At 74.4% G+C, this 55,039-nt stretch carries 58 protein-coding genes (1 of these 58 cut by a window edge); 29 read left to right on the forward strand and 29 right to left on the reverse strand.

Annotation, left to right across the window (positions count from 1 at the left end; all coding sequences use genetic code 11):
• Window positions 1-97: 97 nt before the first annotated feature.
• The 6 genes from GCU56_RS14950 to GCU56_RS14975 all read right to left on the reverse strand — a co-directional run bounded on the left by GCU56_RS14950 (window position 98) and on the right by GCU56_RS14975 (window position 4,916).
• Window positions 98-715: a TasA family protein gene (locus GCU56_RS14950; protein ID WP_163482544.1), complete on the reverse strand. Its 618-nt coding sequence runs from the start codon at window positions 713-715 to the stop codon at window positions 98-100.
• A gap of 168 nt (window positions 716-883) precedes the next feature.
• The gene (locus GCU56_RS14955) at window positions 884-2,146 is read right to left on the reverse strand and encodes an ATP-binding protein (RefSeq protein WP_163482545.1); all 1,263 of its coding nucleotides are present in this window, start codon (window positions 2,144-2,146) and stop codon (window positions 884-886) included.
• Window positions 2,143-2,532 carry a response regulator gene (locus tag GCU56_RS14960; RefSeq protein WP_163482546.1) on the reverse strand — a complete coding sequence of 130 codons (390 nt, stop codon included), beginning with the start codon at window positions 2,530-2,532 and terminating at the stop codon, window positions 2,143-2,145. Before GCU56_RS14960 ends, GCU56_RS14955 begins: the two co-directional genes overlap by 4 nt.
• A gap of 245 nt (window positions 2,533-2,777) precedes the next feature.
• Window positions 2,778-3,479: a DUF3618 domain-containing protein gene (locus GCU56_RS14965; RefSeq protein WP_163482547.1), complete on the reverse strand. Its 702-nt coding sequence runs from the start codon at window positions 3,477-3,479 to the stop codon at window positions 2,778-2,780.
• Between the two features lie 40 nt (window positions 3,480-3,519).
• Window positions 3,520-4,065 (reverse strand): phage holin family protein, encoded by a 546-nt coding sequence (locus tag GCU56_RS14970; protein ID WP_163482548.1) that lies wholly within the window; start codon window positions 4,063-4,065, stop codon window positions 3,520-3,522.
• Between the two features lie 5 nt (window positions 4,066-4,070).
• Entirely contained in the window at window positions 4,071-4,916 is an 846-nt protein-coding gene (locus GCU56_RS14975) for a hypothetical protein (RefSeq protein WP_163482549.1), read from the reverse strand.
• A gap of 367 nt (window positions 4,917-5,283) precedes the next feature.
• Between GCU56_RS14975 and GCU56_RS14980 the strand changes: the two genes are divergently transcribed.
• Window positions 5,284-6,126: a siderophore-interacting protein gene (locus tag GCU56_RS14980; protein ID WP_163482550.1), complete on the forward strand. Its 843-nt coding sequence runs from the start codon at window positions 5,284-5,286 to the stop codon at window positions 6,124-6,126.
• Window positions 6,127-6,225: 99 nt separating this feature from the next.
• Here the strand turns inward: GCU56_RS14980 and ypfJ are convergent, their stop codons facing one another.
• Window positions 6,226-7,146, reverse strand: coding sequence for a KPN_02809 family neutral zinc metallopeptidase (gene ypfJ, locus GCU56_RS14985; RefSeq protein WP_163482551.1), 921 nt, complete (start codon window positions 7,144-7,146; stop codon window positions 6,226-6,228).
• A gap of 94 nt (window positions 7,147-7,240) precedes the next feature.
• The gene (locus tag GCU56_RS14990) at window positions 7,241-8,098 is read right to left on the reverse strand and encodes a formate/nitrite transporter family protein (RefSeq protein WP_163482552.1); all 858 of its coding nucleotides are present in this window, start codon (window positions 8,096-8,098) and stop codon (window positions 7,241-7,243) included.
• 121 nt (window positions 8,099-8,219) lie between these two features.
• Here GCU56_RS14990 and GCU56_RS14995 point away from each other — a divergent pair, with 121 nt between their 5' ends.
• The 3 genes from GCU56_RS14995 (at window position 8,220) to GCU56_RS15005 (ending at window position 10,426) form a co-directional block, all read left to right on the forward strand.
• Complete coding sequence (locus GCU56_RS14995) at window positions 8,220-8,624, forward strand: hypothetical protein (RefSeq protein WP_163482553.1); 405 nt, start codon at window positions 8,220-8,222, stop codon at window positions 8,622-8,624.
• 92 nt (window positions 8,625-8,716) lie between these two features.
• Window positions 8,717-9,961, forward strand: coding sequence for a glutathionylspermidine synthase family protein (locus GCU56_RS15000; RefSeq protein ID WP_163482554.1), 1,245 nt, complete (start codon window positions 8,717-8,719; stop codon window positions 9,959-9,961).
• An 18-nt stretch (window positions 9,962-9,979) separates the two neighbouring features.
• Window positions 9,980-10,426 (forward strand): nitroreductase family deazaflavin-dependent oxidoreductase, encoded by a 447-nt coding sequence (locus tag GCU56_RS15005; RefSeq protein ID WP_163482555.1) that lies wholly within the window; start codon window positions 9,980-9,982, stop codon window positions 10,424-10,426.
• Window positions 10,427-10,435: 9 nt separating this feature from the next.
• Here GCU56_RS15005 and GCU56_RS15010 read toward each other — a convergent pair whose 3' ends face one another.
• The 5 genes from GCU56_RS15010 to GCU56_RS15030 form a co-directional block, all read right to left on the reverse strand.
• Complete coding sequence (locus tag GCU56_RS15010; protein ID WP_163482556.1) at window positions 10,436-10,807, reverse strand: MmcQ/YjbR family DNA-binding protein; 372 nt, start codon at window positions 10,805-10,807, stop codon at window positions 10,436-10,438.
• A 91-nt stretch (window positions 10,808-10,898) separates the two neighbouring features.
• Window positions 10,899-11,870 carry an aldo/keto reductase gene (locus GCU56_RS15015; protein ID WP_163482557.1) on the reverse strand — a complete coding sequence of 324 codons (972 nt, stop codon included), beginning with the start codon at window positions 11,868-11,870 and terminating at the stop codon, window positions 10,899-10,901.
• Window positions 11,871-11,919: 49 nt separating this feature from the next.
• Window positions 11,920-12,981, reverse strand: a complete 1,062-nt coding sequence (locus GCU56_RS15020) for a winged helix DNA-binding domain-containing protein (RefSeq protein WP_163482558.1) — start codon at window positions 12,979-12,981, stop codon at window positions 11,920-11,922.
• A 166-nt stretch (window positions 12,982-13,147) separates the two neighbouring features.
• Window positions 13,148-14,713 carry a hypothetical protein gene (locus GCU56_RS15025; protein WP_163482559.1) on the reverse strand — a complete coding sequence of 522 codons (1,566 nt, stop codon included), beginning with the start codon at window positions 14,711-14,713 and terminating at the stop codon, window positions 13,148-13,150.
• 87 nt (window positions 14,714-14,800) lie between these two features.
• On the reverse strand, window positions 14,801-15,772 hold the full coding sequence (locus tag GCU56_RS15030; protein ID WP_163482560.1) for a hypothetical protein: 972 nt from the start codon (window positions 15,770-15,772) through the stop codon (window positions 14,801-14,803).
• Window positions 15,773-15,951: 179 nt separating this feature from the next.
• Between GCU56_RS15030 and GCU56_RS15035 the strand changes: the two genes are divergently transcribed.
• The 3 genes from GCU56_RS15035 to GCU56_RS15040 are packed head-to-tail and all read left to right on the forward strand — an operon-like array spanning window position 15,952 to window position 17,130.
• The gene (locus tag GCU56_RS15035; RefSeq protein WP_163482561.1) at window positions 15,952-16,551 is read left to right on the forward strand and encodes a methyltransferase domain-containing protein; all 600 of its coding nucleotides are present in this window, start codon (window positions 15,952-15,954) and stop codon (window positions 16,549-16,551) included.
• A gap of 10 nt (window positions 16,552-16,561) precedes the next feature.
• Window positions 16,562-16,687 (forward strand): hypothetical protein, encoded by a 126-nt coding sequence (locus tag GCU56_RS24690; RefSeq protein WP_275585910.1) that lies wholly within the window; start codon window positions 16,562-16,564, stop codon window positions 16,685-16,687.
• Window positions 16,688-16,698: 11 nt separating this feature from the next.
• Window positions 16,699-17,130: a DUF1801 domain-containing protein gene (locus tag GCU56_RS15040; RefSeq protein WP_163482562.1), complete on the forward strand. Its 432-nt coding sequence runs from the start codon at window positions 16,699-16,701 to the stop codon at window positions 17,128-17,130.
• A gap of 33 nt (window positions 17,131-17,163) precedes the next feature.
• Here the strand turns inward: GCU56_RS15040 and GCU56_RS15045 are convergent, their stop codons facing one another.
• Entirely contained in the window at window positions 17,164-18,435 is a 1,272-nt protein-coding gene (locus GCU56_RS15045; RefSeq protein ID WP_163482563.1) for a phosphoribosyltransferase family protein, read from the reverse strand.
• Window positions 18,436-18,640: 205 nt separating this feature from the next.
• On the opposite strand from GCU56_RS15045, the gene GCU56_RS15050 reads away from it, so the two are divergent.
• The 3 genes from GCU56_RS15050 (at window position 18,641) to GCU56_RS15060 (ending at window position 21,030) form a co-directional block, all read left to right on the forward strand.
• A complete protein-coding gene (locus tag GCU56_RS15050) occupies window positions 18,641-18,835 on the forward strand; it encodes a three-helix bundle dimerization domain-containing protein (protein ID WP_163482564.1) in 195 nt (64 codons plus the stop codon).
• A 93-nt stretch (window positions 18,836-18,928) separates the two neighbouring features.
• Entirely contained in the window at window positions 18,929-20,548 is a 1,620-nt protein-coding gene (locus GCU56_RS15055; protein ID WP_163482565.1) for an ATP-binding cassette domain-containing protein, read from the forward strand.
• Between the two features lie 83 nt (window positions 20,549-20,631).
• Window positions 20,632-21,030 carry a hypothetical protein gene (locus GCU56_RS15060; protein WP_163482566.1) on the forward strand — a complete coding sequence of 133 codons (399 nt, stop codon included), beginning with the start codon at window positions 20,632-20,634 and terminating at the stop codon, window positions 21,028-21,030.
• A gap of 93 nt (window positions 21,031-21,123) precedes the next feature.
• On the opposite strand, the gene GCU56_RS15065 is transcribed toward GCU56_RS15060, so the two are convergent.
• A complete protein-coding gene (locus tag GCU56_RS15065) occupies window positions 21,124-21,960 on the reverse strand; it encodes a DUF4190 domain-containing protein (RefSeq protein ID WP_163482567.1) in 837 nt (278 codons plus the stop codon).
• 135 nt (window positions 21,961-22,095) lie between these two features.
• A complete protein-coding gene (locus GCU56_RS15070) occupies window positions 22,096-23,322 on the reverse strand; it encodes an amino acid deaminase/aldolase (RefSeq protein ID WP_163482568.1) in 1,227 nt (408 codons plus the stop codon).
• A 110-nt stretch (window positions 23,323-23,432) separates the two neighbouring features.
• Here GCU56_RS15070 and GCU56_RS15075 point away from each other — a divergent pair, with 110 nt between their 5' ends.
• Window positions 23,433-24,767: a D-arabinono-1,4-lactone oxidase gene (locus tag GCU56_RS15075; RefSeq protein WP_345771857.1), complete on the forward strand. Its 1,335-nt coding sequence runs from the start codon at window positions 23,433-23,435 to the stop codon at window positions 24,765-24,767.
• Window positions 24,768-24,834: 67 nt separating this feature from the next.
• Here the strand turns inward: GCU56_RS15075 and GCU56_RS15080 are convergent, their stop codons facing one another.
• From GCU56_RS15080 to GCU56_RS15090, 3 genes are all read right to left on the reverse strand, one after another.
• Window positions 24,835-25,713 carry an oxidoreductase gene (locus GCU56_RS15080; RefSeq protein ID WP_163482569.1) on the reverse strand — a complete coding sequence of 293 codons (879 nt, stop codon included), beginning with the start codon at window positions 25,711-25,713 and terminating at the stop codon, window positions 24,835-24,837.
• A 29-nt stretch (window positions 25,714-25,742) separates the two neighbouring features.
• Window positions 25,743-26,945, reverse strand: coding sequence for an MFS transporter (locus GCU56_RS15085; protein ID WP_163482570.1), 1,203 nt, complete (start codon window positions 26,943-26,945; stop codon window positions 25,743-25,745).
• A 191-nt stretch (window positions 26,946-27,136) separates the two neighbouring features.
• Window positions 27,137-28,318, reverse strand: coding sequence for an alcohol dehydrogenase catalytic domain-containing protein (locus GCU56_RS15090; protein ID WP_163482571.1), 1,182 nt, complete (start codon window positions 28,316-28,318; stop codon window positions 27,137-27,139).
• Window positions 28,319-28,609: 291 nt separating this feature from the next.
• On the opposite strand from GCU56_RS15090, the gene GCU56_RS15095 reads away from it, so the two are divergent.
• The 3 genes from GCU56_RS15095 to GCU56_RS15105 all read left to right on the forward strand — a co-directional run bounded on the left by GCU56_RS15095 (window position 28,610) and on the right by GCU56_RS15105 (window position 31,829).
• On the forward strand, window positions 28,610-29,713 hold the full coding sequence (locus GCU56_RS15095; RefSeq protein WP_163482572.1) for a M23 family metallopeptidase: 1,104 nt from the start codon (window positions 28,610-28,612) through the stop codon (window positions 29,711-29,713).
• Window positions 29,714-29,834: 121 nt separating this feature from the next.
• On the forward strand, window positions 29,835-30,752 hold the full coding sequence (locus tag GCU56_RS15100) for a cation diffusion facilitator family transporter (RefSeq protein ID WP_163482573.1): 918 nt from the start codon (window positions 29,835-29,837) through the stop codon (window positions 30,750-30,752).
• 111 nt (window positions 30,753-30,863) lie between these two features.
• Window positions 30,864-31,829, forward strand: a complete 966-nt coding sequence (locus GCU56_RS15105) for a cytochrome c oxidase assembly protein (RefSeq protein WP_163482574.1) — start codon at window positions 30,864-30,866, stop codon at window positions 31,827-31,829.
• Window positions 31,830-31,935: 106 nt separating this feature from the next.
• Here the strand turns inward: GCU56_RS15105 and GCU56_RS15110 are convergent, their stop codons facing one another.
• Window positions 31,936-33,483: an MFS transporter gene (locus GCU56_RS15110; protein WP_163482575.1), complete on the reverse strand. Its 1,548-nt coding sequence runs from the start codon at window positions 33,481-33,483 to the stop codon at window positions 31,936-31,938.
• A 79-nt stretch (window positions 33,484-33,562) separates the two neighbouring features.
• On the opposite strand from GCU56_RS15110, the gene GCU56_RS15115 reads away from it, so the two are divergent.
• From GCU56_RS15115 to serB, 4 genes are all read left to right on the forward strand, one after another.
• Window positions 33,563-34,081: a YfcE family phosphodiesterase gene (locus tag GCU56_RS15115; RefSeq protein WP_163482576.1), complete on the forward strand. Its 519-nt coding sequence runs from the start codon at window positions 33,563-33,565 to the stop codon at window positions 34,079-34,081.
• Window positions 34,078-34,950, forward strand: a complete 873-nt coding sequence (locus tag GCU56_RS15120) for a putative RNA methyltransferase (RefSeq protein ID WP_345771858.1) — start codon at window positions 34,078-34,080, stop codon at window positions 34,948-34,950. Before GCU56_RS15115 ends, GCU56_RS15120 begins: the two co-directional genes overlap by 4 nt.
• 58 nt (window positions 34,951-35,008) lie before the next feature.
• Window positions 35,009-36,760 (forward strand): aa3-type cytochrome oxidase subunit I, encoded by a 1,752-nt coding sequence (gene ctaD, locus GCU56_RS15125; protein WP_163482577.1) that lies wholly within the window; start codon window positions 35,009-35,011, stop codon window positions 36,758-36,760.
• 178 nt (window positions 36,761-36,938) lie between these two features.
• Complete coding sequence (gene serB / locus GCU56_RS15130; protein WP_163482578.1) at window positions 36,939-38,219, forward strand: phosphoserine phosphatase SerB; 1,281 nt, start codon at window positions 36,939-36,941, stop codon at window positions 38,217-38,219.
• 64 nt (window positions 38,220-38,283) lie between these two features.
• Here serB and GCU56_RS15135 read toward each other — a convergent pair whose 3' ends face one another.
• On the reverse strand, window positions 38,284-38,856 hold the full coding sequence (locus tag GCU56_RS15135) for an isochorismatase family protein (protein ID WP_163482579.1): 573 nt from the start codon (window positions 38,854-38,856) through the stop codon (window positions 38,284-38,286).
• Between the two features lie 16 nt (window positions 38,857-38,872).
• Window positions 38,873-40,156 (reverse strand): nicotinate phosphoribosyltransferase, encoded by a 1,284-nt coding sequence (locus GCU56_RS15140; RefSeq protein ID WP_163482580.1) that lies wholly within the window; start codon window positions 40,154-40,156, stop codon window positions 38,873-38,875.
• Window positions 40,157-40,222: 66 nt separating this feature from the next.
• On the opposite strand from GCU56_RS15140, the gene clpS reads away from it, so the two are divergent.
• Together clpS and GCU56_RS15150 are read left to right on the forward strand one after the other, a co-directional pair.
• Entirely contained in the window at window positions 40,223-40,519 is a 297-nt protein-coding gene (gene clpS / locus GCU56_RS24070; protein ID WP_163482581.1) for an ATP-dependent Clp protease adapter ClpS, read from the forward strand.
• The gene (locus GCU56_RS15150; RefSeq protein WP_163482582.1) at window positions 40,516-41,013 is read left to right on the forward strand and encodes a DUF2017 family protein; all 498 of its coding nucleotides are present in this window, start codon (window positions 40,516-40,518) and stop codon (window positions 41,011-41,013) included. The genes clpS and GCU56_RS15150 overlap by 4 nt, the downstream gene beginning before the upstream one ends.
• On the opposite strand, the gene GCU56_RS15155 is transcribed toward GCU56_RS15150, so the two are convergent.
• Window positions 40,952-41,308, reverse strand: coding sequence for a hypothetical protein (locus tag GCU56_RS15155; protein WP_163482583.1), 357 nt, complete (start codon window positions 41,306-41,308; stop codon window positions 40,952-40,954). The genes GCU56_RS15150 and GCU56_RS15155 overlap by 62 nt on opposite strands.
• Before the next feature lie 145 nt (window positions 41,309-41,453).
• Here GCU56_RS15155 and GCU56_RS15160 point away from each other — a divergent pair, with 145 nt between their 5' ends.
• From GCU56_RS15160 to GCU56_RS15185, 6 genes are all read left to right on the forward strand, one after another.
• The gene (locus GCU56_RS15160) at window positions 41,454-41,927 is read left to right on the forward strand and encodes a Mov34/MPN/PAD-1 family protein (protein ID WP_163482584.1); all 474 of its coding nucleotides are present in this window, start codon (window positions 41,454-41,456) and stop codon (window positions 41,925-41,927) included.
• Between the two features lie 170 nt (window positions 41,928-42,097).
• Window positions 42,098-42,376: a MoaD/ThiS family protein gene (locus GCU56_RS15165; protein WP_163482585.1), complete on the forward strand. Its 279-nt coding sequence runs from the start codon at window positions 42,098-42,100 to the stop codon at window positions 42,374-42,376.
• A 59-nt stretch (window positions 42,377-42,435) separates the two neighbouring features.
• Window positions 42,436-43,386 (forward strand): PLP-dependent cysteine synthase family protein, encoded by a 951-nt coding sequence (locus GCU56_RS15170; RefSeq protein ID WP_163482586.1) that lies wholly within the window; start codon window positions 42,436-42,438, stop codon window positions 43,384-43,386.
• A 100-nt stretch (window positions 43,387-43,486) separates the two neighbouring features.
• Window positions 43,487-44,227, forward strand: a complete 741-nt coding sequence (locus tag GCU56_RS15175) for an MBL fold metallo-hydrolase (RefSeq protein ID WP_163482587.1) — start codon at window positions 43,487-43,489, stop codon at window positions 44,225-44,227.
• A 167-nt stretch (window positions 44,228-44,394) separates the two neighbouring features.
• Window positions 44,395-45,345: a non-homologous end-joining DNA ligase LigD gene (locus GCU56_RS15180; RefSeq protein ID WP_163482588.1), complete on the forward strand. Its 951-nt coding sequence runs from the start codon at window positions 44,395-44,397 to the stop codon at window positions 45,343-45,345.
• Window positions 45,346-45,439: 94 nt separating this feature from the next.
• Entirely contained in the window at window positions 45,440-45,925 is a 486-nt protein-coding gene (locus GCU56_RS15185; RefSeq protein WP_163482589.1) for a DUF4262 domain-containing protein, read from the forward strand.
• Window positions 45,926-45,981: 56 nt separating this feature from the next.
• Here GCU56_RS15185 and bcp read toward each other — a convergent pair whose 3' ends face one another.
• Both bcp and GCU56_RS15195 read right to left on the reverse strand, forming a co-directional pair.
• Window positions 45,982-46,482: a thioredoxin-dependent thiol peroxidase gene (bcp, locus tag GCU56_RS15190; RefSeq protein ID WP_163482590.1), complete on the reverse strand. Its 501-nt coding sequence runs from the start codon at window positions 46,480-46,482 to the stop codon at window positions 45,982-45,984.
• A gap of 61 nt (window positions 46,483-46,543) precedes the next feature.
• On the reverse strand, window positions 46,544-46,903 hold the full coding sequence (locus GCU56_RS15195; RefSeq protein ID WP_345771859.1) for a YjbQ family protein: 360 nt from the start codon (window positions 46,901-46,903) through the stop codon (window positions 46,544-46,546).
• A 194-nt stretch (window positions 46,904-47,097) separates the two neighbouring features.
• On the opposite strand from GCU56_RS15195, the gene rph reads away from it, so the two are divergent.
• Window positions 47,098-47,853, forward strand: a complete 756-nt coding sequence (rph, locus tag GCU56_RS15200; RefSeq protein ID WP_163482592.1) for a ribonuclease PH — start codon at window positions 47,098-47,100, stop codon at window positions 47,851-47,853.
• Entirely contained in the window at window positions 47,850-48,461 is a 612-nt protein-coding gene (gene rdgB / locus GCU56_RS15205) for an RdgB/HAM1 family non-canonical purine NTP pyrophosphatase (RefSeq protein WP_163482593.1), read from the forward strand. Before rph ends, rdgB begins: the two co-directional genes overlap by 4 nt.
• Window positions 48,462-48,467: 6 nt before the next feature.
• On the opposite strand, the gene GCU56_RS15210 is transcribed toward rdgB, so the two are convergent.
• The 4 genes from GCU56_RS15210 to GCU56_RS15225 form a co-directional block, all read right to left on the reverse strand.
• Window positions 48,468-49,049, reverse strand: a complete 582-nt coding sequence (locus GCU56_RS15210) for a hypothetical protein (protein WP_163482594.1) — start codon at window positions 49,047-49,049, stop codon at window positions 48,468-48,470.
• Entirely contained in the window at window positions 49,046-51,154 is a 2,109-nt protein-coding gene (locus GCU56_RS15215) for a glycosyltransferase (protein ID WP_204332160.1), read from the reverse strand. The genes GCU56_RS15210 and GCU56_RS15215 overlap by 4 nt, the downstream gene beginning before the upstream one ends.
• Window positions 51,155-51,179: 25 nt before the next feature.
• A complete protein-coding gene (locus GCU56_RS15220; RefSeq protein WP_163482595.1) occupies window positions 51,180-51,389 on the reverse strand; it encodes a hypothetical protein in 210 nt (69 codons plus the stop codon).
• A 71-nt stretch (window positions 51,390-51,460) separates the two neighbouring features.
• Window positions 51,461-53,056: a helicase HerA-like domain-containing protein gene (locus GCU56_RS15225; protein ID WP_163482596.1), complete on the reverse strand. Its 1,596-nt coding sequence runs from the start codon at window positions 53,054-53,056 to the stop codon at window positions 51,461-51,463.
• A 160-nt stretch (window positions 53,057-53,216) separates the two neighbouring features.
• Here GCU56_RS15225 and GCU56_RS15230 point away from each other — a divergent pair, with 160 nt between their 5' ends.
• A protein-coding gene (locus GCU56_RS15230; RefSeq protein ID WP_163482597.1) for a putative bifunctional diguanylate cyclase/phosphodiesterase crosses the window boundary here: on the forward strand, window positions 53,217-55,039 show its 5' portion. It continues 166 nt past the right edge of the window; the window shows 1,823 of its 1,989 coding nt (coding positions 1-1,823); it begins with the start codon at window positions 53,217-53,219; its stop codon lies off the right edge, out of view.

The following is a 55,039-nucleotide window of genomic DNA, read 5'->3' on the forward strand; positions in this document are numbered from 1 at the left end:
GACCGGGGGCAGCGCGCGGGCTGCCCCCGGGGCGGCGAGGGGGAGGACGGCGGTCATGGCGGGCTCTTCTCCGGGTCGGGGCGGGTCGGCGGCCGGGTCAGCGGGCGGTGCCGGCGCGCTGCGTTCCGGAGAAGGTCAGCTCGAGCTTGCTGGTCTTGCCCTGGAAGGTGTTGTCCGCGGTGGTGGGCAGCGTGACGGTGAAGACCAGGTGGTCGACGCCGGCGGGGTTGAGGCTGTTCGCGGCGGCCATCCCGAAGGTGCCGACGACCGGGCCGGCGCCGAAGGTCTTCTCGGTGCCGCCGACGCAGGTGTAGGTCGGTGCGGTGGCGGTGCCGCCCTGGGTCCAGGCGACCGTGCAGGACTTCAGGGTCAGCTGCAGGCCGTTGGTGATGTCGGTGTTGAGCACGCTGGAGACCGGGGCGGTCACGCCCAGGCTGACCATGGACAGCGCCGAGGTGCCCTTGTTGGACAGGGTGACGGTGCGGGAGAGCGAGTCGCCGGGGACGAAGTCGGCGGTGGTGGCCGGGATGGTGACCGCGCCCTGGGCCAGGTCGATGTCCACGCTGCCGGCCTTGACCTCGGCCGAGATCGGGGTGGTGGAGTCGGTGAAGGTGCCGAAGGTGCCCAGGCCGGCGACGGCGGCGGCGGTGCCGATCACGCCGAGGGAGCCGACGATCTTGCGGGCGGTGGTGGTGCGGGCGGCCGTGGTGCGCATGTCCAGATCTCCTGTGTGCGGGACCGGAACGGGTTGTTCCGGTGACACAGACGACTCTGGGCGGCCAACCGCAGGGCACCCGCCCGCCTCCCGCAAGACAACCGCAAGCCTCGATGGCCTCCCCGGCACGTCCCGGACCTGCGAGGGGTCAGGAGGCCGGGGTCCTTCTCAGCGGGGGAGGACGACGGTGAAGGTGGTGCCCTGGCCCTCGACGCTGGTGAGCTCCAGCGTCCCGCCGTGCGCGGTGGTGATCGCCTTGGTGATCGCCAGGCCCAGCCCGACCCCCGGCACGGCCGCGCGCCGGGCGCTGGAGGCCCGGAAGAAGCGGGCGAACAACTGCCCCTGCTCCCCGGCCGGGATGCCGATGCCGGTGTCGCGCACCGCCAACGTGGCGACGGGGAGTGCGCCCTCCACCGGTGTGGAGACGGCGTCGCCGTCCGCCGTCCGCCAGCCCGCCCGCAGGGTCAGGGTGACCCGGCCGCCGCGCGGGGTGAACTTCACCGCGTTGGACACCAGGTTGTCGCACGCCTGCCCCAGCCGGACGGCGTCCCCGCGGACGACGAGCCCCGCGTCGGGCACCTCGACGTCCACGTCGACCCCGGCGGCCCGCGCGGTGACCCGGGCGGTCTCCTCCGCGCCGCGGACCACCTCCGACAGGTCGACGTCCTCCGGCTGCAGGGTGAACCGGCCGGCGTCCACCTGGGCCGTGAACAGCAGGTCGCCCACCAGGCGCAGCAGCCGGTCGGCGTTGCGCTCGACCGTCGTCAGGTACGTCCGCTGGTCGTCGGTCAGCGGCTGGTCCTCGTCGTCCAGGACCAGCTCGAGGTAGCCCCTGATGGAGGTGAGCGGAGTGCGCAGTTCATGGCTGATGAGGCTCACGAACTGGTCCTTCATCCGCTCCGTCGCCCGGGCCTCGGTCATGTCGGTGCCGACGAAGTTCCAGCCCGCGTGCTCACCGCGGTCGTCGGCACGCGGGGTGACCGCCACCGACACGGTGATCTCCGACCCGTCGGCGGCGACGTAGGTCCAGTCCCGGACGTCGCGGCCCTGCTCCCGGGCGACGCCGACCAGCGCGTCAAGCCCGCCCCCGGCCTCGTCGAGTTCCTCGGGCAGGTGGAACTCGGTGATCGACCGGGTGCGGACGACGTCCTGTCGGGGCAGCCTCAGCAGCTTCTCGGCACCGGGGTTCCAGACCCGGATGACCCCGTCCCGGTCGGTGCCGATGATCGACTGCTCGGTCACCGCGTCGATCACGCTGGTCATCGTCTGGGCCCGGGCCCGGAGCATCCGGGCGGCGACCTCGAGCTCCTCGTCGCGGTGCTGCATCGCGTCCCGCAGCGCCGCGCGCTCGTCCTCGAGCCGGGCCACCTCGGCGCGCAGTCGCGACAGCTCGGCCTCGAGCGGGAGGGCGGCGGCCTCGGTGGTGGTCACGACGGACTCCCGGCGGTCAGCTCGCGGACGCGAGCGACCAGCGCGGCGACGGCGAAGGGTTTGGCGAGGTAGGCGTGGGCACCCGCGGCGAGGCCGCGGGCCACGTCGTCGGGCGAGGCCCCGGCCGAGAGCAGCAGCACCGCGACGTCCGCCGTCGCCGGGTCCGACCGCAGCGCGGCGCAGACCTCCGATCCGCTGGCTCCGGGCATCGACACGTCGAGGACGGCGAGGTCGGGAGCCTGCGACCGGGCGGCGGCGAGGGCCGCGGCGCCGTCGGTCACCTCGGCGAGGACCGTGCACCCGGCCCGGCGGACGGCCAGGCAGACCAGCGCCCGGATGTCGTCCTCGTCGTCTGCCACCAGCACGCGCGGGGGTGCGGTCGGCACGGGGCGGGCTCCCTCGGTCGGCCGGCCGGTGCCCTGGGGCCCGCGCCGGAGCGGTCTTCTCCCTCCGACGTCGGCCTCCCGCCCGTTCCGCTGCAGTCGCGGGCGGTGCCCCTCACCCCGAGGAGGGACCCGCTCCGGACAGCACTGCGCCCCGCCGGCGGACCGGCGGGGCGCAGTGGTGGGGCAGTGACCCCGTCCCGGGCCCCGCCCTCAGCGTGCGGGGGTGGGGAGGACGGGGTCCTCGTTCAGTTGCCGGACTGGCTCTGCACCGTCTCCCGGGACTGCTGGGCCTGGCCCTGCACGTCCTGAGCCGCGGACTGGCCCTCGGCCTTGACGGTCTGGGCCGCGTCCTGCGCGGTCGACTTGACCTCCTCGACGGCGTGCTGGGCCGCCGGCTTGAGCTCGTCGCCGATCTGCTGGGCGACCTGCTTGGCCGGTGCGAGCAGCGCGTCCTTGTTCTCCCGGACCGCGGTCTCGGCCTGCTGCGCGAGCTGCCGCTCCTTGTCCGTCGCGGGCATCAGGCTGGAGACCAGCCAGCCCACGCCGAAGGCGATCAGCCCGGCGGCCAGCGGGTTGCCCTGGGTCTGCCGGACGATGGTGTCCGGCGCCTGCTGCACCGCGCTGGCGGCGGAGGACGCCGCGCCCTGCACGCTCTCAACAGCGCTGTGCGCGGTGTCCTGGACCGTGCCGACCGCGCTCTGGGCGTGGTGCTGCGTCGCTGCGGTCGTGTTCTGGGCACTGCCCATGACCGAGCTGCGTGCGTTCTGAGCGCTCCCCATCACCTTCTCCTTCGCACTGGTGAGGCGGCCCTTGGCCGCAGTGACCCGCCGGTCCACCACGCGAGCGGGGTTGACCTTCTCGTTGAGGGCGTCGACGTCGTAGCTCAGCTCGCGCTGCGTCGCCTCGATCTGCCGCCGGATCGCGTCCGGGTCGTTGCTGGTGGTCATGTCCTGTACTCCGATGTCTGAGAGGGCCGGTGGCCGCGGGTCAGTTGGGCTTCAGGGCGCCGGGCACCTGCGACAAGGTGTCCACGGTGCGCTCCGGCTTGGGGTTGACGCGCTGGAGCTGCTTGCGGCCCATCACGAACGCCACCGCTCCGACGATGCCCCAGAGCACTGCGACGATCAGGGCGGACCAGCTGTGTCCCACCAGGTGGTAGAGGGCCCACCACAGGGCGATGGAGAGGAACAGCAGCACCATGTAGCCGGCGAAGCCGGCGGCGCCCATCAGGCCCGCGCCCTTGCCCGCCTTGGTCGCCTCGGCCTTCATCTCGACCTTGGCCAGCTCGAGTTCCTGGCGCATCAGGGTGGACAGGTCCTTGGCGATCTCGCCCATGAGCTGCCCGACCGAGGTGCCCTCGACGTCAGGGCGGCCCTCGTCGGTCATGGGCGTCCCGATGTTGCCGCTGTGTGCGCCGTAGCCCTGGGACTGCCCGGGGGAGACCGTGTAGTCCGACTGCCCGGTGGTGCCCGACGGGTCCTGGTAGCCCTGCGGCGTCCCGACCGGCGTGGCGCCGGAGTAGGGAGAGCTCATCGGTGTCAGACCCCCCGACCGGGGCTGCGGGTGGGGTCGTCCCAGCCGGCCGGCGTGGTCGGCGGGACGGCGGCGCCGGCCGGCGGCACGGTGCCGTACGGCGGCGGCGGCACCGGGGTGGTCCCGGTGGTCGTCTCGTAGCCGGTGGTGGTCCCGTAGCCGGTGGTCGACTCGTACCCGGTCGTGGACTCGTAGCCGGAGTAGGCCGGCGCGGGCGCGACGTAGTCGGTCTGGGTGTACCCGGTCGTCCCGGTCCGGTACTGCGAGCCGGTGCCCGTGGTGCCCGAGCTGCTGTGCGCGGCCTTGACGCCGCTGGTCAGGCGACCGGCGACGATGCCGGCGAGCGCCGCCCCCAGCAGGAAGGTGCCGGGCTTGCGGCGGGCGAAGGACCGGACCTCGTCGAGCAGGTCGGCGGGCTCGCGGTTCTGCAGCCAGCCGGCGAACTCCTCGACCTTGTCGGTGGCCTGCTCGACCAGGTCGCGGGCGGGGCCGGGCGCCGGTGCGTTGCCCTGGACCATGCTGCGCAGCTGCGAGGCGAGGCCCTGCAGGCCCTCGGCCGCCTTCTGCTGCTGCCCGACCGCCTGCTGGCGGAGCTGGGTGCGGCCCTGGTTGATCAGGTCCTGCGCCTGCTGCTTGGTCTCGTAGGCGACCTCCTTGGCCTGGTCGGCGGCGGTCGAGGCGACCTGGCTGCCGGCCTGGGCGGCGGTCTGGCCCACGTTGCGGGCCTCGTCCTTGGCGACGTCGGCGGTGGACGGCGAGCCCGTCGTCGTCCCGGCGGTGGACCCGGCGGTGGCACCCGTGCCTGTGGTGGCGGGGGGCGGCGGGAATGGGGTGTCGATGGAGTGAGTCATCGGTCCTCCTCGGCAGTGGGTGACTGGGGTGTACGTCGTGGTCGGTGCAGGCGCTACCCCTGTTGGCGATCTTCCACACATGCGCGGACGACGGCCGTCGGCCGTCGATGTGCGTGTATGGCTGGGGCCCGTTCCGCTCGCGAGGCGGATCGGGTCGCCCGGATCGCCCGGTCGCGCTCCGTCGCGGACCGGGGGCAGGGCGCGGGTCGAGTGGGAGGAGCGCTCGTCCGCGGCGTCCTGGCGGCATGGTGTCGCAGTCAGGCGGTACCCGTGCGGGTCCGGGCGAAACGGACCGGTGCCGGGGTCACACGGGCGGGCGGTCGACTAAGGTGAGGCACACCTTGCTTCGATCCGAGGAGTCGCACCCATGGCCGACCAGGCCCCGCGCCGTCCGCGCACGCCCCGGCTGGCCACCGTGCTCCGGACCTCCTGGCCCACCCCGCACCTCGTCCGGGTGGTGCTCGGGGGCGACGGGCTGGCCGGCTTCGACCCGCAGTTCACCGACTCGTACGTGAAGCTGCTGCTGCCGCCCGCCGGCGCTCCCTATGCCGCGCCGTTCGACGTGGAGGAGGTGCAGCGGACCCAGCCCCGTGAGCTGTGGCCCTGCACCCGCACGTACACCGTGCGCGGGTGGGACGCCGCCGCCGGCGAGCTGACCCTCGACCTCGTGGTCCACGGTGACGAGGGGGTGGCCGGCCCCTGGGCCCAGGGCGCGCGACCGGGGGACGTCGTCCACCTGCTCGGGCCGGGGGGTGCCTACACGCCCAGCCCGGACGCCGACTGGCACCTGCTGGCCGGGGACGAGACCGCGCTGCCGGCCATCGCGGCGTCGCTGGAGCGGCTGCCCGCCGGGGCGCGGGCGCAGGTGTTCGTCGAGGTGGCCGACGCCGCCGAGGAGCAGCCGCTGGCGGTGCCGCCCGGGGTCCGGCTGGAGTGGGTGCACCGCAGTGGCGCGCCCGGCACGGCCCTGGTCGCGGCCGTGTGCGCGGCGGACCTCCCGGCCGGCTCCGTCCACGTGTTCGTGCACGGGGAAGCCGGCTGCGTGCGGGAGCTGCGCCGCTTCCTGCGGGCCGACCGGGAGCTCGCCCGTGAGTTCATGTCCGTCTCCGGGTACTGGCGGCTCGGCCGCACCGAGGACCGCTGGCAGGCGGAGAAGCGGGACTGGAACGCGGCCGTGGAGGCCGAGGACCAGTCGGTGACCGTCGGCTGACGGTGCCGGGAGCATCGCAGCGAGCGCCAGCGAGCGAGGAGCGGACCGGGGCCGGAGGTCGACCCGGGGGCACCGTCGGCTGACGGTGCCGGGAGCGGCTCAGCCGAGGTCGTCGGTGGCGAACGTGTCGCAGCGTGCGGGGTCGCCGGTCTCGTAGCCGGTGAGGAACCAGCGCTGCCGCTGCTCGGAGGAGCCGTGGCTGAACGCGTCCTGGTCGACCGTCCCACCTCCGAGGTTCCGCTGGATGAAGTCGTCGCCGATGCGACCGGCGGCGTCCAGGGCGCGGGCCAGGTCGTCGTCGTTGATCTCGGCGATCAGCGGCACCCCGGACTCGTCCGGGACGGTCTCGGCGTGGTTGGCCCAGCTGCCGGCATAGCAGTCGGCCTGCAGCTCGAGCCGCACCGTGCCGCTGGTCGGGCCGGTCTCGCCGGGCGTCACCTGCTGGTTGGTGCCGAGCAGGTTCTGCACGTGGTGGCCGTACTCGTGGGCGATGACGTAGGCGTTGACGAACAGCCCGCCCTGGGCGCCGAACTGCTGCTGCAGCTGGTCGAAGAACGACAGGTCGATGTACACACGCTGGTCGGCCGGGCAGTAGAACGGACCCGAGCCGCTGGTGGCGCCCCCGCAGTCGGTCTGCACGGAGCCGGAGAAGAAGACCGTGACCGTCGGCTGGTAGCGGTCGCCGAGCACCTGGCCCCAGTAGTCCTGGATGGACTCCACGTCGGCGGCCACCGCGCAGTCGACCGACGCGTTGGCGTCCGCGCCGCTGGTGCAGCTGGCCGCCAGCTCGGTGTTGTCGGCCGTCTCGCCCTGGCCGAGGCCGGACAGGCCGCCCAGTGCCGCTCCGGCGCCGCCGTCCCCGCCGCCGAGGAGCTGGAAGAGCACCAGGACGACGACGCCGACCACCCCGAGCCCGCCGCCACCGACGGCCAGGCCGCGACCGCCGCCGAGTCCGCCGCCCCGTCCGCGGCGGTCCTGGATGCCCGACGTGTCGACGTCGGCGCGCTCGCTGTACCTCACGGCTGGTCGTCCCTCATCGGTGCTGGCCCTCCCGGTCCGGTGGCACGCCGAGCCGGTGCCGTCCTCGAGCGGCGGTGCCCGCGCCGGGGGTGGGTCATGCGCGCTCGGGCGTCTCCCCGCCGGTCGGCGTCGCCGTGGGCTGCTCCGCCGGCTGGTCGCGGAGGAACAGGTACCAGTAGGAGGTGGCGACGAACACGACCGCGCCGACCAGGTTGCCCGCACCGGCCAGCAGCCAGTTGACCACCGTGTCGCCCCAGCCGACGCCGGGGACGCCGGCGAACACGGCCGCGGGCAGGAAGAACATGTTGGCCACGACGTGGTCGAAGCCCATGGCGACGAAGGCCATGACGGGGAAGAAGATCGCGAGGATCTTGCCTGACACGCTGCTGGCCGACAGCGACATCCAGACCGCCAGGCAGACCAGCCAGTTGCAGCCGACGCCCCGCAGGAACGTCTCCCAGGCGCTGTGCCCGGTGGCCTTGCCCTCGGCGATCTGGGCCAGCCGCTCGTGGGTCAGCAGCGCAGACCCGGTGCTGTCCGGGTCCCCGATCACCCCGGTCGCGACCGCGAGGAAGTAGGCGACGACGAGCGCGCCGATGAGGTTGCCCAGCAGCACCAGGGTCAGGTTCTTGGCGACGTCGGCCAGGCCGATCCGCCCCTGCATCGCGCCCAGCGGGACCAGCAGCATGTTGCCCGTCGCCAGGTCGGAGCCGGCGATGAGCACCAGCACCAGACCGAGGGTGAAGGCCGCCCCCATGAACAGCGTGGGGAGCGTGCCCCAGATCGCGGTGTCCAGCCCGGAGGAGACGGTGATCGCGACCAGTGCGCCGAAGGCGATGTACGCACCGCCCAGGAAGGCGCTGACCAGCACCCGGTCCCACGTGCGGTGGACCTTCTTCGCGCCGGTCTCGCTGGCCACCTGGGCCATCTCGGCGGGTTGCCTGGCCGACACGGGCACCTCCGGCTGGGAGCGGCGCTGGGATCGGCAACGCTAGTGGCTCCGGGCCGTCTCCGCGCCGTGGCGCCGGGCAACTAGGGTCGGCGGAGGTCCCACCACCGATCCGGGAGAGCAGATGGCCGTCTCGAACCGCGTCCGCAGCGCCTTGACGACGACGGTGCTCGCGACCGCGGCGACCGGCTTCATGGCCGGCTGCGGAGCGGGCGGTGAGGACGACGAGCAGGAGCAGGTCGCCTACTGCACCAACGAGGACGGCGAGATCGTCGACGACGACCTCTGTGACGACGACCGCGGCGGGTTCGGCGGCGGCGGGCTGTTCTTCCTCTACCTCGGCGGATTCCGTCCCGGCCTGCCGGTCGGCACCGTGCTGCCCCGCGGTGGCACGCGCATCAGCCCGGGCGACACCGCCGCCCGCCAGCGCGCGGGTCTGCCGCCGAGCGGCAAGGTCACCGGCGGCACCCGGGTCAGCGGGGGCATCGGGTCGGGCATCGGCAACCGCGCCGGCACCGCGGGCGGCTGACGGGTGCCGAACGCGCCGCGATCGGCCCACCTGTGGCCATCCGCCGCCGACGGGCACCGGTGTGCCGATCGCGTGCACCGGCGGGCGGCGCGGTGAGGCGGATCGAGAGCGGCGTCGTCCGGCCCGGCTGGGAGGCCGAGATCGAGGCCCAGGGGCTGGTCTACAACCGCACCCACCTGCCCGGCGGTGAGGTGCGCAGCTACTGGCGCGAGGGGCCGTTCTACGACTTCACGCTGGCCGAGGTGGACCGGCTGGAGGGCTGGGTCGCCCAGCTGTTCAGCATGTGCGAGGCGGCCGGGGACCACGTCGTGGAACGCGACCTGTTCGACCGGATGGGCATCCCGCCGATCGCCCGCCCGGAGATCCGCCGCACCTGGGAGGCCGAGCCGCCCAGCGTCTACGGCCGCTTCGACCTGCGCTACGACGGCGAGGGCCCGCCGAAGCTGCTTGAGTTCAACGCCGACACCCCCACCGGACTGGTGGAGTCGGCGGTCACCCAGTGGAACTGGCACCTGTTCACCGGTCAGGGCGCCGACCAGTGGAACGCCCTGCACGACCGGCTGATCGCCGCGTGGCAGCGCAACCTGCTGCGTTGGGAGCGGCGGACCGGCGTCCGGCCGCGGGTGCACCTGGCGTGGACGTCGGAGGAGACCTCCGGTGAGGACCGGATGACCGTCGCGTACCTCATGGACACCGTCGTCCAGGCCGGCTACGAGGCGATCGAGCTGGTGGTCGAGGACATCGTGCTCGACGACGGCGACGGCCGGTTCTACGACCCGCAGGGCCGCCACCTCGACGTCGTCTTCAAGCTCTACCCCTGGGAATGGCTGGTCGAGGACGAGTTCGGCGCGGCCGTCCTCGCCGACGCCGCCCGCCCCGGCGGGACGACGTGGGTCGAGCCGGCCTACAAGATGCTGTGGAGCACCAAGGCGCTGCTGCCGGTGCTGTGGCAGCTGTTCGGCGGCGACCCGGTGCTCTCCCAGCTGCTCCTCCCGGCCTACTTCGCCGACGAGATCCCCTCGAGCTGGCGGGACTACGTGCGCAAGCCGCTCTGGGGTCGCGAGGGCGCGAACGTGGCCATCGTCCGGGACGGCGTGGTCACCGCGGAGCTGCCCGGGCGCTACGGCACCGAGGGGTTCGTCGTGCAGGAGTTCGCCCCGCTGCCGGACTTCGCCGGCGTGGACGGGCCGCACCACCCCGTGCTGGGCGCCTGGGTGGTCGACGGCGAACCGGCCGGGCTGGGCATCCGGGAGAGCGACGGGTTGATCACCGACAACCTGAGCTGGTTCGTGCCGCACACGGTCGACTTCACGCCTCCGGAGGCCGGACGGCGCTGACCGATCTAGGTTCGGGTCATGCCGCTGGAAGGTGAGTACGAGCCGAGCACCCAGGCCTGGGTCCGCGAGCAGGTCGAACGCTACGAGGCGACCGGTGGCCGGGAGGCCAACACCCTGCGCGACACCGGCATCCCGATCGCGATCTTCTGGTCCCGGGGGGCGAAGAGCGGCAAGGTCCGCAAGAACGGCCTGATGCGGGTGGAGCACGAGGGCGCCTACGCGATGGTGGGCTCCCGGGGCGGCGCGCCCACCGATCCCGCCTGGGTGGCCAACGTGCGGGCGCACCCCGACCAGATCACCGTGCAGGACGGCCCCGAGCCGTGGGACGGCGTCGCCCGCGAGGTCACCGGTGAGGAGCGGGCGCAGTGGTGGGAACGCGCGGTCGCGGTCTACCCGGACTACGCCGACTACGCGCGCAAGACCGACCGGGAGATCCCGGTGTTCGTCGTCGAACGGCGGAACTGACCGGGGAGGTCAGCTCCCGGCGGTGAGCCGCTCGGGTGCCGTCGTCCGCCAGGCCTGGTCGAGCAGCGCGGCCACCTCGTCCCAGTCCGCCCCGGCGGCCGGTGACAGGTCGACGCCGAGCCAGCCCCGCGCGCCCAGGTGTCCGGGCCGGGAGTAGCACGGGGCCGTGCCGAGGAGCGCCTCCTGCTCACCCGGCGGTGCCTTGACGACCAGCGCCAGCCGACCGTCGCCGTGGTGGTCGACCTGCAGCCAGGCGAACCGCCGGCCCGCGACGGCGTACCCGGTGTGGCCGTTGGCCTCCTCCCGGTCGACCCCCGGCCGGTCGGTGAGGACGCGCAGCCGGTCGGTCACGGTCTGCCGGTCCGCCCCGGTCCAGGTCACGGGCCGATCCTGGCCCGGCGGAGGCCACCTCGACCGGGGCAGTCGGGGCTCCGCCGGGTCAGGGCCCGTCCTCGGCAGCGCGCGGGCGCGGTCAGAAGCCGACGACGGCGTGCGGCGTGTAGGGCTCCTCCAGCCGCGCGACCTCCTCCTCGGTCAGCTCCAGGTCGACGGCGGCGACGGCGTCGTCCAGGTGGGCGTCCTTGGTGACGCCGACGATGGGGGCGCTCACCACCGGCTTGCCCAGCACCCACGCCAGCGCCACCTGGGCGCGCGACACCCCGCGCGCGGCGGCGACCTCGGCCACCCGCTCGACGATCGCGCGGTCGCTGGCCTCGTCGTAGAGCCGGCGGCCGAACTCGTCGGTGCCGGAGCGGTCGGTCGACTCGTCCCAGTCGCGGGTCAGCTTGCCGCGGGCCAGCGGGCTCCACGGGATGACGCCGATGCCCTGGTCGACGCACAGCGGGTGCATCTCCCGCTCCTCCTCGCGGTTGAGGAGGTTGTAGTGGTCCTGCATCGACACGAAGCGGTGCCAGCCGTGCTCCCCGGCCAGGTACAGCGCCTTGCTGAACTGCCAGGCGTACATCGAGGAGGCTCCGAGGTAGCGGACCAACCCCCTCCGGACGACGGCGTCCAGCGCCTCGAGCGTCTCCTCGACCGGGGTGGCCGGGTCCCAGCGGTGGATCTGGTAGAGGTCGACGTAGTCGGTGCCCAGGCGGCGCAGGCTGTCCTCGAGCTCCCGGACGATCACCTTGCGCGACAGCCCGGCACCGTTGGGCCCCGGCCGCATCCGCCCGTGCACCTTGGTCGCCAGGACGACGTCGTCCCGGTCGGCGAAGTCGCGGATCGCCCGGCCGGTGATCTCCTCGCTGGAGCCGTCGGAGTAGACGTTCGCGGTGTCGAAGAAGGTGATGCCCGCGGCGATCGCCTTCTCGATCAGCCGGCGGCTGTCCTCCTCCGGCAGGCTCCACGGGTGGTTGCCGCGGGCCGGGTCGCCGAAGCTCATCATCCCCAGGCAGATGCGCGAGACCTGCAGGCCGGTGCTGCCCAGACGCGTGTACTCCATGCCGCCCAGCCAACTCCGTCCGCGAACCGGGGGCCAGTCCGGTCCCAGCTCACGGGAGTGCGGCGGCCAGCGCCGGGATGGCGGCGGCGACCTCGTCGGGGAACGTGGTGAACGGCACCGCGGTCACCGTCCGCCGCGCGCCCCGGCCGGTCCACTGCCACGTCCCGACCACCCGCCCGCGGTGGACGACGGTCGGTCGGAAGACGCCGTTGTTCCCCGGCACGATCCGGTCGGCGAACTCCGGCGGTACGGCGCAGCTGCGGTCGGCGTAGCCGAGGACGAACTCGTCGAAGCCGGGCAGCAGGTGCAGCTGCTCCGCCTCGGCCCGGTGCGCGGCCAGCAGGTCGGGCAGGGCCGGGTCCAGGAGGAACTCCCGGCCGTCCACCTCGACCGCGGTCAGGTCGGCGCGGACGGCGGCCACCCCCTCCCGGACGTCGCGTACCGGCAACCCGGCCCAGCGCGCGAGGTCGGCGACGGTGGCCGGCCCGTGCCCGGTGAGGAAGGTCCGTGCCAGCTCCGCCAGGGCCTCGGCCCGGTCCAGTCGGCGCGGAGCCGGGACCCACTCGCCGAGCAGCACGAACAGCTGGTCGCCGTCCTGCATCGGGCCCAGGCACAGCGTGCCGGTCTGGGCGAGGTACCAGAGCAGGTGGTACCCGCGCTGCCCGGTGGTCGGCACCCCGCCGTCGCTGATGACCCCGAGCAGCTCCCGGCGTCCGAGCCGGCCTCCGCCGGCCAGCGCGGCGCAGACCAGCTCCCGGGCCCGCTCGACCTCCGCCTCGGTCAGTCCGAGGCCGGCCCGACGCTGGGCGGCGCCGGCCAGCACCCGCGGCCCCACCAGGTCGAGCAGCCAGGGCAGGTCGCCGGCCGGCAGCAGGTGCAGCGTGCCGCGCATGGGCCAGGAGCGGACCACCGTGCCCGCCGCGAGGGCGGTCTCGACCGCGGCGCGTGACCGCGCCGCGGTGCGCAGGGCCACCGACGTGAGAGCGCCGGGGAGGTCCTGCGCCTGCACGCAACCCAACCGCGCGACGGCACCCTCGACCGTGGGCTCGGGCGGGCCGGCGATCCGCTGGGCCACGAGCCGGAGCAGCGCGAGGTCGGACGCGGTCGTCATGACCGCGAGCCTGACAGGCGGGTACGACGTCCGGGGGTCGGAACCAGGTGAGCGCCGAGGCGCAGTCGCGCAGGGGACCGGCCGGCCGCCTGCCCGCCGGACCGCCCGGTACGCACGCCGGTGGCCCGGACGCCGAGTGCGACGTCCGGGCCACCGGGTGTGCGAGTTACCCGCGGACCCTCCAGAACCGGCCCCGGCCGGCCGCGAGGACCAGCCCGGCCAGCAGGGCCAGGGCAGCGGCCGTGGCCGTCACCGGTGTGGTGGCGACCGTCGCGGACGACGCCGGCTGCGTCGCGGTCGCCTGCGGCGAACCGGTCCCGCACGCGTCCGTCGCCGCCCCGGTGGTGGCGTCGCCGCCCGTGGCACCCGCGGCCGCGGGTCCCTCGCCGGCCGCGCCGGTCACGGGGCCGCCGTCGATGGCACCGCCGGTGGTGCCGGGAGCGGTACCCGTGCCGGTGCAGTCGCCGTCGTGGCCGTGGGCGGAGGCGCCGCCGGTTCCGCCGGTGCCGCTTCCGCTGGTGCCGGAGGTGGGGCCGCCGACCACGCCGGGCGCGAGGCCCGTGCCGTCAGCGGGAGCGGCGCCGTCACCGGAGGAGCCGCCGTCGCCGGTGGTGTCACCATCGCCCGAGTCGCCGTCGCCGGTGGTGTCCCCGTCGCCGGTGTCGCCGTCACCCGTGTCGCCGTCGCCGGGAGTGCCGGCGTCGTCCGGGTCGTGACCGTCACCGGCGCCGGGCCCGGTCAGGCCCGACGGGTCGATCGGCAGGGTGATGCGGACCAGGAGGTCGCTGCCCGTGCCGGTGCCTCCCTCGTTGACCGGGACGGCGATCACCGACCCGGTGCCGGCTCCGCCGCCCAGCAGGCCGCCGAGGTCGACGTCGACGGTGTCGTCGTGCAGCGCGTCCCCGCCGAGCAGGTCGGTGAGCAGGTCACCGGTGCCGATCGGCAGGCTCAGCAGCGGGTCGTGCTCCGCGGGCGCCTCCGCGGGGTCACGGCCGTCGCCGACGAGTCCGCCGACGGCGACGTCGACGTCCTCCCCGGAGAGCGGTCCGCTGCCGCCGGCGGTGCCCGGCAGCGGCAGGGTCACCGTGGTCGGCCGGTCGCCGTCGAGGCCGACCGGCAGTTCGAGGACGGTGCCCGGCGAGGTCGTGCCGTCGGTGTCCCCGATGGTGACGGTGCCCTCCAGGTCGAGCAGGAGCCCGGCCCCGTCCGGCCCGGGCACCAGCGGGTCGGCGAGGTCGACGTCGACCTCGTCCGCGGTCAGCAGGTCACCGTCGAGCACGTCGCCGACGTCGCCGGTGACCACCGGCGCGGTGATCGTGGTGCCCGCCGTGCCGCCGCCGGAGGTGTTGACCGGGACGGTGACGGTCAGGCCGTCCGCCGGGTCCGGCGGGGCGTCGTCGGCCTCGGTGACGCGCACCGGGACGCTGACTCCACCGCCATCGCCATCGCCGCCGCCGTCGCCGTCGAGGACGGTCGTCCCCGGTGCGGTGTCGGTGTCGACCGGGAGCACGACGCCGTCGCCGGCCCCGCCGCCCACGGACAGGTCCTCGCCGGTGCCGGTGACCACCGGCGTGCCCAGGACGGCACCGTCCTGCACCGGCACGGTCGTCGTCGCGCCGATCACGTCGGCGACCAGGTCGTTCTCGTCGGCTGCGGCGACACCTGCTCCGGCGGCCAGGAGGCCTCCGGTGAGCAGGGCCGTGCGCAGGCCGCGCTTCACCCATGCGTTCATCGCTGATCTCTCTCCAGGGTCTGAGTGGACCGGCCACGGACGGGCCGGTGTCCTGCCGTGCCGGCTCGGAGAGCCGGTCGGCGGTACTCAGTCGGGAGAGAAGGAGGGGTCTGCGGCGACGTTCCCGGCCGCGTCGCGGGCGGTGTCGGACCGCGCGCCCGCGGCGGCCAGGACGGCGGCCGGGAGAGCGGCGGAGAGGACGGCGCTGCCGCCGTCCGGGCCGGAGCCGGCGGAACCGGCCGTGCCCGGAGAGGAGGGGACGCCGGGTGCGGTGCCCTGCCACGGGCCGGTCGGACCCGCCGGCGGCACGGTGTCCGCCCCGGGGTCACTGACGGTCGTGGCGGCAGGCCCGCCGGCCGCGGGGTCGCCGGCCAGCGCCACGGTGGTGCCCGCGGCCGGCGTCGGGCCGGCGACGGTGGACTGCGTGGTCGCCTGCGCGCCGTCCTGCGGCTGCTGCACGGTGACCGGGACGACGGTCTCGACCGCGACGGGCCCGCCGGTCGCGGCGACGGGGCCGACGCCGGGGACCGCGGACGGCCCCACCACGGGCCGGACCGGCGCGACCGCCCCGGTGACCACGGGCCGCACGACGGCGGTGACCACCGGCTGCACGACCTCGGTGACCACGGGATGGACGACCTCGGTGACGACGGGCTGCACGGCGGCCGTGACCACGGGGCGCACGACCTCGGTGACCACGGGCTCGGCCACCTCGGTGACCACGGTCTGCACGAGCGGCGTCACGACCGGGTGGACCACGTCGGTGACCACTGGCTGCGCCACCGTGGCGGCCACGGGCGTGAGGACCTCCGCCACCACCGGCTCGGCGGCCGCCACGACGGGGTCGGTCACGAGTGACGGGACGTCGGCGAGGGCCGCGACGGTCCCGCTCAGGCCGCCGGTCGGCGGAGGTGCAGCGTCGGCCGTGGCGCCGGACGTGCCGGCCAGCCACAGGGCGCCGCCGAGGCCCGCGAGGAGGGCCGCACGCGCGGCCCAGCGGGGGACGGTCCGGCGACGGACGCGGCGGAGGGTGGGCGCAGGTGCACTCTGCTCGGACACCCACCCACCTCCCTCACTCCGCGGAATCGTTCGGTGACTCTGAGGTTAGGAAGCCGCGCCGCCGGGCGCGCGTCGAGACGGGTCCCCCGACCGGGTGGACTCCTCCCAGCCGCCCTCACCCACGGTGACGGCGCAACTGCCGCGCCCCGTCCGACGGCTCGTCCGGGACACTGCCGGACGTGCAGGCACAGGACTGGGACGCCCGATACGCCGAGCAGCGTCAGTGGTCGGCCGAGCCCAACGCGCTGGTGGCCGAGCTGGTCGGCGTCCTGCCTCCGGGGACGGCGGTCGACCTCGCGGCGGGAGAGGGCCGGCACGCGCTCTGGCTGGCCGGGCGCGGATGGCGGGTGACCGCGGTCGACTTCTCCGCCACCGGGCTCGCCCGCGGCCGGGAGCGACCCGGCGCCGAGCGGGTCACGTGGGTGACCGCCGACGTCCTGACCTGGGCGGCACCGCCGGACTCACTGGACCTCGTCCTGGTGGCCTACCTGCACCTGCCGGAGGAGGAGGCGGTGTCGCTGCTGCGCCGGGCGGTCGGCTGGCTGCGGCTCGGTGGTCGGCTGCTGGTGCTCGGCCACGACGTCGACAACGTCGCCCACGGTGTCGGCGGCCCGCAGGACCCGGCGATCCTGCACAGCGTGTCGCGGCTCGCCCCGGTGGCCGAGCTGCTCGACGTCGAGCGGCTGGAGCAGGTGCACCGGGAGGTCCCGGCCGGCACCGCGCTGGACACCCTGCTCTGGGGACGGCGGCGCGCCCGGACCGTCGTCCCCCGGCGGTAGCCTCCCGCCCGTGATGGGGATGGGCGGTGCCGGTGGACGCGACGCGCAACGCCGCCGCCGGCTGGTCGCCATGGTCGTCGTGCTCGCCATGCTCGTGGTGGCCGGTGCGACCGTGCTGTCCATCGCATTCGGCTGAGGAGGTCGACGATGAGCGCGCCCGACGAGATCGAGGCCTGGTTCGCCGAGGCCGGCCCGCGCGAGGAGGAGCTGCGCCGCGCGGACGCGCTGGTCATGGCGGCCGCTCCGGGCATCGACCGGCAGCTCGTGCCCGCCGGCAGCGGCCGGATGCTCGGCTACGGGCTCATGCCCTACCGGCCGAGGTCGGCCAAGGAGACGACGATGTGGCCGCTGATCGCCCTCGCGGCGCAGAAGCGGCACCTGTCCCTCTACGTCTGCGCCGTCGTCGACGGGGAGTACCTCGCCGAGACCCGCGCGGCACGCCTCGGCAGGGTCTCCTGCGGCAAGAGCTGCATCCGGTTCACCGCGCTCGATCGGGTCGATGGGAGCGAGCTCGCCACCCTGCTGCGTGACGCGGTCGCCGCGACCCGGAACGGGGACAACGCCTACTACGCCGCCTGACCGTGCGGACGTGGGTGGACGGGGTCACCTCGGTCAGGCCCGCCGGAGATGGGTGAGGAACCAGTCGCGCGCCAGCTCCGCCACCTGCTCGAGCGTCCCCGGCTCCTCGAACAGGTGCGTGGCCCCGGGGACCACGGCCAGCCGGTTCGGGCAGCGCAGCCGGGCCTGCGCCAGCCGGTTGAGCTCCAGCACGGCGTCGTCACGGCCGCCCACGACGAGCAGCGTCGGGGCCCGGACGCCCGCCAGCGCCGGCCCGGCCAGGTCGGGCCGCCCACCGCGGGAGACCACGGCCGCCACCCCGGCGTCCGCGGCGGCCACCAGCGCGGCCCCGGCCCCGGTGCTGGCGCCGAAGAAGCCCACCTCCAGCCCCGCGCACGCCGGCTGCGCGCGCAGCCACCGCGTGACCGCGGCCAGCCGGCCGGCCAGCAGCTCGATGTCGAACACCGCGGCCCGCCCGGCCTCCTCCGCGGGCGAGAGCAGGTCGACCAGCACCGTGCCCAGGCCGGCTCCCGCGAGGACCTCGGCGACGCGGCGGTTGCGGGGGCTGTGCCGCCCGCTGCCGCTGCCGTGGGCGAAGACGACCAGGCCGGAGGCCGCCGCGGGCAGGGTCAGTCGCCCGGCCAGGCGGACCGGCCCGGCGTCGACCGACACCTCCTCGTCCCGGACGGGGCGGGGACCCGACCGGCGGAGCAGCTCCACCACCTCCGCCTCGCCGGTGGGGCGGAAGTCGTCATAGGCCTGCCCGACCGCGGCGAACCCGGACGGGCTCTCCAGGCAGACCACCTCGTCGACCTCACCGGCGAGTTGCCGCACCGTGGCCGGTGACCCCACCGGGACGGCCAGCACCACGCGCCCGGCGCCCTCGGCCCGCACCACCGCGCAGGCCGCTCGCGCCGTCGCGCCGGTCGCCAGGCCGTCGTCCACCACCAGCGCCGTCCGGCCCGCCAGCGGCACGCGAGGACGCACGTCGCGGTAGTCCCGGGCGCGCCGCGCCACCTCCGCCCGCTCGCGCCGCTCCACCTCGGCGAAGGCCTCGGCGTCGACGCGGGCCGCGTGCACGACGTCGTCGTTGACCACGAGGACGCCGTCCTCGCCGACCGCCCCCATCGCCAGCTCCGGACGCCGGGGCAGGCCGAGCTTCCGGACGAGGACGACGTCCAGCGGGGCGCCCAGCGCCGTGGCGACCTCCGCGGCCACGGCGACCCCACCGCGGGGCAGACCGAGGACGACGACGGCGGGTCCGGCCATCGGCGCCAGTCGCCGGCCGAGCCTGCGGCCGGCGTCCCGGCGGTCGTGGAACGGCACGAGCCACCTCCTCGACCCCATGCTCGGCGGGAGGCGGCGGAGCCCGCCAGGGGACGTTGGTCCCGGCTCCCGGCGTGTCGGCCCGGCCGGGACGAAGGTCCCTGGTGCCGGGGATCGACGCCCGACACGGTGGTGGGGACCGATTCCGCAGCGCCACGACGGCGCCGCTACCCGCCCGGACCCGCTCGCACGAAGGGGCCACCGCATGCCGCTCACCGAGGACCCCGCCGTCGACCAGGCCGTCGCCCGCCTCGCCGACGAGTTCCGGGCCCGTCTGCGGCCCCAGGTGATCGGGACCGTGGTCCGCAACTGCCGGCGGGACCTCAGCGGCGTGCCGGCCACCGCGCTGCCCGAGCTGGTCGAGCGCCTGGCGCGCGAACGCCTGCTGTCCGTGGCCTGAGGGGACCCGGTCCCACCCACCCGTCGCAGGCCCCGGGCGGGACGGGGCCGACGGCCGGTGGAACCCGGTTGCCCGGTCCCGGAGGATGTCCCGGTGGGCTACGTGGACGTGAGCGCGGTACGGCACACCCTCTCCGACGGGCGGGTGCTGCTGGACGACGTCAGCTTCCGCGTCGGTGAGGGTGCCCGGGCGGCGCTGGTCGGTGAGAACGGTGCCGGGAAGACGACGCTGCTGAGGATCATCTCCGGCGACCTCGCCGCGGAGTCCGGCGCGATCGCCCGGACCGGCGGCCTGGGTGTGATGCGGCAGTTCATCGGCTCGGTCCGCGACGACACGACGGTCCAGCAGATGCTGGTCGACCTCGCGCCGCCCGCCGTCCAGGAGGCCTGGCACGCCGTCGAGGCCGCCGAGCTGGCCATGATGGAGGACGACGACGAGCCCACCCAGATGGCCTACGCGAACGCGCTCGCGCACTGGGGCGACGTCGGCGGGTACGACGTCGAGGTCACCTGGGACACCGTCACCGTCGCCGCGCTCGGCGTCCCCTACGACGGGTGCAAGTACCGGGAGCTGAACACGCTCTCCGGCGGGGAGCAGAAGCGGCTGGCGCTCGAGGCGTTGCTGCGCGGCCCCGACGAGGTGCTGCTCCTCGACGAGCCGGACAACTACCTCGACGTCCCGGGCAAGCGGTGGCTGGAGGAGCGGCTGCTCGACACCCGCAAGACCGTGCTGTTCGTCAGTCACGACCGGGAGCTGCTCGCCCGGGTCGCCGACCGGGTGGTCACCGTCGAGGGCGGGACGGCGTGGGTCCACGGCGGGGGGTTCGTCAGCTACCACGCGGCCCGGACGGCGCGGCACGAGCGGCTGGCCGAGCTGCGCCGGCGGTGGGACGAGGAACACCAGCGGCTGGTCGACCTGGTCCGGACGCTGCAGCAGCAGGCGGCGAACTCGCCCGACATGGCCAACCGGTACCACGCGATGCAGACCCGGCTGGCCAAGTTCGAGGCCGCCGGTCCGCCCCCGGAGCGCCCGCCGGAGCAGAAGGTGGCGATGCGGCTGCGCGGCGGGCGCACGGGCGTGCGGGCGGTCATCGCCGAGCAGCTGGAGCTGACCGGGCTGATGAAGCCGTTCGACCTGGAGGTCTTCTACGGCGACCGGGTCGGCGTCCTGGGTGCCAACGGAGCCGGCAAGTCGCACTTCCTGCGGCTGCTGGCCGGCCAGTCGGTGACCCACACCGGCGACTGGCGGCTGGGCGCGCGCGTCGTCCCCGGGTTCTTCGCCCAGACGCACGCCCATCCCGAGTGGCAGGACCGCACGCCGGTCGACCTGCTGTGGCACGGCGAGCCGGGTCGGCCGGGAGTCGACCGTGGCCGGGCGATGGCGGCGCTGCGCCGGTACGGGCTGGCCGAGGCGGGGGAGCAGCCGTTCCGGACGATGTCGGGCGGGCAGCAGGCGCGGTTCCAGATCCTGCTGCTCGAGCTGTCGGGATCGACGCTGCTGCTGCTCGACGAGCCGACCGACAACCTCGACGTCCTCTCGGCCGAGGCGCTGGAGGAGGCGCTGGCCGCCTTCGACGGCACGGTCCTGGCCGTCACCCACGACCGCTGGTTCGCCCGGTCCTTCGACCGGTTCGTGGTGTTCGGCGCCGACGGCCGGGTCTACGAGTCGGCCGAGCCGGTCTTCGACGAGACCCGGGTGCAGCGCGCCCGTTGACCGGCACCCGGCCGCCTCGACGTCAGGGCGGCTGGACCGTCAGGGTGGCTTGACAGTCAGGGTGACCTGACGGACGCTGGGGCATGGACGTCGACGCACTAGACCGCGAGCACACCCTCTCCACGGCCGTCCGCAGGTACGAGGAGCTGCGGACGCGGGACTCCCTCGCCGATCCCGACGAGCCCGACGGACCGCGACCGCTGGGCCGTGCCGAGGCGCTGGAGCTGCTGGCGTTGGCCGAGGTGATCGCCCGCAAGGCCGGCCAGGGTCGGCAGCTGACGGTCCGGACGGCCCGCTCGGCCGGCGCCTCGTGGGCCGAGATCGGCCAGGCGTCGGGGACCACGCGGCAGTCGGCGTGGGAGGCGCACCGCCGCTGGATCGACGGCCAGGCCGCACAGCACGGCGCGGTGGGCCAGCTCGGCTTCGACGCGGCCGACGCCGCGTCCGCCCGGGCGCTGGCCGGCGACCGGCCGCCGCGTTGATCATGGGGTTGGTGCACGTCGCGCCGGCATGTGGCGCCGAGTCGGCAGCAACGACCCCATGATCAACGGCGGGGTCGCGGTCGGTCGAGGAGGTCAGGCGACGGCGAAGAACACCCGCTCGTCGTCGAAGCTCAGCGTGGGCTCGATCGACAGCTGGCCACCCGGGATCGCGGCCGGCGGCACGTCCATGCAGAACTGGAAGGTGTCGGAGCCGCCGGGGTTCAGGGTGGGTGCCGACATGGCGTCGTCCGGCAGGACCGCCGAACACTCCGCGTCGCTGTACTGGCGGGCGTCGGTCCCGTGGAAGATCGCCGTCAGGTCGAAGCCGGGCGTGCCTTCCTCGGCGCCGGTGTAGGTCACCGTCAGCTGGGTGATCACGTACTGGCCGGCGGGTGGCTCGTTGAACTGGTTCGCCCCGGCCACGGTCGCGTTCGCGTCCACGTCGACACCGTCGACGACCACCTCGTAGTCACCGACCTGGGCGGGGACCCCGAGCGGCACGACCTCCGCCGTCTCGGCGACGTCCTCCGCCCCACCCGGGTCGACGGGCGCGGCCTCGACCTGCGCGAGGCCTTCGTCCAGGCTGTCCTGCACCTCGTCGATGGCCTTGACGAAGAGCATCTGGGTGAGGATCACGAGGACGATGGCGAGCACCGAGGTCACCAGGCCGGTGATCGCCATGCCGGTGCCGTTGTGGGTCCCCCGGCGAGCGCGGATCAGCGCCGGGATGCCCAGGCCCAGGCCGACGACCGCGATGACCGCAGCGAGGTTGTTGATGATCGGGATCCAGCACAGCAGCAGCGCGATGATGCCGAGCACCATCGAGGCGATCGCGAGCCCCGCTCCCTGCTTCGGCGGCGGGCCGTAGGACGGCGGACCGTAGGACGGAGGCCCGTACTGCTGGTAGGGGGCCTGGCTCGGGTGGGACACGTGGACTCCTCGGGCTGACACACGGATACGGACGGGACCGTATCCGTGCGGTCGGTCGTCCCGTGGAGGTCGCGGCTGACACGGGGAGGGCGCTCACCACGCGCCTCACGAGCACCCGGTGACGCGCTGCCCGGCTCAGCCGAACGCCCGTCCCTCGCCCCGGTAGGTGGGGACGGCACCGGTGACCGCGTCGCCCACCACGGTGTGCAGGACGTCGACGTGCTCGCACAGCTCCCCGGCCTTCGCGTGCCGGAACCACACCCGGTCACCGACGGCGAGGGCCCGCGTGCCCGGGCCGCGGAGCGGGGTCTGCACCTCCCCGGCGCCCTCGGCGCGGAGCAGGCGCAGCCCCGCGGGGTGCACCGGCCGCGGCAACCGGTCGGCACCGGCCGGTCCGGAGGCGGTCCAGCCACCGCTGGCGACGGTGACCACACCGGGCGCCGGCACCCGGGTGACCGGCAGCGCGAAGAGCGCGGCCGGCCGCGCGGTGAACGCCCGGTAGCCGTCGAAGAGGGTGGGGCAGTACAGGCCGGACCCCGCCGCCAGCTCGGTCACCGACGGATCGGACGCGGTCCGCTCGAGGCTGCCGGTGCCGCCGCCGTTGACGAACTCCAGCGGTGCGACGGCGGAGACCGCGGCCACGACCGCCGCCCGCCGGGTCGTCAGCTCCCGCGCCGACATGCCCTGCAGCGCCCGCACCGCCAGCCCCCGCAGCGGCCGCCGCGCGGGGGCGTCCTGGACGCCGGCGATCTGTGCCTCGTAGGCCATGACGCCGGCCAGGGTGAAACCCGCACGGCCGGCCACCGCCTGCGCGAGCGTCGCGGCCTCCGCCGGGTCGTGCACCGGGGAGCGGCGCACGCCCACGTGCACCCGGCCGGCGGCGGCTCGCAGCGAGGCGTCGACGTCGAGGCAGACGCGCACCGGCGGGCGCCGGCCCGGCGGTGCCACGGCGTCGACGGCGTCCAGGTGCCCGACCGAGTCGATCATCAGCGTCACCCGGCCCGCCGCGGTCTCGTCGGTGACCAGCCGGCGCAGGCCGCCGCGGTCGACCGTGGGGTAGCCGACGACGACGTCGGTCGCGACCGGGTCCTCGCCGCCGGTCAGCCACAGCGCCTCGGCGAGCGTGTAGGCCAGCACGCCGGCGAAACCGGGACGGGCCAGCACCCGGCGGAGCAGCGCCCGGCAGCGGACCGACTTGCTCGCCACCCGGATCGGCCGGCCCGCGGCCCGCGAGACGAGGTCGGCGGCGTTGGCGTCGAGCGCGTCGAGGTCCACGACGGCCAGTGGCGGGTCGAGGTCGGCGGTGGCCCGGTCCAGACGGGTACGGGCCGACAGCGGGGCGGCGTGCAGGCGGGCGGGCATCCCCGCGAGGGTCGCCGTCCGACAGCGGACGGTCAACCCCCTGGACGGGCCGTTGACCTGCGTAGAACCGCCATGCAGAGTCGCTGCGACCGACCGCGGAGGAGGACCCGGTGACGGCTGAGCGGGCGTGGTCCGACCCTGCGGTGCGCTGGCGCAACTGGGGCGGCAACCAGCGCGCGGAGGTGATGGTGGCCCGCGCGGCGTCGGTGGACGACGTGGTCGCCGTCCTGACGGCCGCCGCGCTGGCCGGACGGCGGGTGCGGCCCATCGGCAGCAGCCACTCCTTCAGCGCCATCGGGCGGCCGGAGGAGACCCAGCTGGTGCTCGACGAGCTCTGCCACATCACCGTGGGGGACGACGGGCTGGTCACCGTGGGTGCGGGCACGCCCCTGTACCGGCTCAACGCCGAGCTGGCCCGCACCGGCTGGGCGCTGACCAACCTCGGCGACATCGACCGGCAGAGCGTGGCCGGCGCCCTGGCCACCGGCACGCACGGCACCGGTGCCGGCTTCGGGGGGCTCGCCACCCAGGTGCGGGCGCTGCAGCTGGTGACCCCGGCGGGGGAGGTGCTGCACTGCGACGCCGGCACCCACCCGGAGGTGTTCGCCGCCGGGCGGGTCGGTCTGGGTGCCCTCGGGGTGGTGACCGCGGTGACGCTGCAGGCCGAGCCAGCGTTCGCGCTGCACGCCGTCGAGGGGCCCGGCCGGCTCAGCGCGGCGCTGGAGTGCTTCGAGGAACTGATGACCTCCACCGACCACGTCGAGTTCTACTGGTTCCCGCACACCGACGCGACGCTGCTGAAGTGCAACACCCGGGTGCCGCTGAGCGTCGGCCTGGACCCGCTGCCCCGCTGGCGGGCGGTCTGGGACGACGAGATCCTCGCCAACGCCGCGTTCGCCGGGGTGGTGGCTGCCGGACGGCGGTTGCCCGCGCTGGTGCCGCCGCTGGCGCGGGTCTCGGCGCGAGCCCTGGGTCGGCGCAGCTGGACCGACCACTCCCACCGGGTGTTCGTGAGCCGCCGGCGGGTGCGCTTCCTCGAGATGGAGTACGCCGTGCCGCGCGAGCAGGCGCCGGCGGTGCTCGAGCAGCTGCGCCGGGTGCACGAGGACGGCGACTGGCGCACCGCCTTCCCCGTCGAGGTGCGGCTGGCCGCCGCCGACGACATCCCGCTGTCGACGGCGTCCGGGCGGGACACCGCCTACATCGCCGCGCACGTGCCGGCCGGCACCGAGCCGGGGCCGTGGTTCGCCGCGCTCGAGGCGATCGCCGGGGAGGTCGGCGGGCGGCCGCACTGGGGCAAGCTGCACGGCCTGGACGCGGCGGTGCTGCGGCAGCGCTATCCGCGGTTCGGCGAGTTCCTGGCCGTCCGGGACCGGTTGGACCCCACCGGCGTGCTGGCCAACGCCCACCTCGACCGCGTGCTCGGCCCGGCCCCAGGGCGCTGAGCCCCGGGCCCGCCACCAGGGCGCCGAGCCCGGCCCCGGTGCCGGGGCGCCGCGGCCGGGCGGGCGCTCAGGCGGTGGGGGTGCCGCCGATCGCGTCGAGCTCCTCGAGCTCGCGCGGGCCGAGCGCCAGCGCACCGGCGGTGAGGTTCTCCTCCAGGTGCGCCACCGTCGACGTCCCGGGGATCAGCAGCACGTTGGGGCTGCGGGCGAGCAGCCAGGCCAGCGCGACCTGCATGGGGGAGGCCTCGAGCCGGCGGGCGACGGTGTCCAGCGCCGCCGACTGCAGCGGCGTGAAGCCGCCCAGCGGGAAGAACGGCACGAAGGGGACACCCTCGCGGGCCAGCGCGTCGATCATCGGGTCGTCGTGCCGGTGCACCAGGTTGTAGTGGTTCTGCACGCACACCACCGGCGCGATCGACCGGGCCTCGGCCAGCTGCTGCGTCGTCACGTGGCTCACCCCGAGGTGCCGGATGAGCCCCTCCTGCTGCATCGCCGCCAGGGCCTCGAACGACTCGGCGATCGACCGCTCGCCCGGCCCGGCGATCTGGGTGATCCGCAGGTTCACCACGTCGAGGACGTCCACGCCGAGGTGGTCGAGGTTGTCCTGCACCGCCGAGCGCAGCTCCTCGGGCGAGAGGGCCTCCGGCCAGCCGCCCTCCGGCGTCCGGCGCGCCCCCACCTTCGTCACCAGCACCAGGTCGTCGGGATAGGGGTGCAGAGCCTCCCGGATCACCTCGTTGGTGACGTGCGGGCCGTAGTAGTCGCTGGTGTCGATGTGGTCCACCCCCAGCTCCACCGCACGGCGGAGGACGGCGACCGCGGCGGCGCGGTCGGCCGGAGGTCCCATCACGTGCGGGCCGCTGAGCTGCATCGCGCCGTAACCGAGGCGGTGCACCGACCGGTCGCCGAGGGGGAACTGCCCGGCTCGCTCCAGGGGGTTGGTCATGTCTGGCCCCCTACCCGTGGATCGGCCGGTCAGACGGTGGCGCCGCACACCTCGGCGGGGACCTCCGCACCGGCCGCGACCGGCTCGTCGGCGCGGCGGCCGATCCCGCGCGCGAGGACGGCGATCCCGGCGCCGACGAGCGCGAGGACGGCGCCCACCCAGATCGGCGCGGTGTAGCCGAACCCGGCGGAGAGGACCAGCGCACCCAGCGCCGCACCCAGGGCGTTGGCCACGTTGAACGCCCCCTGGTTCGCTGCCGCCACCAGGCTGCCGCCGCGCACCCGCGCCGCCTCGATGACGCCGTTCTGGACCACCGGGCCGAGCGAGAACGACACGGTCCCGAAGAGGACGAGCAGGACGACGGCAGCGACCGGCGTGCGGGCGAGGAAGGCGAACGCAGCCAGGATGACGGCGGTCGCCACGAGGCCCACGGCGACGAAGGATAAGCCGTACCGGTCGCCGAACCGGCCACCGACCAGGGTGCCCACCGTGGTGCCCACCCCGAAGAGGGCCAGCACCGGTGTCACCCACGCTGTCGGGATGCCGCCCAGCTCGGTGAGGATCGGGCTGACGTAGCTGTAGACGGCGAACAGCGCCGCGAACCCGACCATCGTCAGGCCGAGCACGAGCCACACCTGACTGCGACGGAACGCGGCCAGCTCGGACCGCAGGTCGCTCGGCTCGCCCACCCCGGCCGGGAGCCAGGCCAGCAGGCCGGCGATGGTGACCAGGCCGATCACGGCGATCCCGCCGAGCACGAGCCGCCAGCTGGTCTGCTGGGCGACGAACGTGCCCAGCGGCACGCCGATCACGTTGGCGAGGGTGAGGCCGACCATCATCAGCGAGATGGCCTGGGTGGACCGATCGGGCGCGACCAGCCGGCGGGCGGCGACGGCGCCCACGCCGAAGAAGGAGCCGTGCGCCAGGGCGGTGAGCACCCGGGCGGCGGCGAGCGTCTCGTAGGTGGGGGCCACGGCCGACAGCGCGTTGCCGACGACGAAGACGACCATGAGGGCGACCAGTGTCTGGCGGGGGGAGAAGCGGACCCCCAGCGCGGTCAGGGTCGGGGCGCCGACGACCACACCGACGGCGTAGGCGGAGATCAGCATGCCGACCGCCGACACGGACACCCCGAGGCCGGCCGCGATCTCGGGCAGCATGCCCATCACGACGAACTCGGTGGTGCCGATGCCGAAGGCGCCGATGGCGAGGGCGAGCAGGGCGCGGGGCACGGGGAGCGACTCCAGGGAGAGCGGACGACTGGGGGTGCGGACTCCGTCGTCCGGCCGGGGGGCCTACCGACCCTCCCTCGGGGCAAGGCCCTGCCCCCGCACGGCATGCCCCGAACCCGACGTGGGGCTGCTCACAGGCCGTGCCCGTCCGCGGATCGGCACCGGGCCGGTCCGCGGACGCGCACGGGGGGTCAGGGCTGCAGCAGCACCTTGACCGCGCCGTCCTTCTTCTCCCGGAAGTTGGCGTAGGCCTCGGGCGCCTGCTCCAGCGGCACCCGGTGCGTGGCGAAGTCGTCGACGCCGAGCGGGTCGCCCTCGGTCAGCAGCGGCAGGATGTCGGGCACCCAGCGCCACACGTTGGCCTGGCCCATCCGCAACTGGATCTGCTTGTCGAACATGCGCATCAGCGGCAGCGGGTCGGTGGCGCCGCCGTAGACACCCGACAGCGAGATCGTGCCGCCGCGGCGGACGGTGTCGATGGCCGTGTTGAGGGCCGCGAGCCGGTCGACGCCGGCCACCTGCATGACCTTCTCCATGATCGCGTCCGGGACGATCGCCGTCGCCTTCTGCGCGAGCGAGGCCAGGGGCGAGCCGTGCGCCTCCATGCCGACGGCGTCGATGACGGCGTCGGCTCCCCGCCCGTCGGTGGCGTCCTGGATGGCCTGGAGGACCTCCTTGCGGTCCGTGGAGCGGATGACGTTCGTGCCGCGGGCGCTCGCCCGGGCCAGGCGCTCGGGGACGACGTCGGACGCGTACACCTTGTCGATCCCCAGGTGGTGGGCGATGCGGGTGCACATGTCGCCGATCGGGCCCAGTCCGAGCACCAGCAGCGTGCCGCCGGGTGGGGTCGCGGCGTATTGGACCGCCTGCCAGGCGGTGGGCAGGACGTCGGAGAGGTAGACGAAGCGGTCGTCCGGCAGGCCCGCGGGGACCTTGATGGGCAGGGTGTTGCCGAAGGGCACCCGCAGGTACTCGGCCTGCCCACCGGGCACCTGCCCGTAGAGCTTGGTGTAGCCGAACAGGGAGGCCCCGAAGCCCTGGTCGCGGTTCTGCGTCGTCTCGCACTGGGACTGCAGGCCCTGCGAGCACATCCAGCAGGTGCCGCAGGAGATGTTGAACGGCACGACGACCCGGTCGCCGGGCTTGACGGCGGTGACCGCGGACCCCACCTCGCGGACGACGCCCATCGGTTCGTGTCCCATCACGTCACCGACGCTCATGAAGGGCGCCATCACCTCGATCAGGTGGAGGTCCGAGCCGCAGATGCCGCTCGAGGTGACCTCGATGACGACGTCGGTGGGGTCCTGGATCGTGGGGTCGGGGACGGTGTCCACCCGGACGTCGGCTCGGCCGTGCCAGGTCACTGCGCGCATGGGGATGTGCTCCTCGGATCGGCGTCGGAGAGCTCCGACAGGGTCCTTCTGCCCCGTCGTGAGCTGGATCGCCCCTGTTTCCGCCGCAACTCGGCGCGCCCCGCACAGACAGTCATGTCGGTTGGACGCACCGCTGAATCACATGGCTGCAGCTTTGTGGGCCACGCCACAAATGTGCAGGTCAGGACCCCCGTTCTCACATCACGAACCGATAACGGCATGTTTACATGGGTCCCGTTCGCGAGCCGGACACCCGCACGACGTCCCCCGTTCCCCACGGAAGCCAGGTGCATGACTCCGCTCCACCACGACCGCCTCCTCGTCGAGGGGACGGCGCCCGCTCCGGGCGCACGGACCCCGCTCGGCACGGCCGCGGCCCCGTCCCCGCGACGGACGCCCCGCCCGGTCCCTGAGACGGCAGACCCGACCATCCCGACGCAGCGCTCGGGGGACGCGCAGCTGCTGGGGACCATCGGTACCGACCGACCCGCCGAGGACCGGACGCCCGAGCTCGCCGAGGTGACGGACCTGGCCGGGCTGACCGGGCTGGCCGAGGCCACCGCCCGGGCCGGCATCGAGGACCTGACCGACGTCCGTGCCGAGGACGCCGCGCCCACCGGTGCCGCATCCACGGTCGTGGCCGTCCCCCGGAGCGGGCGCGGCCGGCGCCTCCGGTTCGCGCCCCCGTCGGCCGCCCGCCGTCCGGCGGTCTTCCTGGCCGTCGCGCTGGTGGGGGCCACCGGGCTGGCCCTCGTCACCGCGGGGGACCACGTGGCGCAGGCCGACGCACCCGAGGCGGAGACCGCCTCGGTCAGCGTCGCCGCCGAGCTCGGCCTGGACCAGCAGTCGCAGTCCGCCGTGATCGAGGACGACGCCGCTGCCCGGCTGGAGCAGATGACCGCCAGCCGCACCGCCCGGGAGGCCGAGCAGGCCGCGGCCGCGCAGGTGCAGGCGGACGCCGACCGCCTCGCCTCGGAGGCCGCGGCGGAGGCCGCCCGTCCCGACGCCGTCCTCCCCGTCTCCGGAGCGCGGCTGACCAGTGGCTTCGGAGCGCGGTGGGGCACCCAGCACGCCGGCATCGACCTGGCCGCGCCGATGCTGACGCCGGAGTACGCCGCCATGGACGGGATCGTCCTCGAGGCGGGCCCGGCCAGCGGCTACGGCAACGTCGTCTACGTCCAGCACGAGAACGGCGACGTCACCGTCTACGGCCACATGGAGGAGATCCTCGTGTCGCCGGGCCAGGTGGTGCAGGCCGGCGAGACCATCGCGCTGCTCGGCAACCGCGGCCAGTCCACCGGCCCGCACCTGCACTTCGAGGTGCACGTGGGCGGGCTCAACGGGCAGAAGATCGACCCGATCCCGTGGCTGCGAGACCGCGGCGTGGCCGTCTGAACCAGCGCCCCGCAGCCCCAGCACGCACCGGCGCCCCCCTCCCGCAGTTCGCGGGCGGGGGGCGCCGTGCTGGTGCGGCACACTCGGAGGCAGCAGCAGCGGCGCCGGCTGGGAGGGGCAGATGGGGCACGGGCACGCGCACGGTCCGGTCACCGCCTCGGCCGGGCACCGCCGCCGGCTGGTGGTCGTCCTCGCGCTGACCGTCGCCGTGCTGGCCGCCGAGGTGGTCGGCGCGCTCGTGTCGGGCTCCCTCGCCCTGCTGGCCGACGCCGGCCACATGGCCACCGACGCGCTGGGGATCGCCCTGGCCCTCGGCGCGGTCACGCTGGCCCAGCGACCGGCGCGGGGCCGCCGCACCTTCGGCTGGCAACGCGCCGAGATCCTCGCCGCGGTCGCCAACGCCCTGCTGCTGATGGCCGTGGCCGGCTACGTGCTGGTGGAGGCGGTCCGCCGGTTCGGGGACCCGCCGGAGATCGGCTCGGGCGTGATGCTCGCCGTCGCCGTGGCCGGCCTGGCGGCCAACCTCGTCGGCCTGGCCCTGCTGCACCGCGGCCGGCGCGACTCGCTCGCGGTGCGCGGCGCCCACCTCGAGGTGCTCGGCGACGCGCTGGGTTCGGTCGCGGTGATCGTGGCCGCGGTCGTGATCGCCGCCACCGGCTGGACGCCGGCCGACACCCTCGCCTCCGTGCTGATCGGCTGCCTGGTGCTGCCGCGCGCCTGGTCCTTGCTGCGGGAGGCCGTCGACGTGCTCCTGGAGACCGCGCCCCGCGGGGTCGACCTGCGCGAGGTGCGTGAGCACATCCTCGGGGTGGACGGCGTGCTGGACGTCCACGACCTGCACGCCTGGACGATCACCTCCGGGTTGCCGGTGCTCTCCGCGCACGTCGTGGTGACCGACGAGGCGCTCGAGGCCGGTCACGGCGGCCGGGTGCTCGACGCCCTCTGTGCCTGCCTGGGCAGCCACTTCGACGTCCCGCACTGCACCTTCCAGCTCGAGGCCGCCACGCACGCCGGACACGAGGCGCCGGTACACGACTGAAGAAGGACCCCCCGCAGGGTCCCGCCATTCGCCGGCTCGGGTCGGGACCCGGTACGGGGACGTCGGGGTGGGACAGTGGGGGAGCACTGGACGGTCGGGCAGGAGGCAGCGGTGGAGCACGGGTCGCACTCGGGCATGTGGGTGCCCGCCGAGCCGCCGACCTGGGGACGGATGTTCCTGCCGCACCTCGACGGCTGGTCGGTGCTGGCGGTGCTCAGCCTGCTCGGCGTGGCCGGCTACCTCGTCGCGGTCGTCCGCCTGCGCCGCTCGGGGGTGTCCTGGCCGTGGTGGCGGACCGCCGCCTGGATGGTCGGATGCCTGTCGCTGTTCGCCGTCACGGGCACCTGGCTCAACGGCTACAGCATGGTGCTGTTCAGCGTGCACATGGCCCAGCACATGGTGCTGTCGATGGTGTCGCCGCTGCTGCTGCTCGTCGGCTCACCGGTCACGCTGGCCCTGCGCACCCTGCCCCGCGGCAAGGGGCTCGTCGGTGTCCCACGGGCCCTGCTCCTGGACGCGCTGCACAGCCGGGTCGCGCGCTTCCTCTCGCACCCGGCGTTCACGCTGCCGCTCTTCCTCGCCAGCCTGTACGGCGTCTACTTCACGCCGGTCTTCGACGCGCTCATGGGCGATCCGCTCGGCCACCAGTTCATGCTGGCCCACTTCACCGTGACCGGACTGCTGTTCTTCGGGCCGATCCTGGGGCAGGACCCCTGGCCGCGGAGCATCGGCCACGGCGCGCGGATGCTGGAGCTGCTGATCCCCATGCCCCTGCACGCCTTCTTCGGCGTCGCGGTCATGATGGCCGGCTCGCTGGTCGTGTCGACCTTCGCCGACCCACCCGCGGCCTGGGGGGTGGACCCGCTGTCCGACCAGAGCACCGCCGGCAGCATCGCCTGGTCCTTCGGCGAGCTGCCGACGGTGTTCGTCATGGTCGTCGTGCTGTTCTCGTGGATGGGCTCCGAGGAGCGGCGTGCGCGCCGGATCGACCGGACCGCCGTCCGCACCGAGGACGCCGAGCTGGATGCCTACAACGCCCGGCTGCGGGCCATGGCGACGCGGACGTCGCCTTCCTGACCCCGCGACCTCGACCTCGCGTCGATCATGGGCTCGTCGCCGGCGACACGGCGGGACATCCCGCTCGCGTCAGCAACGAGCCCATGATCGACCGCGGACGCCCGGTTCAGCCGACGTGCGCGACGGCGTCGGTGTCGGTGGGGATGTCGTCCTTGGTCGCCTTGATCAGCAGCGCCGAGGCCACCGCGCCGAGGACGAGCAGGGCGGCCGCCCACGTGAACGCGGTCGTGTAGCCCTCCACCTGGGCCTGGAGGACGACAGCCGGGTCCTGCGGGTTGCCCCCGCTGGTGGCGACGCCGGTGACGTAGTCGGTGATCGCGCCGACCGAGAGGGTCGCGAGCAGCGCGGTGCCGATCGAGGCGCCGATCTGCTGCGTGGCGTTGAGCACCGCGCTGGCCGCGCCGGCGTCGTGCCCGCCCACGCCGATGAGGGCGAGGTTCGACAGCGGGACGAACGTGAAGCCCAGCCCCAGGCCGAGCAGCAGCTGGCCGGGGAAGGCCAGCCCCCAGAAGCCGCTGTCGACCTCGAGGAAGGACATGACGAACAGGCCGGCGGCCGCGAGCAGCCCGCCGAGCACCATCAGCGGCTTCGGACCGACCCTCGGCACCAGGCCGCTGGCCGCGCCGGCGGAGACCAGGACGCCCAGCGTGGTCGGCAGCGACGCGAAGCCCGCCGTGACCGGCGTGTAGCCGAGCACCTGCTGGAAGTAGAGGCTGAGGAAGAAGAACGCGCCGAGGAGTCCCGCCCCGACCAGGGTCGAGGTCAGGTAGGCCCCACCCCGGTTGCGGTCGAGCAGCAGCCGCATCGGCAGCAGCGGGTTGCGGGTGCGCAGTTCCACGACGACGAAGGCGGCCACGGCCAGCACCCCCACGCCGATGAACAGCAGGGCCCACGGGTCGGCCCACGCACTGTCGGTGGAACCGGTCGCGGCGTTCTCCTCGGCGGCCTGGGCGACGCGGGTGAAGCCGTAGACGAAGGACGCGAGGCCCAGCGTGCCGAGGACGGCCCCCGGGACGTCGTAGCTGGTGTCCCCCGGCGTCCGGCTCTCCGGCACGATGCGGATCGCCGCCGCGATCGCGAGGACGGCGACCGGCACGTTGACCCAGAAGCACCAGCGCCAGTCGGCGTACTCGGTGAGCACGCCGCCGAGCAGCAGGCCCACGGCCGAGCCGCCACCGGCGATCGCGCCGTAGACGGCGAAGGCCTTGGCGCGCTCCTTCGCGTCGGTGAACAGGACCGTGATCAGTGCCAGCGAGGCGGGGGCCAGCAGCGCCCCGAAGGCACCCTGCAGGGCGCGCGCGGCGAACAGCAGCTCCTCGCTGGTCGCGATGCCGCCCAGCGCGGAGGCGACCGCGAAGCCGCCGGCGCCGACCAGGTAGGTGCGCTTGCGCCCCCAGAAGTCGGCGATCCGGCCACCGAGCAGCAGCAGTCCGCCGAACGTGAGCGTGTAGGCGGTGACGATCCACTGCAGGTTGGCCGAGGCGATGTCCAGATCGGCGGCGACGGCCGGCATGGCGATGTTCACGATGGTCGCGTCGAGGATGACCATCAGGATGGTGACGGCGATGACCGCCAGCGCCAGCCACCGCCTCGGGTACGGCTCGTCACCGATGTGGCCGGCGCCGGAGGCGCGGGTGGGCGTGGGGTCTGTCATGGGTGGTCCTCGGGGTCGCGCTCGGGGAGATGGCCGCGGTCGGGCGCTGAGGAACCTAGCCGCCTGAGACCATCTCCACGTGCCGGTTTCCGTGGTGTTCACCGCCGACACGCACGTCCCCAAGCGTGCGCGTGACCTACCTCATTCCCTGTGGGCCGCCGTCGACGCCGCCGACGTCGTCGTGCACGCCGGTGACTGGGTCGACGTCGCACTGCTCGACCGGCTCGAGGAGCGCTCCGCCCGGCTGGTCCCGGTGCACGGCAACAACGACCACGGCGCGCTGCGCGTGCGGCTGCCCGAGGTGGCGCGGGTCGAGCTCGAGGGCCTCCGGCTCGCCGTCGTCCACGAGACCGGTGACCGGACGGGGCGGGAGGCCCGCTGCGCGGCCCGGTTCCCGGACGTCGACGTGCTGGTGTTCGGGCACAGCCACATCCCGTGGGACACGGTGGCGCCGGTCGAGGGCCGGGCCACGGGTCTCCGGCTGCTCAACCCCGGCTCGCCGACCGACCGCCGCCGGCAGCCGCACGGCACCTTCGTGACCGCGGTGATCGCGGACGGGGCGCTGCACGACGTCACCTTCCACCCGGTCCCGAGGTGACGGCGGCGCACGCCCGCCGTCCCTGGCCGGCGCGCGCGGTCGACCTGCTGGCCTGCCCGGTCTGCGGCGGGCCACTGGCCGCCCTCCCCGGCGACACCGGGCTGCGCTGCTCCGGCGGCCACGCCTACGACCGGGCGCGCCAGGGACACGTCACGCTCCTGCCGCCGGGGCACGTCCCGCCCTCGGGTGACTCCGCGGCGATGGTCGCCGACCGGGCGGCCTTCCTGTCCGCCGGCCACTACCGCGGCGTCACCCGCGCCCTGGCCGACGCCGTCCTCGCCGACGGGCCACCGCCCGGCACCCTGCTCGACCTCGGCGGGGGCACCGGGCAGCACCTGGCCGGCGTCCTCGACCGGCTGCCGGACGCCGTGGGCGTCGGTCTGGACTCCTCGCGGTACGCCGCCCGCCGCGCGGCCGGGGCGCACCCGCGGGCCCTCGCCGTCGTCGCCGACACGTGGGCGCGGCTGCCGCTGCGCGACGCCGCCGTGGACCGGGTGCTGGTCGTCTTCGCCCCGCGCAACGGTCCCGAGACCGCCCGGGTGCTGGCACCGGGCGGCCGGCTGGTGGTGGTCACACCGGCCGCGGACCACCTGGCCGAGCTGATCGGCCCGCTCGGCCTGTTGCAGGTCGATCCGGACAAGGCCCGCCGGCTGACCGCGGCGCTCGAGCCGTCCCTGCGCCCGGCGGGCCGGAGCGGCCACCGCGAGCGGCTGGAGCTGGACAGGGCGGCGCTCACGACGCTGGTCGGCATGGGCCCGCACGCCCGGCATCTCAGCCCCGAGCGGCTCGCGGCGGCCGTGGACCGACTCCCGGAACGGACGGCCGTGACCGTCTCGGTGGACGTCAGCACCTGGGCGCCGGCCGCGTGACCGGCGCGCCCCCGACGTCGACGGGAACACCCGGCCGTGGACCGTCTAAGCTGCGGCCGTGACGATCGCACCGGCGCCGATCGTGAGCCGGCCGAGCCCGGCTCGCGAGGTCGAGAAGGGCTCGCGGCTCTCGAACCTGCTGCGGACCACCGACCACAAGACCATCGGCCTCATGTACCTGGCCACCTCCTTCGCATGGTTCATGGTCGGCGGGCTGATGGCCATGCTGATCCGCGGGGAGCTGGCCCAGCCGGGTCTGCAGTTCCTCTCCCCGGAGCAGTACAACCAGCTGTTCACCATGCACGGCACGGTGATGCTGCTGATGTTCGCGACGCCGCTGTTCTTCGCGTTCGGCAACCTGATCATGCCGCTGCAGATCGGCGCTCCCGACGTCGCGTTCCCGCGGCTGAACGCCTTCTCCTACTGGCTGTTCGCCTTCGGGTCCCTCATCGCGGTCTCCGGCTTCCTGACCCCCGGCGGCGCGGCGGACTTCGGGTGGACGGCCTACACGCCGCTGTCCGACGTCGCCCACAGCCCCGGCGCCGGCGGGAACCTGTGGATCACGGGTCTGGCGGTCAGCGGTCTGGGCACCATCCTCGGCGGTGTCAACTTCATCGCCACGATCGTCTGCCTCCGCGCGCCCGGCATGACGCTGTTCCGGATGCCGATCTTCACCTGGAACGCGCTGGTCACGAGCGTCCTGATCCTGCTCGCCTTCCCGATCCTCACCGCGGCGCTGCTCGCGCTGCTGGCCGACCGGAACCTCGGCGCCCTGGTCTACTCGGAGGAGAACGGGGGGCCGATGCTGTGGCAGCACCTGTTCTGGTTCTTCGGGCACCCCGAGGTCTACATCATCGCGCTGCCGTTCTTCGGCATCATCACCGAGATCATCCCGGTCTTCAGCCGTAAACCGCTGTTCGGCTACAAGGGCATGGTCGGCGCCACGCTGCTGATCGGTGGCCTGTCGCTCACCGTGTGGGCGCACCACATGTACGCCACCGGTGCGGTGCTGCTGCCGTTCTTCGCGTTCCTGACCTACCTGATCGCCGTGCCGACCGGCATCAAGTTCTTCAACTGGATCGGCACCATGTGGCGCGGTCAGATGACCTTCGAGACGCCCATGCTGTTCTCGATCGGCTTCATGGTCACCTTCCTCCTCGGTGGACTGACCGGCGTCCTGCTGGCCAGCCCGCCGCTGGACTGGCACGTGTCCGACACCTACTTCGTCGTCGCGCACTTCCACTACGTCGTGTTCGGCACGGTCGTGTTCGCCGCCTACGCCGGCATCTACTTCTGGTTCCCCAAGATGTGCGGCCGGATGATGGACGAGCGGCTGGGCAAGCTGCACTTCTGGCTGACGTTCATCGGCTTCCACGGCACGTTCCTCGTCCAGCACTGGCTGGGCAACGAGGGCATGCCGCGGCGCTACGTCAACTACCTGCCCACCGACGGGTTCACCACCCTGAACACCGTGTCCACGATCTTCTCGTTCGTGCTGGGTGCCTCCACCATCCCGTTCCTCTACAACGTGGTGAAGTCGTGGAAGTACGGCCGGCTCGCCGTCCGCGACGACCCGTGGGGTCACGGGAACTCGCTGGAGTGGGCGACGTCGTCCCCGCCGCCGCGGCACAACTTCGTGGAGATCCCGAAGATCCGCTCCGAGCGTCCGGCGTTCGAGGCGCACTACCCGCACCTGCTCGACCGCCTGCAGCGTGAGGCGCACGCAGGCAAGCGGCACGAGCCGTATGCCGCCGAGCTGGGCGGCACGGCCGGGCCGCGCCAGGGGCCCAACGACCCCGACCCCACCTGACGGACGCCCCCTCCTCCCCGCTCCTCACGAGCGCGGGGCGGTGCCCTCGAGGGGGCCAGCAGCGACGCCCCGTCGGCCCCGGCCGGCGGGGCGTCGCTGCGTCGAGGGCCCGGCGTCCGGCGGCCGCCTGTACGGCCCGGCGACCGGAGGCCCGGGGTCGGTAGGGGACGATGACGCCGTGCCGTTCGACGACCCGACCGACCGACCGCCGACCGCGCAGGACGGCGCGTGCGCCCAGCTGACCCTCACCGGTGCCGACCGGACGGGGCTCACCGCGTCGCTGTTCGCCGAGCTGGCCGCGCCCGGCCGCGACCTCCCGCCGGTCGAGGTGGTCGACGTCGAGCAGGTCGTCGTGCACGGGCAGCTGGTGCTCGGCGTCGTCGTCCGGGTCCTGCCCGACGAGGGGAGGGTGGCCCTGCCACCGGAGGTGCTCCTGGACCGGCTGCGGCGGCTCGCCGCCGACGTGGCCGAGGCCGCAGGGGTCGACGTCGTCGCGGAGCTGGCCCCCCACCGCGCGCCCGCGGCGCGGCGGCCGGGCCGCCCGCACCACGTGATCGTGCTGGGTCGCCCCGTGCCGCCCGAGGCGGTGGCCGGTGCGGCGTCGGCGATCGCCGCGATCGGCGGGAACATCGAGGGCATCCGCCGGCTGTCCGACTTCCCGGTCACCAGCTTCGAGATGACCGTGACGGGGGCCGAGGCCACCGCCCTGCGCAGCGCGCTCGGCGAGGTGGCCTCGGCCACCGGTGCCGACATCGCCGTCGAGCAGGTCGGCCTGACCCGGCGCAGCAAGCGGCTGATCGTGCTCGACGTCGACTCGACCCTGGTGCGGGGGGAGGTGATCGACGAGCTGGCTGCGCGCGCCGGGCGGGCCGCCGAGGTCGCCCGGATCACCGCCGCGGCGATGAACGGCGAGCTGGACTTCGCCGAGTCGCTGCGGGCCCGGGTCGCGGCGCTGGCCGGGCTCCCGGTGGAGGTGCTGGCGGAGGTGCGCGAGCACCTCGTGCTCACCCCGGGCGCCCGCACCCTGATCCGCACGCTCAAACGGCTCGGGTTCCGCTGCGGGATCGTCAGCGGCGGGTTCACCCAGATCACCGACCACCTGGCCGAGGAACTCGGGCTGGACTTCGCCGCCGCGAACACCCTCGAGGTGCGCGACGGCCAGCTGACCGGCGGCCTCGTGGGGGAGATCGTCGACCGGGCGGGCAAGGCGCGGGCGCTGGAGCGGTTCGCCGCGACGTACGACATCCCGCTGGAGCAGACCGTCGCCGTGGGTGACGGCGCCAACGACCTCGACATGCTGGGCGTCGCGGGCCTGGGCATCGCCTTCAACGCCAAGCCCTACGTGCGGGAGCAGGCGCACACGGCGCTCAACCTGCCCTACCTCGACGCGGTGCTGCAGGTGCTCGGGTTCACCCGCGACGAGGTCCTCGACGCCATCCCCACGCCCTCCTCCGGATGACACCGCGGCCACGGCGACCGGCACGGCGGAGGCCCGACGGGGCTGGGACGGCCAGCTGTGCCCCTCAGGGCGCGTGGACGGCGCCCTCGAGGTGCACGCCCGCGGTGCGGAGCTGGTCGAGAGCGGCCTCGGTGGTCCCTTCGGCGACTCCGGCGGTGAGGGGCAGCAGCACCCGGGTGGCGAAGCCCTCGGCGACGGCGTCCAGCGCGGTCGCCCGCACGCAGTGGTCGGTGGCGATCCCGACCACGTCGACCGCGTCCACCCCGTGCTCCCGCAGCCAGTCGGCCAGCGGCACGCCGTCGGCGCGGCCCTCGAACCCGGAGTAGGCGGCCGCGTACTCGCCCTTGTCGAACACCGCCTCCAGCGACCCACGGTCCAGCCGGGGGTGCAGCTCCACCCCGCCGGTGCCGACCACGCAGTGCGACGGCCAGGTCTCGACGAAGTCCGGCTCCTGGGCGAAGTGCCCGCCGGGGTCGACGTGGTGGTCCCGGGTGGCGACGACGTGGGCGTAGTCGCCGGCGTGCGCGCGCAGGTGCTCGCTGATCGCCGCTGCGACCGCCGTCCCGCCGGCCACCGCGAGGCTGCCGCCCTCGCAGAAGTCGTTCTGCACGTCCACCACCACCAGTGCGCGGCTCATCGCAGCTCCTCCCCGCTCAGTCGTGCACCGTCTCGATGGCGCACTCGCCCCGCGAGAGCGCCCACGCCTCATCGGGCATCGCGGCCCGCGCCCGCTGGTGGTGCGCCCGCGCCGCGGCCAGCGCCGCCCGGGGCGGCGCGTCGTCGCAGAGCTGCCCACCGCGCACCAGCTCGACGACCAGCTGGCGGTCGCCGTCCTGCGGCGCGATCGGGCGGCTGCTGACGACCTCCGCCGTCGCCGTCCCGGAGGCGTCGTGCCGGCGGACGGCGTGCTTGCGGCCGCCGACGGAGTTCTTCCCCTCCGAGCGCTTGGCCACCGGCACCCCGTCCCGCTCCACCAGCTTGTAGACCATCCCCGCCGTCGGGGCGCCCGAACCGGTCACCAGCGACGTGCCGACGCCGTAGCCGTCGACCGGTGCGGCCATGAGCCCGGAGATGGCGAACTCGTCGAGGTCGCTGGTCACGATGATCTTCGTGCGGGTGGCACCGAGCTCGTCGAGCAGCTGCCGCGCGCGGGTGGCGAGGGTCGGCAGGTCCCCGGAGTCCAGCCGGATGGCGCCCAGGTCGGGGCCGGCGACCTCGACCGCCGTCCGGATGCCGCGCTCGACGTCGTAGGTGTCCACCAGCAGGGTCGTCCCGACGCCGAGGGTGGCCACCTGGGCCCGGAAGGCCGCGGCCTCGTCGTCGTGCAGCAGGGTGAAGGCGTGCGCGCTCGTGCCGGCGGTGGGTACGCCGTAGCGGTGGCCGGCCTCCAGGTTCGAGGTGGTGCCGAAGCCGACCAGGTGGGCGGCGCGGGCCGCGGCGACGGCGGCCTGCTCGTGGGTCCGCCGGGAGCCCATCTCGATGCACGGCCGCTCGCAGGCCGCGGCCACCATCCGGGCGGCGGCCGAGGCGATCGCGCTGTCGTGGTTGAGCACGGAGAGGATGAGCGTCTCCAGCAGCACCCCCTCGGCGAACGACGCACGGACCGTGAGCACGGGGGAGCCGGGGAAGAAGAAGTCGCCCTCGGCGTAGCCGTCGACGTCCCCGTTGAAGGAGAAGCCGGCCAGCCAGTCGAGCAGCCGGGCGTCGGTGAGGCCCTGCTCGCGCAGGGCGGCCAGGTCGTCGTCGGTGAACCGGAACCGCGGCAGCTGCTCCAGCAGCCGCCCGGTGCCGGCGACCACCCCGTACCGGCGGCCGTGCGGCAGCCGCCGGGCGAACACCTCGAACACGCAGTCGCGATCGGCGGTGCCGTCGGCGAGGGCGGCGGCGAGCATCGTGAGCTCGTACCGGTCGGTGAGCAGCGCGGGACCCGTCGGCATGGCTCCGGAGCGTAGGCGCAGGCGGCGGGGCCCCACCCCTCGAGGACCGTCTCCTAGAGTGGACGGGTGGCCGGACCGCTCGCGCCTGAACGCACCCCGGACACCACCGTCGACGAGGAGCACGACCTCGACCGGCCGTGGGTCACCATCGTCTGGAACGACCCGGTGAACCTGATGACCTACGTGACCTTCGTGCTGCAGGAGCTGTTCGGCTACGACGAGCCGACGGCGACCACCCTGATGCTGCAGGTCCACCACGAGGGCCGCGCGATCGTCAGCTCCGGCCCGCGCGAGCGGATGGAGCACGACACCAGCCGGCTGCACGCCTACGGGCTGTGGGCCAGTTTCCAGCGCGACTCATGAAGCCCTTCCGCCGCCGCGGGGAGGACGTGGTCGCGAGGCTGGAGCCGGCCGAGGCCCGCATCATGGGACTGCTCCTGGACCAGCTCGAACAGCTGCTCACCGCGGACGCCGACGACGTCCGCGGCGACCCGGTCGTCGCCCGGCTCCTGCCCGAGGGGCACCGCGGTGACCCCGAGCTGGCGGCCGACTACCGGGAGATGACCGAGTCCGCGCTGCGCTCGGGCAAGGCCGACGACCTCGCCACCGTGCGGGCCGGCCTGCCGCCCGACGGCGGGGCGGTCCGTCTCGACGCCGACCAGGCCGGCGCGTGGCTGCGCACCAGCAACGACCTGCGGCTGGCGCTCGGCACCCGGCTGGGCATCGAGGAGGACACCGAGCCGCCGGAGGACCTCAGCAGCGAGGAGGGCCAGCAGCTGGCCGTCTACTACTGGCTCACCGGCCTGCAGGGGTCGCTCGTCGACGCACTCGTCGCCGGTCGCGCCGGCCGAAGGTGAGCAGCACGAGGACGGCGAGCAGGAGGTCGAGCACGAAGAACACCGACACCAGGCGGGGCATCTCGAGGTCCCGGACCAGTGCCCCGATCGCGGAGACCAGGACGGCCGTCGACAGGGCGAACACCAGCAGCAGCGTCAGGGCCCGGATCGAGACGAGGAGCACCAGGGACGCCCGGTCGGCCCCGACGTCGTTGCTGAAGTGCCCGGTGCGGCGCCGCAGGCCGCCGATGCCCAGCGCGAGTGCCGGCAGCGCCAGCAGGACGACGCCGGCGATCATGGACAACTCGAGCACCACGAGAGCGCACCGTATCCGCCGGGACCCCCTCCGGGGCACCGCCCCGGCCCGCGACGGGTCGGCCGCCCCCTGTCCAGCACACCGTTCCGAGCCGGCGAGGGGTGGGGACGGCGGGCTCCTCCCCGGGTCCTCCTAGACTGGCGGCGTGCTGCGCATCGACCGCGCGACCTACGACGCCATCGTGGCCCACGCCCGGGAGGACCACCCGGACGAGGCCTGTGGCGTCGTCGCCGGCCCCGAGGGCAGTGACCGCCCCGAGCGCTTCATCCCCATGCTCAACGCCGCGCGGTCGCCGACGTTCTACGAGTTCGACTCCGGCGACCTGCTGCGGCTGTACCGGGACATGGACGACCGGGACGAGGAGCCGGTGGTGATCTACCACTCGCACACGGCGACCGAGGCCCACCCCTCCCGGACCGACATCAGCTACGCCTCCGAGCCCAACGCGCACTACGTGCTGGTCTCGACGCGCCACCACGGTGAGCAGACCGGCCTGGCCGGGGACGACGTCGAGTTCCGGAGCTTCCGCATCGTCGACGGCGAGGTGAGCGAGGAGGACGTCGAGGTCGTCGACTCCTACCTGTTCGGCCACTCGCCGACGACCGTCGTCTACGACTGAAGAAGCACCCTCCTGCCCCCCACCGCTCGTAGGCTCGCGGCGGGTCCCTGCAGGAGGGCCTGGCCGCCACCGGAATCCCTGGCGGCGGACGGGCGTTGCCCGTGCAGACGCACGACCCGCCGCCGTCGCGGTGGGCCAGCCACATCCCCCTCCAGAGGAGAACAGCACGCATGGCCATCGAGGTCCGGATCCCGACCATCCTGCGCACCCACACCGGCGGCAACAAGACCGTCGAGGGCAGCGGCACCACCCTGGCGGCCCTGGTCGACGACCTCGACGCCAAGCACCCCGGGCTGAAGAACCGCCTCGTCACCGAGGAGGGCAAGCTGCACCGCTTCGTCAACGTCTACGTCAACGACGAGGACGTGCGCTTCACCGGCGCCCTCGACACCCAGGTCAAGGACGGCGACTCGGTGACGATCCTCCCGGCGGTCGCCGGCGGCTGCTGAGCGCGGCTGCTCCGCCCTGCTCGGCACCCGTCCCCACCGTCTCCCCGGAAGAGCTCCCGATGGCCCGCTTCGCCTCTCTCGTCGACTCGCTCGGCAACACCCCGCTCGTGGGGCTGCCGAACCTGTCGCCGTCCCCTGACGTCCGGCTGTGGGCCAAGCTCGAGGACCACAACCCCACCGGCTCGATCAAGGACCGCGCGGCGATCGCGATGATCGAGGCGGCCGAGAAGGAGGGGCTGCTCCGGCCGGGCGCCACGATCCTGGAGCCGACCAGCGGCAACACCGGGATCTCGCTGGCGATGGTCGCCCGCCAGCGTGGCTACGAGCTCATCTGCGTCATGCCGGAGAACACCTCCATCGAGCGCCGGCAGCTGCTGGAGATGTACGGCGCGCGGATCATCAGCTCCCCGGCCGCCGGCGGCTCCAACCAGGCCGTCGCCGTCGCCAAGGGGCTGGCCGCCGAGCACGACGACTGGGTGATGCTCTACCAGTACGGGAACCCGGCCAACGCCGAGGCGCACTACACCGGCACCGGCCCGGAGATCCTGGCCGACCTGCCCTCCCTCACCCACTTCGTCGCAGGGCTGGGGACGACCGGCACGCTGATGGGTGTCTCGCGCTACCTGCGGGAGAAGAAGCCCGACGTCCAGGTGATCGCGGCCGAGCCGCGCTACGGCGAGCTGGTCTACGGGCTCCGCAACATCGACGAGGGGTTCATCCCCGAGCTCTACGACCCCGAGCTGCTGGACTCACGGTTCAGCGTCGGCCCGCAGGACGCCGTCCGCCGCACCCGCCAGCTGGTGGAGCAGGAGGGCATCTTCGCCGGCATCTCGACCGGCGCGATCCTGCACGCCGCGCTCGGTATCGCCGACAAGGAGGTGGCGGCCGGACGCCGGGCCGACATCGTGTTCATCGTCTGCGACGGCGGCTGGAAGTACCTGTCGACCGGCGCCTACGCCGGGACCCTGGACGAGGCGACCTCCGCGCTCGAGGGCCAGCTCTGGGCCTGAGCCGGGGCCTGCTCGGTCCCTGAGCCGGGTCCTGATCCGGGCGTGAGCCCGGTCTCCCGGAGGTGCGAGCTAGCCTGGCCCGCGTGCAGGGGACGGACGAGTGAGGCTCACGGTCATCGGGTGCTCAGGCAGCGGACCGGGCCCGGAGTCCCCGGCCTCCTGCTACCTCGTGGAGCACGACGGGTTCCGGCTGCTGCTCGACCTCGGCAACGGCTCGTTCGGCGCCCTGCAGGCGCTGGCCGACCCCGCCACCGTGGACGCGGTCTTCCTCTCGCACCTGCACGCCGACCACTGCCTCGACGTCGCTCCGTTCGTCGTGTGGCACCGGTACTCCGGGCGCTCCACCCGTGAGCTGGTGCCGATGTACGCCCCGGTCGGGGCCGAGCGACGGCTGGCCCTGGCCTACGACATCGACGGGGACGGCCTCACCGACGTCTTCGACTTCGTGCCGGTCGGGCCCGGCGAGCTGCCCATCGGGCCGTTCGCCGCGACGCTCGCACGGACCGCCCACCCGATCGAGTGCTACGCGATCCGGCTGACCGCCGACGGCCGGTCCCTGGTCTACACCGGTGACACCGGGGCCAGCGCGGACGTCGTGACGCTCGCCCGCGGCGCCGACGTCCTGCTCGCCGAGGCCGCGCACGCCGACGTCCCCGGACTGCCGCCGGCGCTGCACCTCACCGGCCGCGAGGCCGGCGAGCACGCCGCGGCCGCCGGGGTCGACCGGCTGCTGCTCACCCACGTGCCGGCCTGGATCGACCGCGAGGCCCAGCTGGCCGACGCCCGTGCGGTGTTCCCCGCGAGCGAGCTGGTCGCGCCCAACGGTCAGTACGACATCTGACGGAGGACCCCGTCCTCCCCACCCCTCGCTTGCTCGGGGCGGTGCCCTGGACGGGGCCGCAGTGGACGGGCCACTCGCAGGCTCGCGGCGGGCCTCTGCAGGAGGGCCGCACGGGACCGCGGGAACGGGCGCTTGCCTGCCGCGGCCGGGGCGGGCACGGTAGCCGGGTGGACGACGAGCGCGACGGCGTGCGGCTGACCAGCCTGGACGCGCCGCTGGGTGACGGGCTCGACGTCACCAAGGGCGACCTGGTCGACCACCTGGACGCGTTCTCCGACCGGCTGGTGCCGCTGCTGGCCGGCCGGCCGCTGTCGGTCATGCGGGTGCGGCCGGGGCAGCAGCCGTTCATGCAGCGCAACGTGGCCAAGGGCGCGCCGGACTGGGTCCGGACGGTGGCCGTCTGGTCGACGGGGGCGCACCGCGAGGTGCACCAGGTGCTCTGCGACGACCGCCGGACGCTGCTCTGGCTGGCCAACCAGCGTGCCGTCGAGTTCCACGTGCCGTTCGTCCGCGCCGGGGAGGAGGGGCCGACCGGATTGGTGGTCGACCTCGACCCGCCCGAGGGCGCCGGCTTCGAGCAGGTGGTGGCCGCGGCCGAGCTGGTCCGCCGCGCACTGGCCGACGCGGGACTGGCCGGGGCGGTGAAGACCAGCGGCTCCAAGGGCGTGCACGTCGTGGTCCCGCTCCGGGACGTGCGGGCCGAGGACGCCGCCGCGGCGACCCGCGCCCTCGCCGTCCGGGCCGAGCGGCTGGATCCGGAGCTGGCCACGACCGCCTACATCAAGGACGACCGGCACGGCCGGGTCTTCCTCGACTCCACCCGCTCGTACGCCTCGACGATCGTCGCCGCGTACAGCCCGCGCATCCGGCCCGGCCTACCGGTCTCGGCGCCGGTCGCGTGGGACGACCTGCCCGCCGTCCGCCCCGGCGACGTCACGGTGCGGACCGCCCGTCAGCGGCTGGGGGACGGCGACCCGTGGGCGGCGCTGCTGCCGGCCCCGCAGCAGCTGCCCGCCGACCTGGTCGCCGAGGGACACACCATCCCCGTCGCCCGCGTGCAGGCGATGCACGAGGGCCGGCGGCGGGCCCGCGCCCGCCGCGCGGAGTCCGGCGACTGACGTCTTCCGCGCACCCTCCACAGGAGCGCGGCCGTCCACAACCGGGGGTGCCGGTGCGGGCGCGACGTCCGGCCCCCGGGCCAGGCTCCCCGGCATGACGACCGACCCGCAGACCATCGCCTGGCTCGACCAGGAGGACGCCCATCTCGCCACCGTCGTCCGGGAGTGCCGCTGGGCGGTGCAGTACGTCGGCCCGGGGGATGAGACCCACGAACCGGCGTTCGGCTACACCGTCGGCCTGTTCGGGCTGGGCCACCCGGAGCTGGTCGTGGCCGGCCTCGGACCGGAGCGCACCCACGGCCTGATCGGTGAGGTCGCGGCGATGGTGACCGCCGGGCGAGCCCTCGTACCCGGGGAGCCCGTCTCCTGCGACGGCTGGCCGGGGCCGGTGTGCGTGGAGACCTGCCCCAACCCGGGCGAGGTCCTGTTCGCCGCCAACCGCTTCTACCGGCGCCCGGCCGAGTACTCCGTCCCGGCGTACCAGCTGACCTGGCCGCACCGCGACGGCAGCTACCCGTGGGACGCCGGCCACCCCTGCGGTCCGGCCTGCCAACCGCGTCCGGGCACGTGGCGGGCGTGACGGAGGACGCCCGCACCACTCGCACGCTCGCGGCGGGTCCCTGCAGGGAGGCCGCGTCAGCCGAGGCCGAGCTCCCGGCGCAGCTTGGCGACGTGTCCGGTGGCCTTGACGTTGTACGACGCCTTCTCGATGCGGCCCTCGCCGTCGACGACGAACGTCGAGCGGATCACCCCGACGACCTCCTTGCCGTACAGCTTCTTCGGGCCGAACGCGCCGTAGGCACGCAGCACCTCCTTGTCCACGTCCGAGACCAGGGTGATGCCCAGCTCCTCCTTCTCGCGGAAGCGCAGCAGCTTCTCGGGCGGGTCGGGGGAGATGCCGATGATGTCCAGCCCCGCCTCGGCCAGCTCACCGGCGGCGGCGGTGAAGTCGATGGCCTGGGTCGTGCAGCCGGGGGTGAGCGCGGCCGGGTAGCAGTAGACGATCACCCGGCGTCCCCGGTGGTCGGCCAGGGACACCGGCGTCCCGTCGGCGTCGGGCAGCGTGAACTCCGGCGCCGGGTCGCCGGGGGCCAGCCGGACGGGAGCCGGTTCGAGGCCGCTGTCGCTGTCGGTCATGCACCGCATCCTGCCGTGCCCTCCCGGCCCCCCTCCACAGGGTGTGGCCGGCGGGCCGACGTCAGCCGGCGAGGAAGGACAGCCGGACGTGGCGCTGCGGGTTGTCGGTGTTGGTGTCCACCAGGCAGATGCGCTGCCAGGTGCCCAGCTGGAGCAGCCCGTCGAGCACCGGGATGCACGCATGCGGCGCGACGATCGCGGGCAGCACGTGGTCCCGCCCGTGCCCGGCGCTGCCGTGCCGGTGCCGCCACCGGTCGTCCCGGGGCAGCAGGACGTCGAGCTGGGCCAGGAGGTCCTCATCGCTGCCCGAGCCGGTCTCGATGAGGGCGACGCCGGCCGTGGCGTGCGGCACGAACACGTGGAGCAGGCCGTCGGCCTCGCCACGGACGAACTCGGCGCACTCGTCGGTCAGGTCGGCCACCGTGGGTACCCCGCCGGTCCGGATCGCTCGCAGCTCCGATCGCATGCGGCGATTCCACCGCATCCGCCGGCTGGGGGCCCGGCGAGGTGCCCTCCCCCCGCCGCACCGAGCGGCCGCCCCGGTCCAGGTGGGCGGCCTCCGTGCCCGACGACCGCCCCGCCCCGCCGGACGGGGCCGCACTACCCTCGGCGTACGTGACCCCGACCCCCGGCAAGCCCCGCCCCGACGGCCGGGCGGCCGACCAGCTCCGCCCCGTGACGATCACCCGCAACTGGCTCGACCACGCCGAGGGGTCGGTGCTCGTCGAGTTCGGCCGGACCCGCGTGCTGTGCGCTGCGAGCGTCACCGAGGGCGTGCCGCGCTGGCGCCGGGGCTCGGGCCTGGGCTGGGTCACCGCCGAGTACTCGATGCTGCCCCGGGCGACCCACACGCGCAGCGACCGGGAGTCGGTCAAGGGGCGCATCGGGGGCCGCACCCACGAGATCAGCCGGCTCATCGGGCGCTCCCTGCGCGCCTCCATCGACCTCGCGGCGCTGGGGGAGAACAGCATCGCGATCGACTGCGACGTGCTGCAGGCCGACGGCGGCACCCGGACGGCCGCCATCACCGGCGCCTACGTCGCCCTGGCCGACGCCGTGAGCTGGCTGGGTGGCCGCAAGAAGCTGGCCCGCCCGACGGCGATCGTGCAGTCGGTGGCCGCGGTCAGCGTGGGCGTCGTCGACGGGGAACCGCGGCTCGACCTCGCCTATGAGGAGGACGTCCGCGCCGGCACCGACATGAACGTCGTGTGCACCGGCGACGGCAGCTTCGTCGAGGTGCAGGGGACCGCGGAGAACGGCGTGTTCGACCGGGCCGCCCTCGACGCGCTGCTCGACCTGGCCGTCGGCGGGTGCGCCGAGCTGTCCAGGCTGCAGGCCGAGGCCCTCCGGCAGTCCGCCGCCGCACGATGAGCTCCCGGCTGCTGCTGGCCACCCGCAACCCCGGCAAGCTCGCCGAGCTGCAGCGGCTGCTGACCAGCGCGGTGCCCGGGGTGGCCGTGCTCGGTCTCGGAGACGTGCCCGCCTATCCGGAGGTCCCCGAGACCGGCGCCAGCTTCGCCGAGAACGCACTGCTCAAGGCGCGCGAGGCGGTGCGGCACACCGGCCTCCCGGCGGTGGCCGACGACTCGGGTCTGGCCGTCGACGCGCTCAACGGGATGCCGGGGATCTTCTCCGCCCGGTGGTCGGGCCGGCACGGCGACGACGGTGCCAACACCGCGCTGCTGCTCGGCCAGCTCGCCGACGTGCCCGACGAGCGGCGTGGCGCGGCGTTCGTCTGTGCCGCGGCGCTGGTCACCCCCGAGGGTGCCGAGCGGGTGCTGGAACGGTCCTGGCGCGGCCGGGTCGTGCGCGAGGGACGCGGCCGCAACGGGTTCGGCTACGACCCGGTGTTCGTGCCGGACGGGCTGGAGCTCACCTCGGCCGAGCTCACGCCGGAGCAGAAGGACGCCGCCAGTCACCGCGGTCAGGCCTTCGCGGCGCTGGTCCCGATGGTGGCCGAGCTGCTCCGTCGCCGCTGAGCCCGGTCACCGCCCCGCGACCCACCCGATGAACCACAGCGAGAAGGCGGCGATCGCCGGCGGGAAGGCCAGGACCAGGTAGGCGGCGAACACGCGGTCCAGTCGCCAGCTGATCCGCTGCCGGGGACCGTTCATGCGGTGCCGGCCGGTGACCGGCAACGGCGCCCGGGCCACGGCGGCCTCCTCCCCGGCGGTCAGGGCGACCGAGCGTGCTGCCTGCCAGGCCTCGACGCGGGCCCAGCCCGGCGCCACGCCGCAGATCAGCGCCAGCACCGCCGCGCCGGCCAGGACCGGCAGCAGGTCGACGGTCCCCAGCAGGAGCAGCCCGGCAGCGGCGGCGCCGGCGGTGAAGCCGGCGACGGTGACCGCGGCGAAGCAGAAGACCGCCCCGAAGGTGACCATCAGGATCGCGTAGCCGGGCAGCATGGCGTCGACCCACGAGCCGCCCATGACGAGCATCAGCGGCACCTCGGCGGCGAGCACCAGCCCGCAGGTGAGGAACACGCGGCGCAGCGGCACCCGCGGGGGCCGCACCGCCCACGACGTGTCCAGTCGATCGGCCACCGTCGGCGTGAGCACCGCGCTCATCGCTGCACCTCCGTGGAGACGTCGGTCCAGGCCAGCCGGCCGTGGACGTCGCCGGCGGCGTGCCGGCCCGCGCCGGCGGGTGCCGGCGGCTGCACGGTCCGGTCCTCCGCCTGCGTCTCGGCGGCCGGCCCGTCGGGCGCACCGCCCTGGACGTGGGCGGACAGGCCGTGCTGGGTCTTCTCCCAGTAGAAGGGCTTGGTCAGCAGCTGCCAAGCGGCCTTGTAGGACGCGATGGAGTGCAGCAGCCAGTAGACCGGGGAGAACAGCGCGAAGGGCACCAGCCCGTAGCTGCGGCGCTTGAAGCCGGCCAGCAGCGACAGGTAGATGATCACGCCGTTGCCGAACAGCAGGTTGGCCAGGCTGACCAGCACCACCCACTCCGGCAGGGCCGGCACCAGCACGCCCGGGAAGACCAGCTCGGCGAGGAACAGCAGGTAGAGCCACGGGGTGGCCAGGAACATCAGCGGCGTCCCACCGATCAGCAGCGCGAAGCCCGCGGCCTGCCGGAGACCGACGGTGCGGACCAGCCTCACCGGGTGGCGGGTGTGCACCAGGACCGTCTGCATGTAGCCCTTGATCCAGCGGCTGCGCTGCCGGATCCAGTTGCCGACGGCCATGTTGGCCTCTTCGTAGGTCGTCGAGTTGACGACCGCGACGCGGTGGCCACGGGCCGACGCGCGGATGCCCAGGTCGGCGTCCTCGGTGACGTTGTAGGGGTCCCAGCCACCGAGCTGGCGCAGCAGGTCGGTCCGGAAGTGGTTGCTCGTGCCGCCCAGCGGGATGGGCAGCCGCAGCTTGTCCAGGCCGGCGAGGGTGTAGTCGAACCAGGAGGAGTACTCGAGGGTGAACATGCGGGTCAGCAGGTTCTCCCGCGCGTTGAAGTAGTTCAGCGCCGCCTGCACGCACACCAGGTCGTCGCCGCCCTTGCGGAACGCGATGAGCGACTTCTTCAGCTGGTCGGGGTCGGGGCGGTCCTCGGCGTCGTAGATGACGACGAACTCGCCGCGCGCGAAGGCCAGCCCCACGTTGCACGCCCGCGGCTTGGTCTTGGGCAGCGAGTGGGGGACCACGATGATCCGGACGAGGTCCGGCGGGGCGGCGGCCAGTGCGGCGGCCAGCGTCTCGGGGTCGTCCTCCTCCAGCAGGAGCAGGATCTCCAGCTTCTCGCGCGGGTAGTCCAGCGCGGCCAGGTTGCGCATGAGCAGGCCGACGATCCCGGCCTCCTTGTAGACCGGCACGAGGATCGTGTACCGGGGCAGGTCGGTGTCGACCAGGGCCTCGACCTCGGCGTCGCTGACCTGCTCGACGGTCTCGTAGGCGGTGCCGACGGTGCTGATCAGCGCCTTGGTGCCCACGGCGAGGGCGACGGCGACGTTCACGGTCGTGACCAGGACCAGCATGGTCGTGGAGAACCACAGGGCGGCGCTGAGGATCGTGCCGGCGGCCACGGTGATGCCGAGGGCGACCTGCTGCCAGACGAACACCGTCGAGGCCGACTCGTCGGGGCGCCGCTCGGCGAGCGAGCGGACCGCGTCGTGGACCAGCTCGTCGCGCCACACGGTCCGCAGCGCCCGCTGCACGTCCCAGTCGGTGGTGACGACCTGGCGGACTCGCCGGATGCCGGTGCGGTCGACGACCTCCTGCGCGATGTGCGCCGAGGGCCGGCCCGCGGTGGCCACCACGACCTGCAGCTCGCCGTCGTCGTCCCGCTCCACCTGCAGCGGCACCCAGACCTCGCGGGCGAGCATCGCGGAGGGGAACAGGCGGGCCAGGTCGGTGTCGACCTCCATCGGGTCCACGAACGCCATGTCCGCGCCCCACACCTCCGCGAGGGCGACGTACAGCTGGCGTCGGGTCACCAGACCGCGGGCGAGCAGGACGGCACCCAGGGGCTCACCGATCCGCTCGTGCTGGCGGAGGGCGTCGAAGAGCTGGGCCTCGGTCAGCACGCCCTGCTCGACGAGGACGTCGCCGAGCCGGCGTTCGGGTGCTGACGGCGGCCCGGACACCGGGGTGGCCCGGCCGGCGGTCGTCGGCTTCGAGAACAGGAGCGTCACGACCAGGGAGTCGGCATCCGCGGCGGCGCGGTCAAATCGGCGGGTCACCGCCGTCACCCGTACGGGTGAGTGCTCAGCCGCCGGCGACCGGGGCGAACCCCAGCCACTCGAGGAGATCGCCGTCCACCCGCGGGTCGTGGTCCTCACGGTTCCAGCCGGGGGCCCCGCGGTGCCGGTCGGCGGCGTGCCGCCCGCGGCCGGCGACGGGAGCGGGGCCGGTGCGGTTGCGGTGGGGCGCCCGGTGGCGCGCGCGCCCGGCGGTCGACGGTGCGAAGGGGATCACGAGGACGTCGTCGGCACCGATCCGGCCGGACCGGAGCCGGTTCCCCCAGGACGACCCGATCGGGGGACCGGTCAGCGGCGGCGGCGCCGGGTGCCGAACAGGCCGCGGGTGATCTCGCGGCCCAGCGCCGAGGCCGCCGACCGGGCGAAGGACCGGAAGACCGAGGAGCCCAGCACCTGGTCGAGGACGCCCTCCTCCGGCTCCTCGGCACGGGTCCGGGACCGTGCGGGCCGGGCCCGGGGTGCCCGCCGTGCCGGCTCGTCCGGTGCCGGCTCCTGGTCCGGCGGGGCCGCCAGCCGCGCGGCCAGCCGCTCGTAGGCGGAGTCGCGGTCAACCGGCTGCCCGTACCGCGCCGACAGCGGCGAGGAGGCGACCGCCTGCCGCAGGCTGGCCGGGTCCGCCGGTGCCATGAGTGAGCGCGGTGCGCGGAGCAGCGTCGCGGCCACCGGCGTGGGCGAGCCGCGCTCGGACAGCACGGTGATCGCGGCCTCACCGGTGCCCAGCGAGGTGAGCAGCTCCTCGAGGTCGTAGTCCTCCGAGGTCGGGAAGGTCGACACCGTCCGGCGCAGGGCCTTGGCGTCCTCGGGGGTGAAGGTGCGCAGCGCGTGCTGCACGCGGTTGCCGAGCTGGCCGAGCACGGCACCGGGCACGTCGCCCGGGACCTGCGTCACGAAGAAGACGCCGACGCCCTTGGAGCGGATCAGCCGCACGGTCAGCGTCACCGCCTCGAGGAACGCCTTGCTCGCCCCGGTGAACAGCAGGTGTGCCTCGTCGAGGAAGAAGACCAGCCTCGGCCGCTCCAGGTCGCCGACCTCCGGGAGCTCCTCGAACAGCTCCGCGAGCAGCCACATGAGGAAGGTCGAGAACAGGGCGGGCCGGTCCTGCACCGCGGCCAGCTCCACCGCGGTGATCACGCCCCGGCCGTCGGGGGCGGTGCGCAGCAGGTCGGCGGGTGCGAAGGCGGGTTCCCCGAAGAAGACGTCACCGCCGATGTCCTCGAGGGCCACGAGCTCGCGCAGGATCACCCCCACCGTGGCCGGGGACAGCCCGCCCAGCCCGCGGAGCTCCGCCCGGCCCTCGTCGCTGACCAGCCAGCTGAGCAGGGCCCGCAGGTCCTTGAGGTCGAGCAGGGGCAGGCCGGCCTCGTCGGCGTGGTGGAAGACCAGGCCGAGCGAGCTCTCCTGGGTCGCGTTCAGCCCGAGGACCTTGGCGAGCAGCACCGGACCGAAGTCGGTGACGGTGGCGCGGACCGGGACGCCGTCGCCCAGCCCGCCCAGGGCGAGGAACTCGACGGGGGAGGCGGTCGGCGTCCAGGGGTCCCCGGTCTGCGCCGCCCGGGCGGTGACCCGTTCCCCGGGCGGGCCCGGCTGGGACAGTCCGCTCAGGTCGCCCTTCACGTCGGCGACGACGACGGGCACGCCGGCCGCCGACAGCTGCTCGGCCATCAGCTGGAGCGTCTTCGTCTTGCCCGTGCCGGTCGCACCGGCGATGAGACCGTGCCGGGTCAGCATGGCCAGGGGCAGCCGCACGGCCGCACCCGGGTGCGGCTGCCCGCCGTGGACGACCGAGCCCAGGTCGAGTGCGGGGCCGCTGGTCGCGTAGCCGGACGCGATCCGCGCGGCCGTCTCGTCGACGGGCGGGCCGGGGGACGGCGGGGGCTGCGTCACGGCGCCGACCGTAGTGGCCGGCCCGGGACCCGACGGCGTCCCGGCGTCACCCGACCGGGTGACCCGCGCTCCGGGACGGATCCGGTCCGTCGGCTCCGCGGCCGATCACCGGGACGAGCGCGGTCCCACAGGGGGCCGCCACCGCTGGGGGGACCAGACCATGAGCACGCGGACGAGCGGCACGTCGGGGGGTCGCGCTCCACTGCGACGGGTCCGGCGCAGTGCCCGGAGGCGGCTGTCCACGCACGCCGCCACGGCCGGGCTGGTGGCGGTGCTCCTGGTGCTGACCGTCTTCTCGGTGTTCGCCGCCATCCTGAACGCGCGGGCGACGACCGAGGCCCAGCTGAGTGCCTCGGTCACCGAGGCCTCCGAGGAGGCCGAGCGGCTGCTCCTGGTCATGGAGGACCTCGGTGACGAGCTGGCCGTCGAGCCGGACGCCGAGCTGCGCGCGGAGTACGACGAGGCGAGTGCCGCCACCAGGGACGCCCTGCTCGAGCTCGGGGCGATCCCCGGCACCGGGCACGACGCGCTGGTCGCCGGCTGGCTGGGGCTGCACGAGGACTACGGCCAGGCCGTCGAGGCACTGATCGCCGCGGCGTCGATCGACCCCGCGGGCGCGCAGGCGTTCGAGGAGGCCTACGTCGACCCGCACTTCGACCCGCTCGAGGCCGTCGTGGAGGACGAGGCCAGGGAGCACGTGAACGACGCCCAGCAGGCGCTGGCCGCCATGAGCCGGTCCCAGCTGCTGCTGCTCTGGGCCACCCTCGCCGTCTTCGGCGTCGGGCTGGGGCTGGTGGGCTGGTTCACCGCGGTGCTCACCCGCAGCCGGCGCGAGACGGTCGCCCAGGCCGAGGCGAACCGGCAGCAGGCGCTGCACGACGCGCTCACCGGCCTGCCCAACCGCACGCTCCTGCGCCAGCGCGGCGAGGCCGCCCTGGACGCGGACGGACCCTCGGCGCTCATGCTCATCGACCTCGACCGGTTCAAGGAGATCAACGACACGCTGGGCCACGCCCACGGCGACCTCGTGCTGCAGGTGGTCTCGGCCCGGCTCCGGGAGACCGTCCGGGCCGCGGACACCGTCGCCCGGCTGGGCGGCGACGAGTTCGCCATCCTGCTGCCGGCCGTCGGGGACGCCGCCACCGCCCTGGAGCTCGCCGCCCGGGCACTGGCGGCGATGGAGGCTCCCATCGAGGCCGACGGCGTCTTCCTCGACGTCGACGCCAGCATCGGGATCGCGCTGTCGGGGGAGCACGGGACCGACGTCGAGACCCTGCTGCAGAACGCCGACATCGCCATGTACTCCGCGAAGGACCGCGGGCTCGGCGTCTGCGTGTACGACGCCGACCTCAACGAGCACAGCCCCGAGCGCCTGGGCCTGCTGGGTGAACTGAAGCGGGCCATCGACACCGGTGAGCTGGTGCTGCACTACCAGCCCAAGGTCGGCCTGCCGGGGGAGGACGTGCGCGGGGTCGAGGCACTGGTCCGGTGGGAGCACCCCCAGCGCGGCACCGTGCCCCCGGCGGTGTTCATCCCGCTCGCCGAGCGGACGCCGCTGATCCGGCCGCTCACCCGGTACGTCATCGACGCCGCGCTGCAGCAGTGCGCGCAGTGGCTCGCGGAGGGCCGCTCCCTGCACGTCGCCGTCAACATCTCCGCCCGCAACCTCCTGGACGAGCGGTTCGTCGACGACGTCCTCGAGGCGCTGGCACGCTCGCAGGTGCCGGCGCACTTCCTGGAGCTCGAGGTCACCGAGAGCGCGATCATGGCCGACCCGACCCGGGCGCGGGCCATCCTCGGCCGCCTGGCCGACCTCGGCATCACGCTGTCGATCGACGACTTCGGCGCCGGCTACACCTCTCTGGCCCACCTCAAGGACCTCCCGGTCCACCGCCTGAAGATCGACCGGTCGTTCGTGTCCTCCATGGCCACCGACCCGAGCAACGCCCTCATCGTGCGGTCGATCGTCGAGCTCGGGCACAA

It is taken from the genome of Geodermatophilus sabuli (genome assembly GCF_010686765.1).
GTDB classification, from domain to species: domain Bacteria; phylum Actinomycetota; class Actinomycetes; order Mycobacteriales; family Geodermatophilaceae; genus Geodermatophilus; species Geodermatophilus sabuli_A.

Excerpts from the sequence above, each read along its gene's own strand:
- GCU56_RS14980 (WP_163482550.1), top strand. The coding sequence starts at position 5,284 with ATGGCCGACCAGGCCCCGCGCCGTCCGCGCACGCCCCGGCTGGCCACC.
- GCU56_RS15095 (WP_163482572.1), top strand. The coding sequence starts at position 28,610 with ATGACTCCGCTCCACCACGACCGCCTCCTCGTCGAGGGGACGGCGCCC.
- GCU56_RS15090 (WP_163482571.1), bottom strand. The coding sequence starts at position 28,318 with ATGCGCGCAGTGACCTGGCACGGCCGAGCCGACGTCCGGGTGGACACC.
- bcp (WP_163482590.1), bottom strand. The coding sequence starts at position 46,482 with ATGACCGACAGCGACAGCGGCCTCGAACCGGCTCCCGTCCGGCTGGCC.
- GCU56_RS15015 (WP_163482557.1), bottom strand. The coding sequence starts at position 11,870 with ATGGAGTACACGCGTCTGGGCAGCACCGGCCTGCAGGTCTCGCGCATC.
- GCU56_RS15100 (WP_163482573.1), top strand. The coding sequence starts at position 29,835 with ATGGGGCACGGGCACGCGCACGGTCCGGTCACCGCCTCGGCCGGGCAC.
- GCU56_RS15050 (WP_163482564.1), top strand. The coding sequence starts at position 18,641 with ATGCCGCTCACCGAGGACCCCGCCGTCGACCAGGCCGTCGCCCGCCTC.
- GCU56_RS15020 (WP_163482558.1), bottom strand. The coding sequence starts at position 12,981 with ATGACGACCGCGTCCGACCTCGCGCTGCTCCGGCTCGTGGCCCAGCGG.
- GCU56_RS15005 (WP_163482555.1), top strand. The coding sequence starts at position 9,980 with ATGCCGCTGGAAGGTGAGTACGAGCCGAGCACCCAGGCCTGGGTCCGC.
- GCU56_RS15150 (WP_163482582.1), top strand. The coding sequence starts at position 40,516 with ATGAAGCCCTTCCGCCGCCGCGGGGAGGACGTGGTCGCGAGGCTGGAG.
- GCU56_RS15025 (WP_163482559.1), bottom strand. The coding sequence starts at position 14,713 with ATGAACGCATGGGTGAAGCGCGGCCTGCGCACGGCCCTGCTCACCGGA.
- GCU56_RS15165 (WP_163482585.1), top strand. The coding sequence starts at position 42,098 with ATGGCCATCGAGGTCCGGATCCCGACCATCCTGCGCACCCACACCGGC.
- GCU56_RS14950 (WP_163482544.1), bottom strand. The coding sequence starts at position 715 with ATGCGCACCACGGCCGCCCGCACCACCACCGCCCGCAAGATCGTCGGC.
- GCU56_RS14970 (WP_163482548.1), bottom strand. The coding sequence starts at position 4,065 with ATGAGCTCTCCCTACTCCGGCGCCACGCCGGTCGGGACGCCGCAGGGC.
- GCU56_RS14965 (WP_163482547.1), bottom strand. The coding sequence starts at position 3,479 with ATGACCACCAGCAACGACCCGGACGCGATCCGGCGGCAGATCGAGGCG.
- GCU56_RS15080 (WP_163482569.1), bottom strand. The coding sequence starts at position 25,713 with ATGACCAACCCCCTGGAGCGAGCCGGGCAGTTCCCCCTCGGCGACCGG.
- GCU56_RS15110 (WP_163482575.1), bottom strand. The coding sequence starts at position 33,483 with ATGACAGACCCCACGCCCACCCGCGCCTCCGGCGCCGGCCACATCGGT.
- GCU56_RS15185 (WP_163482589.1), top strand. The coding sequence starts at position 45,440 with ATGACGACCGACCCGCAGACCATCGCCTGGCTCGACCAGGAGGACGCC.
- GCU56_RS15040 (WP_163482562.1), top strand. The coding sequence starts at position 16,699 with ATGAGCGCGCCCGACGAGATCGAGGCCTGGTTCGCCGAGGCCGGCCCG.
- GCU56_RS15170 (WP_163482586.1), top strand. The coding sequence starts at position 42,436 with ATGGCCCGCTTCGCCTCTCTCGTCGACTCGCTCGGCAACACCCCGCTC.
- GCU56_RS15210 (WP_163482594.1), bottom strand. The coding sequence starts at position 49,049 with ATGAGCGCGGTGCTCACGCCGACGGTGGCCGATCGACTGGACACGTCG.
- GCU56_RS15140 (WP_163482580.1), bottom strand. The coding sequence starts at position 40,156 with ATGCCGACGGGTCCCGCGCTGCTCACCGACCGGTACGAGCTCACGATG.
- rdgB (WP_163482593.1), top strand. The coding sequence starts at position 47,850 with ATGAGCTCCCGGCTGCTGCTGGCCACCCGCAACCCCGGCAAGCTCGCC.
- GCU56_RS14975 (WP_163482549.1), bottom strand. The coding sequence starts at position 4,916 with ATGACTCACTCCATCGACACCCCATTCCCGCCGCCCCCCGCCACCACA.
- GCU56_RS14995 (WP_163482553.1), top strand. The coding sequence starts at position 8,220 with ATGGCCGTCTCGAACCGCGTCCGCAGCGCCTTGACGACGACGGTGCTC.
- GCU56_RS15070 (WP_163482568.1), bottom strand. The coding sequence starts at position 23,322 with ATGCCCGCCCGCCTGCACGCCGCCCCGCTGTCGGCCCGTACCCGTCTG.
- GCU56_RS15060 (WP_163482566.1), top strand. The coding sequence starts at position 20,632 with ATGGACGTCGACGCACTAGACCGCGAGCACACCCTCTCCACGGCCGTC.
- GCU56_RS15135 (WP_163482579.1), bottom strand. The coding sequence starts at position 38,856 with ATGAGCCGCGCACTGGTGGTGGTGGACGTGCAGAACGACTTCTGCGAG.